Annotated in this window: 54 protein-coding genes; 25 read left to right on the top strand and 29 right to left on the bottom strand. The window is 62.1% G+C overall.

Features of this window, described 5'->3' with window-relative positions:
- Positions 1-273: 273 nt before the first annotated feature.
- Positions 274-1,640 (top strand): IS3 family transposase gene (locus tag QN397_RS19370; protein WP_323501653.1). Its coding sequence is split into 2 segments (ribosomal slippage): positions 274-754 and positions 754-1,640, totalling 1,368 coding nucleotides; the frame shifts between segments, so codons are not numbered across the junction.
- Between the two features lie 136 nt (positions 1,641-1,776).
- Positions 1,777-2,016, top strand: a complete 240-nt coding sequence (locus QN397_RS19365) for a M48 family metallopeptidase (protein WP_323501652.1) — start codon at positions 1,777-1,779, stop codon at positions 2,014-2,016.
- A 94-nt stretch (positions 2,017-2,110) separates the two neighbouring features.
- On the opposite strand, the gene QN397_RS19360 is transcribed toward QN397_RS19365, so the two are convergent.
- Positions 2,111-2,617, bottom strand: a complete 507-nt coding sequence (locus tag QN397_RS19360) for a hypothetical protein (protein ID WP_323501651.1) — start codon at positions 2,615-2,617, stop codon at positions 2,111-2,113.
- A 510-nt stretch (positions 2,618-3,127) separates the two neighbouring features.
- Here QN397_RS19360 and QN397_RS19355 point away from each other — a divergent pair.
- The 12 genes from QN397_RS19355 (at position 3,128) to ntrC (ending at position 16,652) form a co-directional block, all read left to right on the top strand.
- Positions 3,128-4,723: a class I SAM-dependent methyltransferase gene (locus QN397_RS19355; protein WP_323497370.1), complete on the top strand. Its 1,596-nt coding sequence runs from the start codon at positions 3,128-3,130 to the stop codon at positions 4,721-4,723.
- Complete coding sequence (ggt, locus tag QN397_RS19350; protein ID WP_416352344.1) at positions 4,720-6,495, top strand: gamma-glutamyltransferase; 1,776 nt, start codon at positions 4,720-4,722, stop codon at positions 6,493-6,495. The genes QN397_RS19355 and ggt overlap by 4 nt, the downstream gene beginning before the upstream one ends.
- 3 nt (positions 6,496-6,498) lie before the next feature.
- Positions 6,499-7,227 (top strand): 16S rRNA pseudouridine(516) synthase, encoded by a 729-nt coding sequence (locus tag QN397_RS19345; protein ID WP_323501649.1) that lies wholly within the window; start codon positions 6,499-6,501, stop codon positions 7,225-7,227.
- Positions 7,228-7,332: 105 nt separating this feature from the next.
- Positions 7,333-8,295 (top strand): YncE family protein, encoded by a 963-nt coding sequence (locus QN397_RS19340; protein WP_323501654.1) that lies wholly within the window; start codon positions 7,333-7,335, stop codon positions 8,293-8,295.
- Positions 8,279-9,100 carry a polysaccharide deacetylase family protein gene (locus QN397_RS19335; RefSeq protein WP_323497367.1) on the top strand — a complete coding sequence of 274 codons (822 nt, stop codon included), beginning with the start codon at positions 8,279-8,281 and terminating at the stop codon, positions 9,098-9,100. Before QN397_RS19340 ends, QN397_RS19335 begins: the two co-directional genes overlap by 17 nt.
- Before the next feature lie 12 nt (positions 9,101-9,112).
- Complete coding sequence (locus tag QN397_RS19330) at positions 9,113-10,087, top strand: sterol desaturase family protein (RefSeq protein ID WP_323497366.1); 975 nt, start codon at positions 9,113-9,115, stop codon at positions 10,085-10,087.
- A 37-nt stretch (positions 10,088-10,124) separates the two neighbouring features.
- Positions 10,125-11,000: an EI24 domain-containing protein gene (locus tag QN397_RS19325; RefSeq protein ID WP_323497364.1), complete on the top strand. Its 876-nt coding sequence runs from the start codon at positions 10,125-10,127 to the stop codon at positions 10,998-11,000.
- The gene (locus QN397_RS19320) at positions 10,997-11,821 is read left to right on the top strand and encodes a competence/damage-inducible protein A (protein WP_323497363.1); all 825 of its coding nucleotides are present in this window, start codon (positions 10,997-10,999) and stop codon (positions 11,819-11,821) included. The genes QN397_RS19325 and QN397_RS19320 overlap by 4 nt, the downstream gene beginning before the upstream one ends.
- Positions 11,822-11,963: 142 nt before the next feature.
- Positions 11,964-13,379 carry a type I glutamate--ammonia ligase gene (gene glnA, locus QN397_RS19315; protein WP_323497362.1) on the top strand — a complete coding sequence of 472 codons (1,416 nt, stop codon included), beginning with the start codon at positions 11,964-11,966 and terminating at the stop codon, positions 13,377-13,379.
- Positions 13,380-13,511: 132 nt separating this feature from the next.
- Positions 13,512-14,027 carry a hypothetical protein gene (locus QN397_RS19310; RefSeq protein WP_323497361.1) on the top strand — a complete coding sequence of 172 codons (516 nt, stop codon included), beginning with the start codon at positions 13,512-13,514 and terminating at the stop codon, positions 14,025-14,027.
- A 2-nt stretch (positions 14,028-14,029) separates the two neighbouring features.
- Complete coding sequence (gene glnL / locus QN397_RS19305) at positions 14,030-15,106, top strand: nitrogen regulation protein NR(II) (RefSeq protein WP_323497360.1); 1,077 nt, start codon at positions 14,030-14,032, stop codon at positions 15,104-15,106.
- 25 nt (positions 15,107-15,131) lie between these two features.
- Complete coding sequence (gene ntrC, locus QN397_RS19300) at positions 15,132-16,652, top strand: nitrogen regulation protein NR(I) (RefSeq protein WP_323497359.1); 1,521 nt, start codon at positions 15,132-15,134, stop codon at positions 16,650-16,652.
- Between the two features lie 39 nt (positions 16,653-16,691).
- Here ntrC and QN397_RS19295 read toward each other — a convergent pair whose 3' ends face one another.
- The 11 genes from QN397_RS19295 to QN397_RS19245 form a co-directional block, all read right to left on the bottom strand.
- Entirely contained in the window at positions 16,692-17,882 is a 1,191-nt protein-coding gene (locus QN397_RS19295) for an ABC transporter substrate-binding protein (RefSeq protein WP_323497358.1), read from the bottom strand.
- A gap of 117 nt (positions 17,883-17,999) precedes the next feature.
- Positions 18,000-18,707, bottom strand: a complete 708-nt coding sequence (locus QN397_RS19290; RefSeq protein WP_187051092.1) for an ABC transporter ATP-binding protein — start codon at positions 18,705-18,707, stop codon at positions 18,000-18,002.
- A complete protein-coding gene (locus tag QN397_RS19285; RefSeq protein ID WP_187051093.1) occupies positions 18,694-19,482 on the bottom strand; it encodes an ABC transporter ATP-binding protein in 789 nt (262 codons plus the stop codon). The genes QN397_RS19290 and QN397_RS19285 overlap by 14 nt, the downstream gene beginning before the upstream one ends.
- Positions 19,475-20,488 carry a branched-chain amino acid ABC transporter permease gene (locus tag QN397_RS19280; RefSeq protein ID WP_323497357.1) on the bottom strand — a complete coding sequence of 338 codons (1,014 nt, stop codon included), beginning with the start codon at positions 20,486-20,488 and terminating at the stop codon, positions 19,475-19,477. Before QN397_RS19280 ends, QN397_RS19285 begins: the two co-directional genes overlap by 8 nt.
- Positions 20,488-21,354 (bottom strand): branched-chain amino acid ABC transporter permease, encoded by an 867-nt coding sequence (locus tag QN397_RS19275; RefSeq protein ID WP_323497356.1) that lies wholly within the window; start codon positions 21,352-21,354, stop codon positions 20,488-20,490. The genes QN397_RS19280 and QN397_RS19275 overlap by 1 nt, the downstream gene beginning before the upstream one ends.
- A 180-nt stretch (positions 21,355-21,534) precedes the next feature.
- On the bottom strand, positions 21,535-22,068 hold the full coding sequence (locus QN397_RS19270; RefSeq protein ID WP_323497355.1) for a hypothetical protein: 534 nt from the start codon (positions 22,066-22,068) through the stop codon (positions 21,535-21,537).
- Positions 22,061-22,840, bottom strand: a complete 780-nt coding sequence (gene xth, locus QN397_RS19265) for an exodeoxyribonuclease III (protein WP_323497354.1) — start codon at positions 22,838-22,840, stop codon at positions 22,061-22,063. The genes QN397_RS19270 and xth overlap by 8 nt, the downstream gene beginning before the upstream one ends.
- On the bottom strand, positions 22,837-23,328 hold the full coding sequence (locus tag QN397_RS19260) for a dihydrofolate reductase (protein ID WP_323497443.1): 492 nt from the start codon (positions 23,326-23,328) through the stop codon (positions 22,837-22,839). The genes xth and QN397_RS19260 overlap by 4 nt, the downstream gene beginning before the upstream one ends.
- Positions 23,328-24,164 (bottom strand): thymidylate synthase, encoded by an 837-nt coding sequence (locus QN397_RS19255; protein ID WP_323497353.1) that lies wholly within the window; start codon positions 24,162-24,164, stop codon positions 23,328-23,330. The genes QN397_RS19260 and QN397_RS19255 overlap by 1 nt, the downstream gene beginning before the upstream one ends.
- Position 24,165: 1 nt before the next feature.
- On the bottom strand, positions 24,166-24,480 hold the full coding sequence (locus QN397_RS19250) for a CcdB family protein (protein WP_323497352.1): 315 nt from the start codon (positions 24,478-24,480) through the stop codon (positions 24,166-24,168).
- The gene (locus QN397_RS19245) at positions 24,480-24,749 is read right to left on the bottom strand and encodes a type II toxin-antitoxin system CcdA family antitoxin (RefSeq protein ID WP_323497351.1); all 270 of its coding nucleotides are present in this window, start codon (positions 24,747-24,749) and stop codon (positions 24,480-24,482) included. Before QN397_RS19245 ends, QN397_RS19250 begins: the two co-directional genes overlap by 1 nt.
- 110 nt (positions 24,750-24,859) lie before the next feature.
- Here QN397_RS19245 and nthA point away from each other — a divergent pair, with 110 nt between their 5' ends.
- Genes nthA through QN397_RS19230 form a run of 3 tightly spaced genes read left to right on the top strand, consistent with a single transcriptional unit; the run spans position 24,860 to position 26,567 of the window.
- Positions 24,860-25,504, top strand: coding sequence for a nitrile hydratase subunit alpha (nthA, locus tag QN397_RS19240; RefSeq protein ID WP_323497350.1), 645 nt, complete (start codon positions 24,860-24,862; stop codon positions 25,502-25,504).
- A complete protein-coding gene (gene nthB / locus QN397_RS19235; protein WP_323497349.1) occupies positions 25,501-26,208 on the top strand; it encodes a nitrile hydratase subunit beta in 708 nt (235 codons plus the stop codon). Before nthA ends, nthB begins: the two co-directional genes overlap by 4 nt.
- On the top strand, positions 26,205-26,567 hold the full coding sequence (locus QN397_RS19230) for a nitrile hydratase accessory protein (RefSeq protein ID WP_323497348.1): 363 nt from the start codon (positions 26,205-26,207) through the stop codon (positions 26,565-26,567). Before nthB ends, QN397_RS19230 begins: the two co-directional genes overlap by 4 nt.
- A 42-nt stretch (positions 26,568-26,609) precedes the next feature.
- On the opposite strand, the gene QN397_RS19225 is transcribed toward QN397_RS19230, so the two are convergent.
- Both QN397_RS19225 and QN397_RS19220 read right to left on the bottom strand, forming a co-directional pair.
- Positions 26,610-28,028, bottom strand: coding sequence for an FAD-binding oxidoreductase (locus tag QN397_RS19225; protein ID WP_323497347.1), 1,419 nt, complete (start codon positions 28,026-28,028; stop codon positions 26,610-26,612).
- Positions 28,025-28,486 (bottom strand): DUF2069 domain-containing protein, encoded by a 462-nt coding sequence (locus tag QN397_RS19220; protein ID WP_323497346.1) that lies wholly within the window; start codon positions 28,484-28,486, stop codon positions 28,025-28,027. The genes QN397_RS19225 and QN397_RS19220 overlap by 4 nt, the downstream gene beginning before the upstream one ends.
- 65 nt (positions 28,487-28,551) lie before the next feature.
- On the opposite strand from QN397_RS19220, the gene QN397_RS19215 reads away from it, so the two are divergent.
- Both QN397_RS19215 and QN397_RS19210 read left to right on the top strand, forming a co-directional pair.
- Positions 28,552-29,823: a YihY family inner membrane protein gene (locus QN397_RS19215; RefSeq protein WP_323497345.1), complete on the top strand. Its 1,272-nt coding sequence runs from the start codon at positions 28,552-28,554 to the stop codon at positions 29,821-29,823.
- A gap of 19 nt (positions 29,824-29,842) precedes the next feature.
- Positions 29,843-30,235 carry a thioredoxin family protein gene (locus tag QN397_RS19210; RefSeq protein ID WP_323497442.1) on the top strand — a complete coding sequence of 131 codons (393 nt, stop codon included), beginning with the start codon at positions 29,843-29,845 and terminating at the stop codon, positions 30,233-30,235.
- A gap of 28 nt (positions 30,236-30,263) precedes the next feature.
- Here QN397_RS19210 and QN397_RS19205 read toward each other — a convergent pair whose 3' ends face one another.
- Together QN397_RS19205 and QN397_RS19200 are read right to left on the bottom strand one after the other, a co-directional pair.
- Entirely contained in the window at positions 30,264-31,070 is an 807-nt protein-coding gene (locus QN397_RS19205; RefSeq protein WP_323497344.1) for an alpha/beta hydrolase, read from the bottom strand.
- Between the two features lies 1 nt (position 31,071).
- Positions 31,072-32,382, bottom strand: a complete 1,311-nt coding sequence (locus QN397_RS19200) for an O-acetylhomoserine aminocarboxypropyltransferase (RefSeq protein ID WP_323497343.1) — start codon at positions 32,380-32,382, stop codon at positions 31,072-31,074.
- Positions 32,383-32,480: 98 nt separating this feature from the next.
- On the opposite strand from QN397_RS19200, the gene QN397_RS19195 reads away from it, so the two are divergent.
- Positions 32,481-32,930 carry a CBS domain-containing protein gene (locus tag QN397_RS19195; protein WP_187051114.1) on the top strand — a complete coding sequence of 150 codons (450 nt, stop codon included), beginning with the start codon at positions 32,481-32,483 and terminating at the stop codon, positions 32,928-32,930.
- Between the two features lie 30 nt (positions 32,931-32,960).
- Here QN397_RS19195 and QN397_RS19190 read toward each other — a convergent pair whose 3' ends face one another.
- The gene (locus QN397_RS19190; RefSeq protein WP_323497441.1) at positions 32,961-34,178 is read right to left on the bottom strand and encodes a polyhydroxyalkanoate depolymerase; all 1,218 of its coding nucleotides are present in this window, start codon (positions 34,176-34,178) and stop codon (positions 32,961-32,963) included.
- Positions 34,179-34,265: 87 nt separating this feature from the next.
- Here QN397_RS19190 and QN397_RS19185 point away from each other — a divergent pair, with 87 nt between their 5' ends.
- Both QN397_RS19185 and QN397_RS19180 read left to right on the top strand, forming a co-directional pair.
- The gene (locus tag QN397_RS19185; RefSeq protein WP_323497342.1) at positions 34,266-34,922 is read left to right on the top strand and encodes a glutathione S-transferase family protein; all 657 of its coding nucleotides are present in this window, start codon (positions 34,266-34,268) and stop codon (positions 34,920-34,922) included.
- Between the two features lie 95 nt (positions 34,923-35,017).
- Entirely contained in the window at positions 35,018-36,106 is a 1,089-nt protein-coding gene (locus QN397_RS19180; protein WP_323497341.1) for a PA0069 family radical SAM protein, read from the top strand.
- A gap of 1 nt (position 36,107) precedes the next feature.
- Here QN397_RS19180 and QN397_RS19175 read toward each other — a convergent pair whose 3' ends face one another.
- The 8 genes from QN397_RS19175 to QN397_RS19140 all read right to left on the bottom strand — a co-directional run bounded on the left by QN397_RS19175 (position 36,108) and on the right by QN397_RS19140 (position 42,681).
- Complete coding sequence (locus tag QN397_RS19175) at positions 36,108-36,659, bottom strand: GNAT family N-acetyltransferase (protein WP_323497340.1); 552 nt, start codon at positions 36,657-36,659, stop codon at positions 36,108-36,110.
- A 43-nt stretch (positions 36,660-36,702) separates the two neighbouring features.
- Positions 36,703-38,121, bottom strand: coding sequence for an NADP-dependent phosphogluconate dehydrogenase (gene gndA / locus QN397_RS19170; RefSeq protein ID WP_416352190.1), 1,419 nt, complete (start codon positions 38,119-38,121; stop codon positions 36,703-36,705).
- A gap of 246 nt (positions 38,122-38,367) precedes the next feature.
- Positions 38,368-38,997, bottom strand: coding sequence for a 3'-5' exonuclease (locus QN397_RS19165; protein WP_323497338.1), 630 nt, complete (start codon positions 38,995-38,997; stop codon positions 38,368-38,370).
- A complete protein-coding gene (locus tag QN397_RS19160) occupies positions 38,994-39,170 on the bottom strand; it encodes a hypothetical protein (protein WP_323497337.1) in 177 nt (58 codons plus the stop codon). The genes QN397_RS19165 and QN397_RS19160 overlap by 4 nt, the downstream gene beginning before the upstream one ends.
- Before the next feature lie 7 nt (positions 39,171-39,177).
- A complete protein-coding gene (locus QN397_RS19155) occupies positions 39,178-39,675 on the bottom strand; it encodes a GNAT family N-acetyltransferase (RefSeq protein ID WP_323497336.1) in 498 nt (165 codons plus the stop codon).
- 23 nt (positions 39,676-39,698) lie between these two features.
- Positions 39,699-40,586, bottom strand: coding sequence for an S-formylglutathione hydrolase (fghA, locus tag QN397_RS19150; RefSeq protein WP_323497335.1), 888 nt, complete (start codon positions 40,584-40,586; stop codon positions 39,699-39,701).
- On the bottom strand, positions 40,583-41,485 hold the full coding sequence (locus QN397_RS19145; protein ID WP_323497440.1) for an alpha/beta hydrolase: 903 nt from the start codon (positions 41,483-41,485) through the stop codon (positions 40,583-40,585). The genes fghA and QN397_RS19145 overlap by 4 nt, the downstream gene beginning before the upstream one ends.
- Before the next feature lie 77 nt (positions 41,486-41,562).
- Positions 41,563-42,681 (bottom strand): S-(hydroxymethyl)glutathione dehydrogenase/class III alcohol dehydrogenase, encoded by a 1,119-nt coding sequence (locus QN397_RS19140; RefSeq protein ID WP_323497334.1) that lies wholly within the window; start codon positions 42,679-42,681, stop codon positions 41,563-41,565.
- A 99-nt stretch (positions 42,682-42,780) separates the two neighbouring features.
- Here QN397_RS19140 and aroQ point away from each other — a divergent pair, with 99 nt between their 5' ends.
- The 3 genes from aroQ (at position 42,781) to QN397_RS19125 (ending at position 44,634) form a co-directional block, all read left to right on the top strand.
- Complete coding sequence (gene aroQ, locus QN397_RS19135; RefSeq protein WP_323497333.1) at positions 42,781-43,230, top strand: type II 3-dehydroquinate dehydratase; 450 nt, start codon at positions 42,781-42,783, stop codon at positions 43,228-43,230.
- 120 nt (positions 43,231-43,350) lie between these two features.
- Positions 43,351-43,719 carry a hypothetical protein gene (locus QN397_RS19130; RefSeq protein WP_323497332.1) on the top strand — a complete coding sequence of 123 codons (369 nt, stop codon included), beginning with the start codon at positions 43,351-43,353 and terminating at the stop codon, positions 43,717-43,719.
- Positions 43,720-43,833: 114 nt separating this feature from the next.
- Positions 43,834-44,634, top strand: coding sequence for a hypothetical protein (locus QN397_RS19125; RefSeq protein WP_323497331.1), 801 nt, complete (start codon positions 43,834-43,836; stop codon positions 44,632-44,634).
- A gap of 23 nt (positions 44,635-44,657) precedes the next feature.
- Here QN397_RS19125 and QN397_RS19120 read toward each other — a convergent pair whose 3' ends face one another.
- The 4 genes from QN397_RS19120 to dnaJ all read right to left on the bottom strand — a co-directional run bounded on the left by QN397_RS19120 (position 44,658) and on the right by dnaJ (position 50,893).
- A complete protein-coding gene (locus QN397_RS19120) occupies positions 44,658-46,199 on the bottom strand; it encodes a SpoVR family protein (RefSeq protein WP_323497330.1) in 1,542 nt (513 codons plus the stop codon).
- Entirely contained in the window at positions 46,196-47,488 is a 1,293-nt protein-coding gene (locus QN397_RS19115) for a YeaH/YhbH family protein (RefSeq protein WP_323497329.1), read from the bottom strand. The genes QN397_RS19120 and QN397_RS19115 overlap by 4 nt, the downstream gene beginning before the upstream one ends.
- Before the next feature lie 36 nt (positions 47,489-47,524).
- Positions 47,525-49,447 (bottom strand): PrkA family serine protein kinase, encoded by a 1,923-nt coding sequence (locus QN397_RS19110; RefSeq protein ID WP_323497328.1) that lies wholly within the window; start codon positions 49,445-49,447, stop codon positions 47,525-47,527.
- A 309-nt stretch (positions 49,448-49,756) separates the two neighbouring features.
- Positions 49,757-50,893, bottom strand: a complete 1,137-nt coding sequence (dnaJ, locus tag QN397_RS19105) for a molecular chaperone DnaJ (RefSeq protein WP_323497327.1) — start codon at positions 50,891-50,893, stop codon at positions 49,757-49,759.
- Between the last annotated feature and the right edge of the window lie 206 nt (positions 50,894-51,099).

Below are 51,099 nucleotides of genomic sequence, written 5' to 3'. Positions count from 1 at the left end.
TAACCGCTGTCGGCGCTAATATCTGTACATCCATCCAGTATTGTGCAGTTGCTGGAGCTAAAAGGATACCCCTTATATTAATACAGTGGATTTGAGTTGAAGCCTTTGGTGCACGAACGGATTGCTGCGCCAGTACTTCCCAATGGGTGAGAATATGAGTCGGTACAACGAAAGAGCACTCGACGCAGTAGCTGCGACTCTGAATGGCAGCGCTGTGAATCGCCCCGGTTTTGAACTGACCCCCAGAAGTTGGACATAACTGAGGGGTTCTACTTGAAGAAATACTCGGAGCAAGTCAAGCTTGCGGCCGTCGAGGCGTACCGTTCCGGTGAGCTTGGTTGGAAGGCCACCGCGAAGATCCACGACGTGGAACCTTCGTCGCTACGCAAATGGGTAGCTGCGTACGCGATACACGGGGTCGACGGTGTTCGAGAGAAGCGTCGAGAGCTCTACAGTCGAGAATTTAGACTGAAGGTTCTGCAGCGGATGCGCGACGAGGACCTGTCTTATCGACAAGCAGCTGCGCTGTTCGACATCCGCAGCTTCAACATCATCGGTGCATGGGGGCGCGCGTATGAACGTGATGGAGTGCCTGGCCTGGCTCCCCAGTGGGCTGGGCAGCACAAGCGAATGAAGAGAACAGAAGCCCCTAAATCGGAGGCCCTGCCTGGCGAGGATGAGATGCATACCCGCGAGAAACTGCTTCAGGAACTGAACGCTTTACGCCTGGAGAATGCTTACCTAAAAAAATTGGATGCCTTAGTTCAACAAGCGAAGTCAGCGCCCAACAGAGGACGCAAATCGTGATTGAGCTAAGGCAGCAATACTCCCTTGCGGGCCTGCTGAAGGTGGCCGGGTTGGCACGCAGCACCTTCTACTATCAGCAAGGTGCGCAGAAGCTGGCAGATAAATATGCTGATCTCAAACGTGAGATTCGATCGATCTATGAACGGCAAAACGGCCGCTACGGCTATCGACGCATCACCTCAGCGTTGCGACAACAAGGCCGACCGGTCAATCATAAGACCGTGCAACGACTCATGGATCAGCTGCAGCTGAAGTCGCTCGTGCGCCTGAAAAAGTACCGGTCGTTCAGAGGTGAGCTGGGTCGCGTCGCTCCCAACATCCTGGCCCGGAAGTTCGGAGCGGTCCGTCCAAATGAGAAGTGGGTGACGGACGTGACGGAGTTCAAAGTCGGTAGCGAGAAGCTGTATCTCTCACCGATCATGGACCTGTTCAACGGGGAGATCGTTGCATATGAAACCGCCAACTACCCCCTATTCGGAATGGTGGGAAAGATGTTGGCGAGTGCCTTCAAACGCCTCGGCCCGAACGAGAAGCCGATCTTGCATTCCGATCAGAGCTGGCAATATCGAATGGAAAAATATCGCCGTTACCTCGATGATCGAACGATCACGCAGAGCATGTCCCGAAGAGGTAACTGCCTTGACAATGCATCGATGGAGAGCTTCTTCGGGACGCTGAAATCTGAATTCTTCCATCTCAACAAGTTCGCTAACATTGACGAGCTGCGGGCGGGCCTACGCAGCTACATCCACTACTACAACCATCAACGTCTGAAGCTCAAACTGAATGGCCTGAGCCCGGTCCAGTACCGCATTCAGGCGTTGAGTTGCTAGCTTCTGACTGTCCAACTTCTGGGGGTCAGTTCAAAGCCAGGGCGATTCATATCGCTGGGGGTCGTGTGGCAAAGGAGGCTGGCTTTACGTCCACTGACAGACGTTCCTGCTGCCGGCGCGCATTGCAGAATAGGTAGTGGTGCACGAGACGGCGCATTTGCGTGAGCCGCAGCACACGCCGGAATACTGGCGGTGCGTCGAACGAGCTATGCCGCACTATGAGGAGCAAGGCATGGCTGGCACAACGCGGCATTCGGGTGGAGGCAATATAGGTCCCTACGATTCGCACTGTCTTGGATCCGGATGGGGTCACGCTAGCACCCTTGGGGGGCAAGCTCGAGCGCCTCCAACAATTGCAAACAGGCAGGTTCGATGAAAGATTGAACTTTTCGGCGGGTGGCGAGCTGCAGATTCACCCGTCCCGACCGTGCAGCAGCTCGCCCTGGTTGACCCGCAGTTCGCCACGCTGGTCAATCTTCGCGCGCACGTCGGCTAGCGTAAGCATTCAGGGCGTCCTTGGCCCCGACCGGATTGTCTCGAAACAGCCGAAGAGCCGTGGCAACAAAATTGCGTTCGGCGTCGTTGCAAGTTCGACATCCGGGGTTGTTGTTGCTTTCCATGTCCTGCCAATGGACGTTATCCATGTAGCCGTTTTGTAGCCCGAGCCCAAGTTCAATTTGGCGAGCTACGGCATCGCCAATATTTTTCCGACCGTTGTTGATGTGGCTCAGGTATCGCGCCGAGGTCCCAGTCGCCTCGGCGAAGCGAGCTAGCTTGCCGTGCGTGGGCAAGCGTTTTTGATCTGCGCTGGCAGCGAACGCAGCGAGCTGCGTACTGTAATTGCGCAGGCGGATACCGGTGACGTCCATATTGGCCTTTGTGAATGCAGCCTTGATCGTCTCTTTACGCCCTGCTGTTCGCAACTGTTCGACGCCATTTCCGACTGTTTCGTGAACAGTTGCTCTGCGCTGGCCCATACGTTACGAGTGCTCGCCGCCCATGTCGACCAAGAGGGCCGCGCCATAACGGCGTACCTCCTTATTGAGATGACCGATGTGACGCCGCACTTTTGCCGGCCAACGTGGGTGAGGCGGCTAACATGGCCAAACTCTCCGTTGTCAAATAGTGATGGGGGCAGGACGGCAGACGCTCTTCAGGAACTAACATGCCGTCAGTCACCAAGAGGCTCGGCGCGCTCTGCAACGGGTGATGCAGCGGCGCGGACAACGGGGCATCTTTGGGGGCATAAGTTTTTTCCTAGGGTTGAAGATCCAGCATTCATGCTGGTTATCTGTTGTTTTTCGGTAGACCCCAGCTCCACCACTTTCCTTGATGGGCCAACTCTTACCGGTTGGCCCTTTCTCGTGGCGCGGCTGGGGATCCGTTGATACCGCGTCCTCCATAGCTCGATGAGCCGCGGTTTAGCGCGGCTATAGTCGGTCGGGTTTCGGCGGGGTTCCTCGCCAACCTCGATGACCAGGATCGCCATGTCGGAAACACTGACCTCCGCACTCACCCGGTACTACGACTCGGTGCCGTACGACTCCCACCCGTTTCCCCAAACGGCGGTGGAACACCTCGAAGCGCTGGCGTACATGTTCGGACTCGATGCACCGCGGCCGGAGCACGCGCGCGTGCTCGAACTCGGTTGTGCCTCGGGCGGCAACCTCATCCCTTTCGCTTCCAGGCATTCGGAAGCCACTGCGCTGGGCATCGACCTGTCGACGGTGCAGATCTCGCAGGGTGTCGACGCGATCCGGCTGTCGGGCCTTGCCAATGTCACGCTGCGTGCCTTCGACATCGCTGCAATTGATGCTTCGTTCGGGCAGTTCGATTACATCGTCTGCCACGGCGTCTACAGCTGGGTACCGCCCGAAGTGCAGGACGCCATTCTTCGCGTCTGCTCAGAGAATCTCGCGCCGAATGGCGTCGCATACATCAGCTACAACGTTTATCCGGGCTGGAAGGCGCGTGAGATCGTGCGCGACGCGATGATTCTGCGCGGCGCGCCGCGTGACGAGCCCGACGAGAAGCTCTCTTATGCGCGCGGCATGCTGGAGTTTCTGGAGCAATCGGCTCGGCCCGACAGCGTGCTCAAGAAGACGCTCGAAGAGACGATGCCGATCGTTCGCAGCGCGAACAGCTCGTATCTGCTGCACGAGTTTCTCGAGCCCTGCAATGCGCCGTGCTATTTCAAGCAGTTCGTCGAGCGTGCCGGTGCCCACGGTCTGGCTTACCTGGCCGATGCCGAACCCTCGTCGATGTTCGTCCAGAACTACGGCGAGAAGGTTCGCGATCCGCTGCTGCGCGAGTGCGGCGGCAGCCAGGTTCTGATGGAGCAGTACCTCGACTTTCTGGTCAACCGGACGTTCAGGCAGACACTGCTGGTCAAGCAGGAACGGGCCGGCGATATTCGCTACCGCCTCGATCCCGAACGCAACGACAAGCTCGAATATGCGGGGACCTTCAGCGCGCAAGACGGCACGCCGCTGACCCTCGACAACCGCGAGCAACCCTGCAATGCGATGCGCAACCTGAAGGTGACGTTGCGCCTGCCAGTGCACAAGGCGGTCGCGCAAGTGCTCGATGAAAGCTATCCCGCCACGGTGTCGACCGACGCGCTCATCGCTGCGGTAGCCGAGCGCACAGGTGATCTGCGAACCTCTGTTGAGCCCCTTGTCGCGGCCATGCTCGAAGAGTTGCTGATCCTCGGTGCGGTGCGGATACGGCGAGGCTCCAAGACGGCGGCCATGGCCGTTTCGGATCATCCTGTCGCGTTGGCGGCAATTCGTCGTGCACCCGGCTTGGCGCTGACCGCCGGACCTGCTGCCAGCGTCTGCAACCAATGGCATGAACCCGTGGCGCTGTCGTTGCTAGAGCGCTGCCTGTTGCCGCTGCTCGATGGCTCGCATTCTCATGAAGCATTGGCCGAGCATCTCGCCAGCGAAGCGCGGGCCGAAAGGCTTCGCTTCATCAAGGATGACAAGCCGATCACCGATGCCAATGCTCTCAAGGAGTTCACGCTGAAGCAGGTCGAGCTGGCGCTGGCGGATTTGCGACGCAAGGCGTTGCTCGTTGCATGAGCGTTAGCGGTACCGTGTCTCGAACGGGGACGACAGGCGACTTGAGGCGATCGAGATGGCGATGTGCAGTTGCCGCCGTCCTTGTCTTTTGGAGCGCAACAGCGCAGCAAGCCGATGCGGCGTCGCAAGCGCCGGTAGCCGCCCAAAACGGCATGATCGTTTCGGCGCAGCACCTGGCGACGAAGGTCGGCGTCGATGTGCTGAAGCGCGGCGGCAATGCTGTCGATGCTTCGGTCGCGGTCGGCTATGCACTGGCGGTGGTCTATCCGGCGGCCGGCAACCTGGGGGGTGGCGGCTTCATGACATTGGAGCTGGCGGACGGTCGCAAGACCTTTCTGGACTTTCGCGAAAAAGCACCCTTGGCCGCAACCGCAGACATGTACCTGGACCGCGCTGGTAACGTTGTCGACGGGCTGAGCACGCGCGGCCATTTGGCGGTCGCCATTCCCGGTACCGTGTCGGGGCTCGAGTTCGCGCGCTCGAAGTACGGCACCATGCCGCGCGGCGCCCTGATCGCGCCGGCGATCGCGCTGGCGGAGCGTGGTTTCGCACTGGGGCAGGGCGACATCGACATGCTTCGGACGGCTACCGATGCCTTCAGAAAAGACGCCGCGTCGGCCGCCATATTTCTCAACCACGGCGAGCCCTTTGCGGTCGGCCAGAAGATCGTGCAAAAAGATCTGGCGACGACGCTCAAAGCCATCAGTCGCAACGGCACTAACGGGTTTTACAAGGGTCCTGTCGCGGCCGCCATCGTTGCGTCGAGCCTGGCAGGCAAGGGGCTCATCACACAGGCCGATCTCGACCAATACCAGACGCGCGAGCTGGCGCCCATCGAGTGCGACTACCGCGGCTACCACGTGCTATCGGCGCCGCCACCGAGTTCCGGCGGCGTCATCATCTGCGAGATGCTGAACGTGCTCGAAGGCTATCCGCTGAAAGAGTTGGGCTACCGCTCTGCGCAGGCCGTGCACTACCAGATCGAGGCGATGCGGCATGCCTACGTCGACCGCAATAGTTACCTCGGCGACCCGGACTTCGTGAAGAACCCGCTCGACCGGTTGCTCGACAAGGCTTATGCCGTGAAGATCCGCGCTGCGATCGACCCGAAGAAGGCCGGCATTTCGCAAGACATCAAGCACGGCGTGGCGCCGCACGAAGGCAGCAACACCACCCACTACTCCATCATGGACCGGTGGGGCAACGCGGTGTCGGTAACCTACACGCTGAACGACTGGTTCGGTGCCAAGGTCACGGCCGCGAAGACCGGCGTCTTGCTGAACAACGAAATGGACGACTTCACCTCGAAAGTTGGCGTGCCCAACATGTACGGGCTGGTACAGGGCGAAGCCAATGCGATCGCGCCTGGCAAGCGTCCGCTGAGTTCGATGAGCCCGACCATCGTCAGCAAAGACGGCAAGCCGGTGTTGGTGCTCGGCACGCCGGGCGGCAGCCGCATCATCACGGCGGTATTGCTGACGATCGTGAACATCATCGACTACGGCATGAACGTGCAGGAAGCCGTCGACGCCCCGCGCTTTCATCAGCAGTGGATGCCCGGCGAGACCAGCGCCGAACCTTACGTCTTCAGTCCGGACACCCTGAAATTGCTGACCGAGATGGGTCACCGTTTCACCACCCCGCAACCTGCCAATCACATGGCTGCCATCCTCGTCGGGGCACCGTCGCTTGGCGGCAAACCGGTTGGCAACAACCGCTTTTATGGCGCCAACGACCCGCGACGAAACACGGGTCTGGCCCTCGGATACTGACAAGTGCAACTGCAAGAAATTCTCTACACCCAGGGCTTCGGCACGCGGCGCGTTTGCGCAGGGCTGGTCCAGCAGGGCTACGTCATCATCGGCGGCGCCGTGATCGCCGATCCTTCAGCCGACATCGACGTCGCCGGCCTTCAATTCACGGTGCAGGGCAAGGCGTGGGAGTACCACGACAAGGCTTACCTCATGCTTCACAAGCCGAGCGGCACCGAGTGTTCGCAAAAGCCTTCGACATACCCGAGCATCTACACATTGCTGCCTTCGCCCTTGAGGCTTCGGCCCAATAAAGGCGCAGTGCAGGGCGTACAGGCTGTCGGGCGGCTCGACCAGGATACGACCGGGCTGCTGCTGATGACCGACGACGGCCATTTCATCCATCGCATGGGTTCACCCAAGCACCATGTGCCCAAGGTTTACGAGGTGACGATCAAGCATCCCGTCGATGCCGCCCAGGTCGACAAGTTGCTGGCTGGCGTTGTACTCGACGACGATCCCAAGCCCGTGCGCGCGGCCGCGTGTGAAGCCACCGGCGAGCTGCAATTGCGCCTGACATTGACCGAAGGCAAGTACCACCAGGTCAAGCGAATGGTCGCTGCCGTGGGCAACCGCGTCGAGGCATTGCACCGTTCGCGAATCGGCTCGCTCGTGTTGACCGACGCCTTGCCGGCGGGCCAGTGGCGCTGGCTCGCCGCCGACGAGGTCGAGGCACTTCGAAGCTCACGCTGACGTCAGCCAATGGGCAGGGTCGACCGTTAAAATGAAAAACTTTCTTTCGGACTCATTCTTTTGCGCTCTCTTGTCCTGCCGACCGGCCGCTTCGCGGGCTTTTTGTTGCTGTGTGCCATTGTCGTGGCACCCCTCTTTCGGCCGGCCGTCGCCGCCGAGCTTCCTCCGATCTTTGTTCTGAATTCGCTCGACGCCAGCGTCAGCGTCATCAGTCCCGACGACTGGACCGAGAAGCAGCGCATCACGACCGGCAAGGAGCCGCATCACATCTACATGACGCCAGACGAGAAGTCGGTCATCGTGGCGAATTCGGCGGGTGATTCCCTGACGTTTTTGAACCCGCGCACGGCCGAAGTGCAACGTGTGGTCTACGGCATCATCGATCCGTACCAGCTGCAGTTCTCGCGCGACATGAAGTGGTTCGTCACAGCCGGTAACCGCCTCAATCACGTCGATATCTACCGCTGGGACGGCAAGGACCTGAAGCTTGCCAAGCGCATCCCGACCGGCAAGACGCCGAGCCACATCTGGATCGACGGCACCAGCACGATCGCCTATGTGACGATGCAGGACAGCGACGAGTTGATCTCGATCGACCTCGCCACGCAGGCCATCCGCTGGCGTACACCCACGGGCGCGATGCCGGCCGATATTTTCGGCATCCATGGCGGTAAGACGCTGCTGGTGGGGCTTACCGGAGGCGATAGCGTTCAGGTGTTCGACGTGGCGGGTGCGGAACCCAAGCTGGTTGGCAAGATCCCGACCGGCAAGGGCGCGCATGCCTTCCGCGCGGCTGGCGACGGACGAAGTGTTTTCATCAGCAACCGCGTGGCCAACACGATCAGCCGTATCGACATTCAAACGCTCAAGGTGACCGACGAATATCCCGTGCCTGGCGGCCCGGATTGCATGGACGTGTCCGCCGACGGCAAGACTTTGTATGTGACTTCGCGCTGGGCCAAGAAACTCAGCATCGTCGATCTGGCGAGCCACAAGGTGATTCGGCAAATCAACGTGGGGCGTTCGCCTCACGGTGTCTGGACGCTGGACCATGCCAAGCTCTACTAAGTTCGCGCGTGTTTTCGTCGCACTCATCGTTGCCTGCGCGGTGCCGGTGAGTGCAGTAGCGCAGGGCACTCCAGGCACCCAGAACCCCTGCGAAAAACCCGTCTACCTGACCCTCGACACCGGTCACATGGGCATCGCCCCACTGGTAGCCGACGTGCTTAAGCGCCAAAACGTGCGGGTCACGTTCTTCGCCGCGGCCGAACGCACGCAGACCGATGGCGACAGCCTCGACAACCATTGGGCCGCATGGTGGAAGGCGAGGGCGGCCGAAGGCAACGAGTTCGGCTCGCACACCTATGACCATGTCTATTGGCGCAGCGACGAGAAAAGCGTCGAGCCGCGTTTTCGCGTGCGGCCCTCGGCCGGCGCATTCGCCGGGCGTGAGTTCACATGGAGCGCGGCGGAGTACTGCGAGAACATCGCGAAGTCGTCGGAGCGATTGGCGTTGATCACGGGAAAGAAGCCGCTGCCGTTGTTTCGCGCACCGGGTGGCAAGACCTCTCCGAAGTTGCTCGCCGCCGCCCGCGCTTGCGGCTTCGCTCATGTCGGCTGGGCGCCAGAAGGCTTCCTCGGTGACGAACTGCCGAGCGAAACGTTCAGCAACGAGAAACTGCTCGCGCAGTCGCTCGCCACGATCAAGCCGGGCGATATCCTGCTCGCGCACCTGGGCATCTGGTCGCGCAAGGACCCGTGGGCGCCGGCCGATCTGGAGCCGCTCATCGCCGGTCTCAAGGCCAAGGGCTTCTGCTTCGAAACGCTGCGCCAGCATCCGGATTACCGCGCCTGGATCGCGGCCCATCCTTGACCAGGTGACATCATGGTCGAGTGGCTGACAGATCACTTTTCGGCGCTGCAGGGCTGGTTCTTCGAGTCGGCCGTGCAGCCACTCGTTTATGCCGTCGGTCTCGGTGGCTGGACCGAAGACGCTTTCGACGCAACGGGTTGGCTGCTGGTCGGGCTGATCCAGATTCTGGTGCTGCTGGCAGTCATCGGGCCACTGCAACGCTGGCGGCCGGCCGAGCTGGTGGTCGACAAGCGCGCCATTCGCACCGACATCCTGTACACGTTGATCCACCGCCTCGGGTTTTTCAGGCTCGCGATCTTCTTCTTGCTGCAGCCGGTGTTCGACGATGCACTCGGCAGCCTGCGTGGGTCCGGCTGGGGCACGCTGCATCTCGATGAACTGTGGCCGGGCGTTACCGACGTGCCGTGGATCGCTTTTGCGATGTACCTCGTGGTGCTGGACTTCGTCGAATACCTGATCCATCGCGGTCAACATGGCTTCACTTGGTGGTGGGGCCTGCATTCGCTGCACCACTCGCAGCGGCAGATGACGATGTGGAGCGACAACCGCAACCACCTGCTCGACGACGTGATCCACGACATCATCATCGTGGTCGTGGCGCAGCTGATCGGTGTGGCGCCGGGCCAGTTCATTGCCGTGGTCGCTTTCACACAGCTGAGCGAGAGCCTGCAACATGCCAACTTGAGATTGAGCTTCGGCGCCATCGGCGAGCGGCTGTGGATCAGCCCACGCTTTCACCGGCTCCATCACAGCATCGGTCTCGGGCACGAGTCTGGCGGAGCAAAGACTTTGGGCGGGCACAACTTCGGCGTGCTGCTCCCGTGGTGGGACATGCTATTTCGCACCGTCAACTTCGAGCCGCGCTACGACGCGACAGGCATTCGCGATCAGATCGAGCCTGACGCATCCGGGCGGCTGCGCGACTACGGCCGCGGCTTCTGGGCGCAGCAATTGTTCGCGCTGAAGCGCATGGTGGGCCGCGGCTGACGCTGGCGGTCGTTGGCCAGCGTTATCCTCTCGGCCGATGCGTTTACTCCTCGATTCCTTTTGGCGCGCTGTAGCTTACTGCCTGCGGCCTCGCGTGATGCTGCTGTCCTTTCTGCCGCTTGTCGTGATGGCGGTGCTGGCGGGCGGCATCGGCTATTTCTACTGGGCGCCTGCCGTTGCGTGGACGCGTGAAGCGCTCGACGCCTGGCCACTGTTGTCCAGCGTATGGGGCTGGATCGGCGGGCTCTTTTCGGCAGACCCGCGTACGTTCCTCGCGCCGCTTGCCGTGGTGCTCGCCAGCACGCCGTTGCTGGTCCTCGTGTCGCTCATCGTCGTGGCCGCCTTCATGGCGCCGGCTTTGACACGCCTCGTGGCGGAGCGTCGCTTCCCGGCGCTGGAGCAGAAGAAGGGCGCCTCGATGCTCGGCAGCATCGCGCGCTCCATCGGCGTCACTTTATTGGCGCTGGTCGCGCTTATCGTGTCGATGCCGCTTTGGCTGATTCCGCCGCTCGTATTGATCCTGCCTCCGTTGATCTGGGGCTGGCTCACCTACCGCGTCATGAGCTTCGACGCGCTGGCCGAACACGCCAGTGCCGAAGAACGGGCCACCTTGCTGCGTACCCATCGGCTTCCGTTGCTCGGCATCGGCGTGCTATGCGGTTACCTCGGCGCGGCGCCGAGCATCGTGTGGGCGTCCAGCATTCTTTTCGCGGCCGCTTTTTTCGTGCTGGTGCCGATCGCGATCTGGATCTATACCCTCGTGTTTGCGTTTTCTGCTCTCTGGTTCGCACATTACTGTCTCGATGCGCTCAACCAGCTGCGGGCACAGCGAGGGGCGCTGGCTGCCAACACTGCGGCTGTTCCGCTTCCTTCGATTCCCGATGCATCGGCTTCCCAATGGAGTTCCCCATGACCCGTCAATCCAGTCCCGGGGCCAAGCGCGCCTTCGGCCTCATCATCGTCGGCGACGAGATCCTGTCGGGCAAACGTGTCGACAAGCACATGCCCAAAGTCATAGAACTGCTTGCCGCGCGCGGCCTGCCGCTGGCTTGGGCGGAATACGTCGGCGACGAGCCACTGCGCATCACGGCGGCGCTGGCCCGGGCTTTCGCTTCCGGCGATATCGTCTTTTCTACCGGGGGCATCGGCGCCACGCCCGACGACCATACGCGCCAGTGCGCTGCTGCGGCGCTCGGCGTGCCGCTCGCGCTGCACCCGGAGGCCGAGGTGCTGATCCGCGAGCGGATGCAAGACACGGCCCGTGAGTCGGGCGTACCTTACGAGCCCGATCGCCCCGACAACGTGCACCGTTTGAACATGGGTGTGTTCCCGCTCGGCTCGAACATCATCGTCAACCCGTACAACAAGATTCCGGGCTTCAGCGTGGCCGACGTGCACTTCGTTCCTGGCTTCCCGGTGATGGCTTGGCCGATGATCGAATCGGTGCTCGACAGTCGCTACGCTGGGCTTTTTGCGCACGGCTCGGCGGCTGAAAAATCAGTCATCGTCTTCGGTGCGATGGAAGCCACCCTCACCCCGCTGATGGAAGAGATCGAGCGCACACACGCGGGCATCAAGGTGTTCAGCCTGCCCAGCGTCGACCATCCGACCTACGGGCGGCACATCGAATTGGGCGTCAAGGGCGATCCCGGCGAGATCGAGGCTGCGTATTCACAGCTTCTGGAAGGGTTGCGCACCTTTGATGCGCGTCTTGGCCCTGAATTGGTGCGTTAATTGCGATTGCACCAAGAAGGCGAGCGACCGCCTTCTTTTGGACTCATGGGCCGCAGAACCCAGCCAGGCTCAGGGGACAATGGCACAAAACCTGCATTCATTTCTTCCGCGTTTCCAACCACTATCCCAACAGGAGAACCTGATGTCAAAGACCGTCGCCGATGTACTCAAACTCGTCAAGGAAAGCGAGGTCAAGTTCATCGACTTCCGATTCACCGACACGCGAGGCAAGGAGCAGCACGTGACCGTGCCGGTATCCGCTTTCGATGAAGACAAGTTCACTTCGGGCCACGCGTTCGACGGCTCGTCGATCGCCGGCTGGAAGGGCATCGAAGCGTCGGACATGCAGCTCATGCCCGACCCGAACACCGCCAACATCGATCCGTTTTTTGAAGAAACGACGCTGATCCTCACCTGCGACGTCATCGACCCGGTCGACGGCAAGCCTTACGAGCGCGATCCGCGTTCGCTGGCCAAGCGTGCCGAGGCTTACATGAAGGCCTCCGGCCTGGGCGATACGGCCTACTTCGGACCGGAACCAGAATTCTTCGTGTTCGACAGCGTTCGCTGGAAGAACGACATGTCGGGCTGCTTCGTGAAGATCGATTCCGAAGAGGCTTCGTGGAACACCGACAAGGAATACGAACACGGCAACACCGGCCATCGCCCCGCAACCAAGGGCGGCTACTTTCCGGTTCCGCCAGTCGACAGTTTCCAGGACATGCGCTCCGAAATGTGCCTGGTGCTCGAAGCATTGGGCATTCCGGTCGAAGTGCATCATCACGAAGTCGCGAATGCGGGCCAGATGGAACTCGGCACCAAGTTCAGCACGCTGACACAGCGCGCCGACTGGGTCCAGTTGCAGAAGTACGTGATCCAGAACGTGGCCCACGCCTACGGCAAGACCGCTACCTTCATGCCCAAGCCGATCGTTGGCGACAACGGTTCCGGCATGCACGTGCACCAGTCGGTCTGGAAAGACGGCAAGAACCTGTTTGCGGGCGACGGCTATGCAGGCCTGTCGGAATTCGCGCTGTTCTACATCGGCGGCATCATCAAGCACGCCCGCGCGTTGAACGCCATCACCAATCCTGGAACCAACAGCTACAAGCGCCTGGTCCCCGGATTCGAGGCTCCGGTGAAGCTGGCGTACTCGGCCAAAAATCGCTCGGCTTCGATCCGTATTCCGTTCGTCGCAAACCCCAAGGGCCGCCGCGTCGAAGCGCGCTTCCCTGATCCACTGATGAACCCGTACCTGGGTTTTGCCGCATTGCTGATGGCCGGCCTCGACGGCGTTGAAAACAAAATCCATCCGGGCGAAGCCGCCACCAAGGATCTGTACCATCTGCCGCCGGAAGAAGACGCGCTGATCCCGACCGTGTGCCACAGCCTCGACCAGGCGCTGGAGCATCTCGACAAAGACCGCGCCTTCCTCACCAAGGGCGGCGTGTTCACCGATTCGTACATCGATGCGTACATCGATTTGAAGATGACCGAAGTCACGCGCTTCCGCATGGCGACGCACCCGGTCGAATTCGACATGTACTACTCGCTGTAAACCGGCTTACCCGGTTCACGCGTTAAAAAAGGACGGCCTAGGCCGTCCTTTTCTTTTTGTGGGGAACAAGCCGAAGGTCGTATTGTCGAATTGCACGAAAATGTCAGCTTGATGCGCACTACCTCCACCCCCATGAAGACTGCTTCTTTTCTATTGATGGCCGCCTCGTTCGTCGCATCTCTGGCCGGCGTATCTGCCTTCGCGCAGGAGAAAGTTTTTCGCTGTGGCAACGAATACACCAACAACGCAGCCGACGCGGCCAAGCGCGGCTGCAAGGTGATGGAAGGCGGCAACCTGACGATTGTGCAAGGCACGACGCCGCGTGGCGCTTCGGTTGGCAGTAGCGCCGGTGGCTCTTCGGCCGCAAAGGCACCGGCCGGCAGCCCGCGCGTCGAGGGCTCCGACCAGCGCGCACGCGATGGTGAGGCCCGCTCGGTGCTCGAGTCCGAACTCAAAAAGGCCGAGTCCCGGCAAGCCGAATTGTTGAAGGACTTCAACAATGGCGAGCCCGAGAAGCAGGGCGCGGAGAGTCGCAATTACCAGAAATATCTCGATCGGGTCGCCGAAATGAAGGCCGAGATTGCCCGCAACGAAAGCGACATCGCCGGCATCCGGCGCGAAATAGGCCGCTTGCCGGCTAGAAACTGAGGATGGTTTTCGGCAAGCCCGCCGGCACCGGCAAGCGTTTTCAAACCTTCGATCTTCTCTCTACATTGATCGCCGTCGTCCGCATGGACGGCGCGGTTTCGTTCGCCAACGCCGCGCTTGAAGACGCGCTAGGTACGTCGCGTCGAACGCTTGAAGGTTCACCGTTCGGCAACTGTTTCAATGAGCCGAACGTCTTCCGCACTGCTATCGATGGTGCGCGCAGCAACGACTTTGCGACGCTGCGCTACGAAGCGCTGCTGCGCCGCGGCAGCCACGAAATGATGCCGGTGCAGGTGACCCTGGCGCAAGGCGACAAGCCGGGCGAACTCATCATCGAGCTGATTCCCATCGAGCAGCAAGTGCGGCAAGACCGCGAAGAGCGTTTGCTCGACCAGGCGCAGGCCAACAAGGAACTGATTCGCAATCTGGCGCACGAAATCAAGAACCCGCTCGGCGGCATCCGTGGCGCTGCGCAGCTGCTTCAGATGGAGGTGGAGTCGCGTGATCTTGTCGAGTACACGCAGGTCATCATTCATGAGGCCGACCGGCTGCAGACGCTGGTAGATCGGCTGCTGGCGCCCCATCGGCGGCCGCATGTGGTGGGTGACGTCAACATCCATGAAGTGTGCGAGCGGGTACGCTCGGTGATCTTGGCGGAGTTCCCGCGCGACCTCGACATCGAGCGCGATTTCGACCCGTCACTGCCGGAGTTTCGCGGCGATCGTGAGCAGCTGATTCAGGCCACGCTCAACATCGTTCACAACGCGGCGCAGGCGTTGGCCGAGCGACGCGCGGCCGGCGACGCGCGCATCACGCTCAAGACGCGCGTTGCCCGACAAGTGATCTTCAATAAGCAGTGGTATCGATTGGCACTGGAATTGCATGTCATCGACAACGGACCGGGTGTGCCGGATGCGATCAAGGACCGCATCTTTTACCCACTCGTCTCCGGAAGGGAAGGTGGAACCGGGCTGGGGCTGACGCTAGCGCAGACATTTGTGCAGCAGCACCACGGCCTGATCGAGTGCGACAGCGTACCGGGCCGAACCGATTTCAAAATACTGATACCGCTGCCATAGCGCAGCGATGGCAACAAGGAGCTGCATGAAGCCGATTTGGATAGTGGACGACGACCAGTCGATCCGCTTCGTGCTGGAAAAAGCGCTGCTGCGCGAAGACCTGCCGACACGCAGCTTCACCAACACCCGCGAAGTGCTCGCCGCACTTGAGCTGGCAGCCGACGATGAAACGCAGGGCCCTCAAGTCCTGGTGAGCGACATCCGCATGCCCGGCGGCTCCGGGCTCGACTTGCTCGACAAGATCAAGGCCAAGCACCCCGGCCTGCCCGTCATCATCATGACGGCGTTCTCCGACCTCGATAGCGCCGTTTCCGCGTTCCAGGGAGGCGCTTTCGAATACCTGCCCAAGCCTTTCGATTTGCCGCGCGCAGTCGAGTTGATCCGTCGGGCCGTCGACGAAAGCCAGCGCGAAGAAGTGGCCGAAGAGCGCATGGCCGCCGCCCCCGAAATGCTCGGCCAGGCACCTGCCATGCAGGACGTGTTCCGTGCCATCGGCCGGCTGTCGCAGAGCAACGTGACGGTGCTGATCACCGGTGAATCGGGTTCCGGCAAAGAGCTGGTGGCGCGCGCGTTGCACAAGCATTCGCCGCGCACCAATGGCCCGTTTGTCGCTATCAACACCGCCGCCATTCCCAAGGATTTGCTCGAGAGCGAATTGTTCGGTCACGAGCGCGGCGCCTTCACCGGAGCGCAGACCATGCGACGCGGCCGCTTCGAACAGGCCGAAGGCGGGACGCTGTTTCTCGATGAAATCGGCGACATGCCGTTCGACCTGCAGACGCGTTTATTGCGCGTGCTGAGCGACGGTCACTTCTATCGGGTCGGTGGCCACAACTCTGTCAAGGCGAACGTGCGCGTCATCGCCGCAACCCATCAAGACCTGGAACAGCGCGTCAAGATCGGTGGCTTTCGCGAAGACTTGTTTCACCGGCTCAACGTGATTCGTCTGCGCCTGCCGGCTTTGCGCGAGCGCGGTGAAGATGTGCCCGCGCTCACTCGGCACTTCCTGCAGCAGAGCGCCAAGCAACTCGGCGTCGAGCCCAAGCGCATCTCGGATGCCGCGCTGACGCAGCTTGCGACCTTCGCGTTTCCGGGCAACGTGCGTCAGCTCGAGAATATTTGCCACTGGCTGACCGTCATGGCGCCCGCGCAGCTGGTCGAAACCAAAGACTTGCCGCCCGAGGTGCTGGCGGTGGTGCCGGTCGAAGCGCCGATGCTTTCGCATGCCCAGCCGCAGGTTGCGGCGGTTGCGCCTTCCCATTCGGTCGAGCACATCGCTGTGCCGGCGCCAGTGTTGACCGCCATGACAGAAGCTTCTACCTCCGCGGGTTCTGCAGGCTGGGAATCCGGGCTCGAAGGCGAGGCGCAGGCTCTGCTCGAAGCTGGGCGGAACGATGTCTGGGATGTCTTGTCGAAACGCTTCGAGTCTCGTTTGATTCTCACGGCGCTGGCGAACACGCGCGGCCGGCGCATCGAGGCTGCACAAAAGCTCGGCATCGGACGCAATACGATCACGCGCAAGATCCAGGAGCTCGGCATCGAGTGATGCCGGCCTGCTGCATGCCGGTGTGTGCGGCGGGGTGCCTTACTTCAGCAGTTCGCTCAAGCTCACCGGCTTGATCTTGCCGCCTTCGACAGTCACGACCACCGGATCGACGATGGTGCCGCCCACCGCATCGACGCCCTTGAATTCGCCGGCGTTCTGCTCTTTCGGCATCTTCATCAGCGCGTCGTTCATCTGTGCGCGAATGGCGGCCGCATCGGTGGTCGTACCCGCTGCTTTCATGGCCGCGGCCAGCGCGTGCGTCATGGCGTAGTTGTACGAAGATTCGGTGGTCGGGTCTTTGTCGGCGCCGTACGCCTTGCGGTATGCCGCGGCAAAGGCCTTGGGCCCCGTGCGTTCGTCGTATGAAACCGGCATCACACCAATGGAGCCTTCGAGCATGGCCAGCCCACCGGTGACCTTGGACATCTCATCGAGCTTGGCCTGGTCCATGATTAAAAAACCGCCCTTGAACCCGAGCTCGCGCGCCTGTTTGGCGACCAGCGCGGTTGGCTCCGAAGGGCCGCCTATGAAGAGCACGTCGGGCTTCTCGGCCAGCACCCGGCTCACGCCGCTGTAGAAGTCGGCCGAGCGGTTGTACGACATGGGGTTGTTGGAAACCACCGTGCCGCCGGCCTTGATCCACGCTGGCTCGAACAATGCGCTCCAGTTCTTGGCGTAGTCGTGGTCACCCGGCAGCATGCCGACCTTCTTGCCGTACTTCTTCATCTCGTATTTGGTGAACGGCTCGATGTACGAATTGAACGTCGGAGGAATGCGGATGGTCAGCTTGTTGCCGGTTTCTGTGATCTTGGGCGTGCTCGAGTACGCCATCACGATGAACTTCTCTTGCTCGTTGAAGGCCTGCATGGCGTAGATGCCGCCGGAATGCGGCACGAACACTGCCGCCGTCTGGTATTGCTGCACCAGCCGACGCGCGTTGATGGCTGCTTCAGCCGGGGAGTACTTGTCGTCCAGCGACACGAGTTCGAGCTTGACCTTCTTGCCGGCCACCTCGAGCCCGGCGGCGTTGATCTCCTTGATCGCCATCTCTATGCCGTTGACCACGTTCTTGCCATACAGCGCGGCACCGCCGCTCAACGGGCCGGTGTAGCCGATCTTGACGAGGTCTTGCGCCAAGGCAGAGCCGGCACCCATGGCGCCTATCGCCCCGAGCAGGGTCGTAGCGATGGGCAACAGGGCCAGGCGGCGGCGGAGGGTCGTGGTCTTCATGGTCAGAGTCTCCTGAGGGTTGAAACGAATGGAAGGAAAGTAGCAGCGAGGCGGTGAGGCTCGTTGTCGCGTGCGGTCATGCGCAGGTGATTGTTGGGCCGTACGTTGGTCATGCGATCAGGCGCCGATGTAGGCAGCGCGCACCGCCTCGTTGTTGAGCAATGAATCACGATCGCCTTCGAGCGTGATGCGGCCACGTTCGATGACGTAGGCGCGATGCGCGATCGCCAGCGCCGAGTACGCGTTCTGTTCTGCCAGCAGCACCGTGGTGCCCGCACGGTTGATCCGCTGGATGACCTCGAACACCTGCTTCACGACCAGCGGCGCCAAGCCGAGCGACGGCTCGTCGAGCAGCAACACCTTGGGTCGTCCGAGGATTGCGCGGCCGATCGCCACCATTTGCTGCTGCCCGCCGGACAGCGAGCCGGCCGGGTCGTTCTGCTTTTTTTCGAGAATTGGAAACAGGCCGAACACCTCGTCGAGCGAACGCTTGATGCCGGCTTTGTCGCTGCGGTGGACATAGGCGCCGAGCACCAGATTCTTTTTGACCGACATCATCGGAAAGAGCTTCCGTCCTTCGGGGCAGTGAACAACACCGGCTCCGACGATCTGCGCCGGTCGCTTGCCGACCAACTCGCTGTCGGCGAATCGAATGCTGCCGGCACTCGCTTTTTGAATGCCGCTGGCCGCCATGAAGATCGATGTCTTGCCCGCACCGTTGGCGCCTAGCAGAACCACGAGTTCGCCGGCAGACGCATGCATCGTGACGCCGCTCAGCGCGCGAAAGCTGCCGTAGTGAAGGTCGACGTTTTCAAACCGCAGCATGGTCGGCTCCGGCATGGGTTCCCGCATCGGTCCCGAGGTAGGCTTCGATGACTTGCGGATCGCGGCGGATTTCGGCCGGCGTTCCTTCGGCGATCTTGGCGCCGTTGTTGAGCACGACGATCTTGTCGGCCAGCCGCATGATCATGTCCATCTTGTGTTCGATCAGACACACGGTCTTGCCATGGTCGACCAGCTTTCGAATCAGTGCCGCAAGTCCCACGGTTTCTTCTGGATTGACGCCACCGGCGGGTTCGTCGAGCAATAGCAACTCGGGGTCGGTTGCCAGTGCCAGCGCAAAGGCGACGCGCTTGCGCTCCTCTTGCGTGATGTCGGCGGCGATGCGGTTCGCGATATGGGAGAGGCCGACGAAGTCGAGCGACTCCCGTGCCTTCTCGCGGCACAGGCGCTCTTCGCCTTGGAGCCTCTTGCTGTTGACCACGACATCCCACAGACCCGACTGCGTGCGCAACCGATAGCCGACGATCAGGTTGTCGAGCACCGTTGCGTTGTCGAACAGGTGAGTCGACTGAAAAGTACGTGCAATGCCGAGACCTGCCACCTGATCGGGCCGCAAGCCCGTGACGTCTTGTCCCTTGAATTCGATGCGTCCGGACGTCGGCTTGTGCGTGCCCGCCACCAGGTTGAAGAAGGTGGTCTTGCCGGCGCCGTTGGGGCCGATGATGGCGCTGACCTGGCCGCGCTCGAAGCGCGTGGTGACGTGGTCGACGGCGGTGAGGCCGAAGAAGTGCTTGGTCAGGTCGGTGATCTCAAGCATGGTGCTTTGCCTTCGCCGTCGTTTCGATGAACTGCGTGGTTTCGGCCGCAGCAGACTCCGCTGCATCGGCGCGCCGCGCACGCCGCTTCAGGTAGGTGCCGACGATGCCGTTGGGCAAGAAGATGATGAGCGCGATCAGCACTGGACCGAAGACGACCATGCGGTAGTCCTGCAGGAACTGCAAGCTCTGTGTGAGCCAGGTGACCAGGAAGGTGCCGACCAGTGGTCCGAGCAGCGTGCCGATGCCGCCGACCAGTATGAACATCACGAGGTCGAAGGTCACGGTTTCGCTTGCGAGATCGGGACCGAGAAAGCGCACCTGCCCGGCGTAGAGCGCGCCGGCAAAACCGGCGTACGTCACCGACAGCACGAACGACAGCGTCTTGGTGCGCATCAGGTTGATGCCCAGCGCCTCGGCCAGTTCGTCGCTGTTGCGCACCGCCATGAAGCTGCGCCCGAGCAGCGAGCGCACGATGCGCGCCATGATCCAGATGGCCAGTGCCAGGAAGGCAAGCACCAGGTAGTACTGCGACAGCGGCGTGCCGAACTGCAGCGGGCCGATGCCGCTCGGCGCCGGAATGCCCATGATGCCGACCGGCCCGTGTGTCAGGCTCTCCCACTTTTCGATCAGCAAAAACATGATGTAGCTGATGCACAGCGTGAAGATCGAAAAATAATGGCCCTTGAGCCGCAGCGACAGCAGCCCGACGAAGAAGCCGATGCTGGCCGTCACCAAGCCGGCGAGCACAAATGCGACCCAGAATGGCACCTGGTGATCGACCGTCAGGATGCCTACCGTGTACGCGCCGACCGCCATGAAAGCGCCGTGCGCCAGGTTGAACTGGCCGGTGTAGCCGGTGATGAGGTTGAGCCCCAGTGCCGCGATCGCCATGATGAAGGCTTGCGTTGCGACAGAGAGCAGGTAGTTGTTCTGCGCGAAGAGCGGAAAGATCAGCGCAACGACCGCCAGCAGGGCCCAGCCGGCTTTGCCTTCGAGCAGCTTCATCAGCGCGCTCCCTTGGGGGTGAAGAGGCCCTGCGGTCTGAACGACAGGATCACCACCAACAGAACGAAGGCGATGATGTCCTTGTAGTCGGTCGAGAAATAGAAGCCGCCAAAGCTCTCCGCCATGCCGATGATCAGGCCGCCCACGATGGCACCCGGAAAGCTGCCCATGCCGCCGAGGATGATGATGACGAAGGCCTTGGTGATCACCAGGTTTCCCATCGCCGGATACACCAGGTTGATGGGCGCATAGAGCACCGCAGCGATAGCGGCGAGCGCCCCTGAAATTGCGAATACCAGCAGCGTTACGCGCGTGGCGTCGATGCCGACCAGCGCGGCGCCATCGCGGTTTTGCGCCATCGCAATGATGGTCGAGCCGATCACGGTGTAGTTCAGGAACAGGTGCAGCAAGATCATCAGGCTGAACGCGCCCGCGATGATCAGCAGACGCTGCAGCGGCGCGGTCAATCCAAAGATTTCAACGACCTGTCCATAAGGCGTTGGCATGCGATGAAACTCGGCGCCGAACACGGCCTGCGCGCCGGCTTCGAGGAACAGCAGGATGCCGATGGCCGCGATCATGTCGTGCAGTTCTGGCGCGTTGCGCAGCGGGTGAAACACGAGTCGGTCGGCCAGCATTGCCAGCACCGCCACGGCCGCGGCGGCACCGAGCATGGCGATCCAGTAATTGAGCCCGAGCGCCGTCATCAGGTAGTAGCCGACGAACGCACCGGCCATGTAGAACGTGCCGTGCGCGAAGTTAGGGACGTGAAGAATGCCGTACACCAGCGTGAGGCCGAGCGCCACCAGGCTGTACACGCCGCCCACGGTCAGGCCGTTGAGCAATTGCTGAAAAAAAAGTTCCAAATCGATCCCCTGCACAACTCCTGCGCGACGCTCGAAAGCACGTCTACAACGCAGGCCCGCGATTGTGGAAGCTGGGGTCGCTCTCGTCGACTGAGGTTTGCCCGAAGACTCGCTGTCGCCTCAGTGACTGATCGGTGCAACGTTGGTCGCGAGGTCCAGGGAAACGAGGTCCATGGAAAGCTAGCGCGAGCGCTGGCCGAGCGTCAACGAATCAAGCTGGAAGTTGCCGCCCTTGTCCCAAAGCCAGGTCTCGACATAGGTGTGGGCGCCGAGCTTGCCGGGACTCGGTAACGGCGACGCCTCCTTGATGAGTTCGGCGATCTTCGGGGGCACCTCAGGTGCGTGACTCGGCACGCGGCTGTAGAAAACGTTGATCACCTTGCCGTTCGCATCGACATCAGTCTCGACTACGACGACTGCGTAAACCAGCGGCGGAATCTTGCCCTTGAAGATGCGCTTTGGGTAGATCTTGTAGATGTGCGCTGCGGCAATCTTGCGATAGCTTTTGACAGCTGGTGTCTGCGCACTAATGAGTCGCACCGTCGGTACATCCGAATTGGCTTCAGCCGCCTTTTCCGATGCGGTTGCTGCAGATTCTTTGGCCGCTTCTTTCTCGTCCGACTTGAAGAGACCACATCCCGCGAGCAGGGACGACAGCGCGAGCGACAGGACGAGGCCTGAAAGAAGGCAATAGCGACGCATCGGTTCAGCCACCGAGCGCGAGTGTCACCGGCGCATGGTCGCTCGGCTTCTCCCATTTGCGGGGGACGCGATCGACCGTGCAGCTCTTTGCGAGTGGTACCAATGGCCCACTGACAAGGATGTGGTCGATGCGCAGGCCACGGTTTTTCTGGTACCCCAGCATCCGGTAGTCCCACCACGAGTAGCTCTTTTCTGGCTGCTCGAAAAGCCGGAAGCTGTCGGTCAAGCCGAGCGCCAGCAAGGCCTTGAAGTGGTCGCGCTCTTCAGTCGTGTGATGAATGGTCTCGGCCAGCCCGATAGGGTCGAAGCTGTCGCGGTCTTCCAGCACGATGTTGAAATCGCCGAGCAGCACCAGCTTCGGGTGTGCGGCCATTTCCGCGCGAAGCCACTCGCGCAAGCCATCGAGCCAGCGCATCTTGTAGGCGAACTTGTCGCTGCCCGGCGCCTGCCCGTTGACGAAGTAGCCGTTGACGACGCGCACATCGCCAATCGGCGTTTCGAGCGTGGCGCTGATTACGCGCGAATGTTCGTCGACGAATCCACCGATGTTTTTCGCGACGTCGCGCATCGGCAGGCGGCTCAGGATCGCGACGCCGTTGTACGTCTTCTGGCCGAACACCGCAGCGTCGTAGCCGGCCGCCTTGAGTACATCGAGCGGAAACTTTTCGTCGCTCATCTTGAGCTCTTGCAGGCACAGCACATCGATGGGATTGGCGGCAAGCCAGTCGAGCACGTGCTGCAGGCGAGCGGTCAGGGAATTTACGTTCCAGGTGGCGATCTTCATGGTCGTTCCATCGTGACGAAGCTGAACCGCAGTCCGTTCGTCGAGGTGTGGGGAGTGCGGGAGGTCTCGTGCCAGCCAGCCGCCATTGCAGGCGCAAACGCATCGCCCTCGTAATCGCGATGAATCTCGGTGATGACTGCGCGCTGCGCCAGCGGTTCGGCCTCCGCATAGATCTCCGCGCCGCCGATCACCCAAACTTCGGGTGCTTGCGTCTGTTTGGCGTGGGCCAGCGCATCGAGAAGGCTCGATGCGGTTTGCGCGCCTTCTTCGTGCCAGGCTTGCTGACGCGTCACGACTATGTTGGTGCGGCCCGGCAGCGGCCGGAATCTGGGTGGCAGTGAGTCCCAGGTCTTGCGACCCATGATCACCGGCGCCTTGGCAGTCTGCGCCTTGAAGTGCGCCATGTCTTCCGGCAAGTGCCAAGGCAAGGTGCCGTTCGCGCCAATGACGCCATTGGCCGCACGCGCGAAGATGAGGTTGATGCGCATCACACAGCGACCGGTGCCTTGATGGCCGGATGCGGGTCGTAGCCTTCGAACGCGAAGTCTTCGTACTGGTAGTCGAAGATCGACTCGGGCTTGCGCTTGATCACCAGCGTCGGATACGGGTGCGGCGTGCGGCTTAGTTGGAGCGCGACTTGCTCCGCGTGGTTGCTGTAGATGTGGCAGTCGCCGCCGGTCCAGACGAAGTCGCCGACATCGAGATCGCACTGCTGCGCGACCATGTGCGTGAGCAGTGCGTAGCTCGCGATGTTGAAAGGAACGCCCAGGAAGATGTCGGCGCTGCGCTGATAGAGCTGGCAGCTCAGCTTGCCGCGCTCACCTTCGTTTTGCGGCGGTGCCACGTAGAACTGGAAGAAGGCGTGACATGGCATCAACGCCATCTTCGACAGCTCGGCCACGTTCCATGCACTCACGATGATGCGGCGCGAATCCGGATTGGTCTTGAGCGTCTTGATGACGTCGGAGATCTGGTCGATGTGGCCGCCGTCCGGCGTCGGCCAGCTCCTCCACTGCACGCCATACACCGGGCCGAGGTCGCCGTCCTCGCGTGCCCACTCGTTCCAGATCGTGACGCCGCGCTCGGTCAGCCAGTTGTTGTCGCTGGAGCCGGTGAGAAACCACAGCAGTTCCTGAATGATCGACTTGACGTGCACCTTCTTCGTCGTGATCAGCGGAAAGCCCTCGTTCAAGTCGAGGCGCATCTGGTAGCCGAACACGCTCTTCGTGCCGGTGCCGGTGCGGTCACTCTTGTGCACGCCGTGCGTGTCGACGTGGCGCATGAAGTCTTCGTATTGGGAACGAACGGGATAAGGACTTGTCATTTCAATAGCCTCCGAACAATGCGTCGAGGGCATCCTGGATTTGAAGTTGGTGGGTAGCAATGTTGACGACGGGTCGACGCAACTCTCCTATGGGAATAGCACCGATCGAGGCCGTGTCCATGACGACGGATTTCCCCGCAACTTCAAACTGAGGGTTCAACCCGCGCACCGGGGTACTGTATCGACCGGCAGCGAAAAGTGGCACGACCACGCGCGTTTCAAAGCCAGCAAGGTAGTCGCTCTGCACGTCAAGTATGAAAGGAATCGCGGTGCGGCCGGCCGCTTCAGGGTTCGCGTAGACATCGAAGCGTGCCATCAGGCTTTCTTCCCATCGCCGAGGCTGCGCGCAAAGGTTCTGTATTTGGCCAAAGGCAGACCTTCTTTGGCGATTCGTGCGTTGTGCGCCGCGACGCCTTGTTGGCTCTCTTCAGCCCACTTTTCCCAGTAACGGCGCTTCACCTCTTCCGCCAGCAAGCCATCGACGGTTTGCGAAACATTCATGCCGAGCTCGCGCGCCATTTCCAGCACCTTGCTGTTCAGCGAAAGGTTGGTTGCCTTCTTGGGTGCGTTATCGAAGTGGAGCATGTGCTTCTTTTCGTGGATGATTTATGCGCATAGTTTACGCGCACTTGCCGCGTGAGAGCGGTAGCGAGGCAGGCGTTTTAAATTTCTGGTGCCCGGCGTAGCATCGCCCCATGACTCAAAACCACGACGATCATGGTCATGCGCACAGCGAGCTGAGCGACATGGATTTGCGGGTGCGTGCTCTCGAGACCGTGCTCACGCAAAAGGGCTACATCGACCCGGCAGCGCTAGACGTATTGATCGATACCTATCAGACCCGCATCGGTCCGCGCAATGGCGCGCTCGTCGTGGCGCGGTCGTGGGTCGACCCCGCGTATCGCGACTGGCTCCGGGCCGATGCGAGTGCGGCCATCGCGTCGCTCGGCTACAGCGGTCGGCAGGGTGAGCACATGGTCGCGGTCGAGAACACACCAGCGCTGCACAACATGGTGGTGTGCACGCTGTGCAGTTGCTATCCGTGGCCGGTGCTGGGCCTGCCGCCCACCTGGTACAAAAGCGCCGCCTACCGCGCGCGGGCCGTCAAGGATCCGCGCGGCGTGTTGGCTGATTTTGGCGTGACGTTGCCCGAGGCCGCGCGCATTCGCATTTGGGATTCGACGGCCGAGGTGCGTTACCTTGTGATCCCCGAGCGGCCCGCGGGCACCGAGGCGTTGGACGAAGCGCAACTCGCCGCGCTGGTGTCGCGCGACTCGATGATCGGCACCGCCCTCGTGCATGCGCACACGCAGGCCCCCGCGCCGGGAACGTCGGCATGAGCGGCGCAACAATGGGCACGATGCCGCAAACGACGCCGTACGTCAGCCATGCCGATCTCGGCGGACAGGCCGGTCACGGCGCAGTGCTGCCCGAGCCCGAAGGCGAACTCTTTCATGCCGATTGGGAGCCACGCGTGTTGGCCATGACGCTGGCGATGGGCGCAACCGGCAGCTGGAACATCGACACCAGCCGGGCAGTACGCGAAACCCTGTCCGACTACTCGCAGCTCGACTACTACCGCATCTGGTGCGCCGCGCTTGAAAAGCTCATGCTTCAGCGCGGCCAGTTGTTTGCCGACGAAATGGCTGCAGGCCGCATGCTGCACGACCCCGCACCGGTGTTGCGCACATTGCAGGCTTTCAGCGTCACCGCCGCGTTGGCCAAAGGCACGCCGACCGAACGCCCTGCCACAACGTCTGCGCGCTTCGCGGTCGGGCAGTGGGTTCGCACCCGCGCGGAGGCCGTCGATCACCACACCCGCTTGCCGTGCTACGTGCGCGGCAAGCGCGGCCGCATCGACCGCGTGCTCGGCACGCATGTCTTCGCTGACAGCCATGCGCAGGGCCTGGGCGAAGCGCCGCAATGGCTTTACACGGTGGTCTTCGACGCGGCGGAGCTTTGGTCCGATCAGACGCTGGAGCACGGTGGAGGCTCCGACGTATCGGTCGACGCCTGGGAGTGCTACTTGCACGAGGCCGCATGAGCGATCTGTTCGCGTCGTCTCCGGGACTGCCGCGCGACGCCGAGGGACCCGTCTTCCGCGAGCCGTGGGAGGCGCAAGCATTCGCAATGGCATTGGCGCTGCACGAGCGCGGACTATTTACATGGGTGGAGTGGGCCGACGCGTTGTCGCGGCAGATCGCAGCTGCGCAAGCTGCAGGCGATCCGGACACCGGCGATACCTACTACCGTCACTGGCTGGCGGCACTCGAAAGCCTGGTCGCCGAAAAAGGCGCGAGTTCGACCGATGAGTTGGCGACCTACCGCCACGCCTGGGACCACGCGGCCGACCGGACACCGCACGGGCAATCGATCGAATTGCGCGCAACCGATTTCGGCTGAAACCTCGGAGGGTCGGCGCAGCTCCGCTCGTCGCCCAGCGCTTCAGACGCGGATCACACGTCCAGGATTCAAGATGTTCTGCGGGTCGAGCCCGCGCTTGATCGCGCGCATCATGCCGAGCGCGACCGGCGACTTGTGCTTTTCGAGCTTGTCGACCTTGAGCCCGCCGATACCATGCTCGGCCGAGAACGAGCCGCCGAATTCAGCGACCGCGTCGTACACCAGCGTATTGACCCGCCCTTCTTGCTCGTTGAGAAAAGCCTTCGGATCGCCGTCGATCGGCGCCTGCACGTTGTAGTGAAGGTTGCCATCGCCGAGGTGGCCAAAATTGACCAGTCGCACACCCGGAATCTCACGCTGGAGCAGCGCATCGGTCGCCGCCACGAAGGCCGGAATGCGCGACACCGCGATCGAGATGTCATGCTTGATGTTCAAGCCTTCTTCGGCCTGCGCCAGCGGAATGTTCTCGCGGATGTGCCAGAGCTGGTGCACCTGCGTCAGGTTCTCGGCAACGACCGCATCGGTCACGCAGCCGTCTTCGAAGGCCGTTTCGAGCAGCGCTTCGAAGCGCGCACGCGCATGCTCCTCGGACTCGCTGTCCGAGTTTTCCAGCAGTACACACCACGGCACGGCGGCATCGTCGACGAAGGGCACGCGCAGTTGCGGCATGTGCTTGGCTACCAGGCTGAGTGCGAACTTGCCCATCACTTCGAAGCCGGTCAAGCCGGAACCGAGGTGCTTGTGCGCGAGGCCCAGCAAGGTCACCGCGTGTTCGAGCGAGGGCACGGCTGCCCAAGCTGTGAGGCGTGCGGCGGGCAGTGGGTACAGCTTCATCGTGGCGGCCGTGATGATGCAGAGGGTGCCTTCGCTGCCGATCATCAGATCGCGCAGGTCGTAGCCGGTGTTGTCTTTGCGGAGGCCACTGGTGCCCTCCCAGATCTCGCCTTGCGGCGTGACGACTTCAAGCCCGAGGCAGAGGTCCCGCGTGTTGCCGTAGCGCACGACCTGCGTGCCGCCAGCGTTGGTCGCCAGGTTGCCGCCGATGGTGCAGCTGCCTTCGGCGGCGAGGCTCAGCGGGAACAGAAACCCGGCCTTCTCGGCCGCCTCTTGCAGCGTTTGCAGGATGCAACCGGCTTCCACTGTCATCGTCAGATTGGCCGCGTCGGTGGCGCGAATCGCATTCATGCGCTGCAGGCTCAGCAGCACCTGCGTGCCGCTGGCATCGGGCGTCGACCCGACCGCGAGGCCGGTGTTGCCGCCCTGCGGCACGATCGACGTGCCGACTGCGGCGCAGGCCTTGACGACTGCGGCAACCTGCTGCGTGTTGGCCGGGCGGACAACGGCCAGCGCCTTGCCGCGTTCGCGCTTGCGCCAGTCTTGCTCCCATACGGTGAGGTCGCCTTCTGTAAGGACGTTGCCAGCGCCGACGATGGCGCGCAGTTGTTCGATGAGTGCGGTCAAGGCGCTGAACCCTCCAGATTGCCAACGTTTCGAAGAGCGGCGGCCTGGCTCAAGCGCGTGCGCACGTGCCAGGCACAGGCCACGAAAAGAGAGAGGCACAGGCCGACTTCGATCAGCGCGAGTATCTGACCCACGCCATTGCGGTCGCTCCAGGCGCGCACCACGCCCTCGATGAAATAAAGCCAGATCATCAGGCTGACCCAGCGGTAGGTGTACATGCGGTTTTTGAGCAGCCCGGCGAGCGGCACGACCAACGGCAGCACCTTGAGCGCGAGCAGCGATCCGCCAGGCCGGATCGGCGCAAGCCACAGCTCCCACACAAGGCCGAGCAAGATGAGTCCCACGAGGCTGCCGACAGCGAGCCGGCGCGTTGCGACCACGCTGGAACTGACCGGTGCTGCGGGGACAGCGGCGGTGGAAGCGGCGGCTGAAGAGGGCTGCGGGGAGGTGGTTTTCATGTTCGAGATCTCCCCTCGTGCATGGCGCCAGCGGCGTTCCTCGGGCCGCGCAAGGGTTCACTCCTATGATACCGACCATGGATCGACAGCAGCTCTGGAAAGGCTTTGCCCGCTTTCCGTGGCGCAACACCGCCGCGGTGCTGGGTGAGCGCTTTCGCGAAGACCGGCTGGGGCTCACCGCGAGCAGCCTGACCTTTACCACGACCATCGCGATGGTCCCGTTCTTTACCGTTGCGCTGGCGCTCTTCACCGTGTTTCCGATGTTCTCGACGCTGGAGGGACGCCTCCAGCGCTGGTTCATCCAAAGCCTGATCCCGGACAACATCGCGCGACAGGTGCTGGGCTATCTCAATCAGTTCTCCAGCAAGGCCAGCGGGCTCGGCATCGCCGGGCTGCTCGTGCTGCTGGTCACGGCCATCGCTCTCTTCCTGACAATCGACAAGACGCTCAACAACATCTGGCGCGTGCGGTCTCCGCGACCGTTCGCTCAGCGCGTGCTGATCTATTGGGCGGCCATCACGTTGGGGCCGTTGATCCTCGCCATCAGCCTGTCGACGACGTCGTATGTCTTCGCGGCGTCGCGGGGAGTCGTCGGGGACAGTGGCGGCATCCTCAAGCTGCTGTTCGACACCTTCGAATTCGTCTTGCTGGCCGCCGGCATCGCGTCGCTCTATCACTACGTGCCCAACACCAACGTGCGCTGGTCGCACGCTTGGGTCGGCGGCTTCTTCGTGGCGGCCGCCATCGAAATCGCCAAGCGCGTGCTCGGCTACTACCTGCGACTGGTGCCGAGCTACTCGATGGTGTACGGCGCCTTCGCGACCCTTCCGATCCTGCTCGTGTGGATCTACGTCGCGTGGGTCATCGTGCTGCTCGGCGCGGTGATCGCGGCCTACCTGCCGAGCCTGATCGCCGGTGTCTCGCGGCGCGGCAACACGGCCGGCTGGCCGCTGCAGCTCGCGGTCGAATCGCTGCAGCATCTGTCGCGGGCGCAAGGGACGGCGCGGCGGGGCCTGAGCGCCGAAGCTCTGGTCGCGACGATGAAGGTCGACCCGCTGCAGTTGGCGCCGGTGCTCGAAACGCTGGTCGCGCTCGACTGGATCGCGCCGATTGCCGAAGAACTCGGCACTGGCGACGCGCGCTACGTCTTGTTGGCCGACCCAGCCACGCCGCTCGAGCCCTTGCTCGAGGAGCTTTTGATGCCGAGTGCTGCGCCGCTAGAGAATCTGTGGCAAAAAGGGCCGCTGCGTTCGCTGCGCTTGCGAGATGTTCTGGCGAATGCATTGCCTGTCAAACCCGAAATTGCCAAGCTCCCCCCGCGTGACCGCTTCGCCTGACGCACTCGATGCCCCTGCCGTGCTCGCCATCCCTGGCGCGCCTGCGCAGGCACCGGCCATTGCCAGCGTGCCGTGGGTCGTCTGCTTGTGCGCCGAATGGTGCGGCGCGTGTCGCGAATACCGGCCGCTGTTCGAGCAGGTCGCGCGTGCGCATCCTTCGCTCCGATTCGCGTGGGTCGACATCGAAGACCACGCCGACATCGCCGACGATTTCGATGTCGAGACTTTTCCGACGCTGCTGGTCGCTGGTGCAGACGGCACGCGTTTCGCCGGCCCGTTGTTGCCGCACGCCGAAACGTTGAGCCGGTTGTTGTCTGCGTTGCAATCGCCCCAGCCTGCGGCGCCAGAGGTGACCGCGCTGCTGAAGGCACTCGAAGCCTCGCCGGCAACTTTTTCGGTGGGTACACCGTGAAGGTGCCGATGCCCCGAGCTTGAACCGGTCAACCGCGCAAAAAATCCCGCAACGCGAACAGCACATCGTCCGGCGCCTCGCTCATCAGCGCGTGGCCGGCGTGCACCATCACCACCTTGGCATTCGGCGTCTTGCTCGTCAGCGTCTTTGTGGCGCGCGGCTGCGTCATCTGATCGGCATCGCCAAGCAGGAACAGGACAGGACATCGCACCGCCGAAATCGCCGACTCACCGCCCGCGTAGTCGTTGCACGCCTTGAAGCCGACGTGGAAGACGTTGACGTCGCGGTTGCTCGACAGAACCCGGCGCATCAGCGCGCGCGAGCTGCCGTAGAGCCAGGTACCGGGGCCGAGTGAGGAGGGCGGCGGTGCCAACATCGAATGCGAGAAGTTGTTGACCATGTCGATCGCGCGCAGCGGCTGGTTGAGCGAGCTTTCGAGCAGTGCCGGTGACACGACCATCGGGTAGGCCGTACCCACCATCGCAAGGTGCGTTACGCGGGTTGGTGCGCGGGCAGCCGCTTCAAGCGCGATCAGCGAACCAAAACTGTGGCCGACCAGCGCGGCTTTCTCGATGCCGGCTGCGTCGAGTAGAGCAACGATGAATTGCGCGGCCTCTTCGACGCTCGCTGGCGGCGCGCCTGCGCTGCGGCAGTGGCCGGGCAGGTCGACAGCCAGCACGTTCCAGCCATGGTTGGCAAAGTAACGGCTCTGAAGAATCCAGACGCTGTGGTCGTTGAGCACGCCGTGGATGAAGACGACCGTCGGCTTGGCCGCATCGAGGGGCTTGCCGCCGGTGTAGGCGTACGTGGTGTGGCCGTTGACTGTGTAGTTCACATCAGGCCCCCGTCTTTTCAGCTGCCTTCAAAGCCCGCTTCAAATCGTCGATCAGGTCAGCCGGGTCTTCCAGCCCGATCGACAGCCGGATCGTCCCTTGAGAAATCCCCGCACCCGCCAGCGCCTCGTCGGTCATCCGGAAGTGCGTGGTGCTCGCCGGATGAATCACCAGACTGCGACAGTCACCCACGTTGGCCAAATGACTGAAGAGCTTCAGCGCTTCGATGAAAGTCTTGCCCTGCTCGCGACTGCCCTTGATGTCGAAGCTGAAGACTGCACCGGCACCCTTGGCGCCGTGACGCAACAGCTTTTTCGCCAGCGCATGACTCGGATGCGATTCGATCAGCGGATGGCCGACACGTGACACGAACGGATGCGCCGCCAGAAATTCGACCACCTTCTGCGTGTTGTCGATGTGCCGCTCCATCCGCAGAGGCAATGTCTCGATGCCCTGCAGGATGAGCCAGGCGGTGTGCGGGCTCATCGATGCACCGAAGTCGCGCAGGCCCTCGCGGCGGGCCCGCAGCAAAAAGGCGCCGACGGTGCTTTCCTCGCTGAAGACCATGTTGTGAAAGCCGTCGTAGGCCTCGGTCAGCTCTGCGAACTTGCCCGATCGTTCCCAGTCGAAACTGCCACCATCGACCACCACGCCGCCGATCACGGTGCCGTGCCCCGAAAGGAATTTCGTGGCCGAGTGGTAGACCAGATCGGCGCCCCAATCAAAGGGTTTGATGAGGTACGGAGACGTCAGCGTGGAGTCGACCAGCAGCGGCACGCCGGCCGCGTGCGCGATGTCGCTCACGGCCGGAATGTCGAGCACATCGAGGCCGGGGTTGCCCACGGTTTCACCGAAGAGCAGCTTGGTCTCGGGCCGGATCGCGGCCCGCCAGCCGTCGAAATCTCCCGGCTTCACGAAGGTCGTCTCGATGCCGAAGCGTCGCATCGTGTAGTGCAAAAGGTTCTGCGAGCCGCCATAGAGGGCCGTGCTCGCGACGATGTGCGAGCCCGCGCCCATCAGCGTCGCGATGCTCAGGTGCAGCGCGGCCTGTCCGCTGGCCGTGGCAATGGCGCCGATGCCGCCTTCGAGTGCCGCGACGCGCTGTTCGAGCACCGCGTTGGTCGGGTTGCTGATGCGCGAGTAGACATGGCCCGCGCGCTCCAGGTTGAAGAGCGCGGCCGCATGGTCGCTCGACTCGAAGACGAACGAAGTGGTGAGATGGATCGGCGTCGCGCGGGCACCGGTGGCGGGGTCGGGCGACGCGCCGGCGTGCAGCGCGAGCGTGTCGAAACCAGGGTCTGAATAGCCGGGCATGGGTCTCCTTGGGCAAAAACGCGAGGCCGATCTTGTTGATCGCCGGTCATTGTGGGCTATATTCAATTTGGCATTCCGCCGAGCCGAGGAGCATCAAGATGAAGGTCAGCGACATCCTGCGCGTCAAGGGCAGCACCCTCTTTACCGTTACGCCCGATGAGCCCCTGTCGACCGCGGTTTCGGTCATGGCGGAGAAAGACATCGGCTCGCTCGTCGTCATGGAACACGGCGACCTCGTCGGAATGCTCACGTTTCGCGAAGTCATCCTGGCGATCGTCAGCAATGGCGGCCAGGTTGGCGGCCAGGTTCGCCGGGCGATGGACGATGCACCCGTCACTTGCACCGTCGAGACCGACCTCGATGAAATCCGCCGCATCATGCTGGAGCGCCACGCGCGCTACATGCCCGTCATGGACAAACGCGTGTTGATGGGCGTGATCAGCTTCTACGACGTCGCCAAGGCGGTGGTCGACAGCCAGAATTTCGAGAACAAGATGCTCAAGGCGTATATCCGAGACTGGCCCACGGAAGAAGAGCCGGGCAACTGAGCCGATCGATTCGGCTCAGTGGGAGTCGGTTCAGTGCAGGTCGGCCGCCGCGTGAATCGCCTCGCGCACGCGTGGATAAATCTGCGCATTCCACTTGCTGCCACTGAACACGCCGTAGTGCCCGACGCCGGCCTGCAAATGGTGGGTCCGTAGATAAGGTCGAACGCCGGTGCACAGGTCCTGCGCAGCCACTGTCTGGCCGACCGCGCAGATGTCGTCCCTCTCGCCTTCGACCGTGATCAACGCCGTCTTGCGGATGGCGGCCGGGTTCACCTTGCGATCGCCCACGGTGAGCTCGCCACGCGGCAGGTCGTAAGTCTGGAACACCCGCTCGACCGTCTCCAGATAAAACTCCGCCGCCAAGTCGTTGACCGCCAGATACTCGTCGTAGAAATTGCGAATGGCGTCGGCCTTTTCGGTCTCGCCTTCGACCAGATGGGTGTACAGATCTTCAAACTGCTTCTTGTGCCGCTCCGGATTCATGCTCATGAAGGCCGACAGCTGAAGAAAGCCGGGGTACACCTTGCGCCCCATACCGGGGTGCGGAAACGGAACGCGGCTGATGAGGTTGTCCTTGAACCACTTGATCGGCTTGCTCACCGCCAGTGTGTTCACGCCCGTCGGGTTGATGCGGCAATCGACCGGGCCGGCCATCAGCGTCAAACTGCGCGGCGTGGCGGGGTTGTCGTCTTCAGACATCAGTGCCGTAGCGGCGAGCGCGGCTACGCAGGGCTGGCACACCGCCACCATGTGCGCGCCGGGGCCGATGGCTTCCATGAAGCTCATCAACTGCAGCGTGTATTCGTCGAGGCCGAAGCCGCCCTTGTACAGCGGCACATCGCGTGCGTTGTGCCAGTCGGTGATGTACACGTCGTGGTCGCGCAGCAGAGTGCGCACGGTTTCACGCAGCAGTGTCGCGAAATGGCCCGACAACGGTGCGGCCAGCAACACAGGCGGGTGCACCGCTTTAGTGTCTTTGCGAAAGTGCAGCAGCGTGCCGAAGTCTGCCACCAGCGTTTTCTCTTCGGTGACGGCCGTTTCGACGCCGTCGACCAGCACACTCTTGATGTTGTAGTCGGGCCGCGAATGCGTGAGGCGCATGCGCGAAAAGACTTCGAGCTTGGCGGCCATCTTGCGGGCCATGGTTCGCTCGGAGCCGTCTTGCCACAACGCGCTTCCAGTGAACTGGGCGAAGAGACGGGCGGGCGACATCATGTCGGCCTGGGTTTGATAGAGCCGGTAGAGCATGACGCTGCTGCAGGCAAGTTGCGGGCCATGCGGTGGTGGCATGGGCCTTGCAGAACGAAGTCCTACAGTCCCAAGGAGTGTCATCGCATGGCCAAACCCGTTCTCACGATCAGCAGCAAAAACTACGGCGCGTGGTCTCTGCGTGGCTGGCTCATGTGCAAGTTAGCCGGGCTCGATTTCAGCGAGACGATCATCCCGCCGGACGATCCGGCCATGAAGGCCGAGATGCTGCTGCTCTCGTCGTCGATGCTGGTGCCTTCGTTGCAACATGGCGGCATCAAGGTATGGGACACGCTGGCCATCGGCGAGTACTTGAACGAGATCAAGCCCAAGGCCGGCCTGCTGCCTGCCGACGCTGCGGCGCGCGCCCACTGCCGCGCCATCTGCGGCGAAATGCACTCTGGCTTCGCCTCGATGCGCGGCGCGTTGCCGATGAACATCAAGGCCCATTTCAAGGGCTTCAAGGTGTGGTCGCGAGCGCAGTCGGACATCGACCGCGTGGTCGCGATCTGGCGCGAGTGCTTCAAGTCTTATGGCGGTCCGTTTCTCTTCGGCAAGCAGCCGTGCATCGCCGACGCAATGTACGCGCCGGTCGTCACGCGCTTTTTGAGCTACGACGTGCCGCTCGACAGCGCCTGCATGTCGTATTGCAAGCGCGTGATGGAGCTGCCCGCGATGAAAGAGTGGGTGGCCGACGCCAAGCTCGAGCCCGAAGAAATCGACGAGCTGGACGCCGAGTTCTGACGTTTTCGCGCTGGTCGAATGAGCAGCCGAATGACAGGTTGCGCTGAACGCGTGTCGGTGGAATACTGGATGCAATCACAGTATCCGAGGCCACCGTGTCCGAAGCCTTCATTCCCCTCTCCGCCCTCAAAGGCCGCGGCGCCGCCAGCCGTCTCGCGCACCGCTTCGAGCGCGACACGCGCGAAGCGTGGGACGACGGGTGGGGTACGCTTGAGGAAGAGTACGGTGAGCCGCCGGCGCGCATCGAAACCGAAGTGCGCTTCGAAGACGTCAAGTCGGTCATCAACCAGAACGACTCGCCGGACATCCCGTTCGATCGCTCCATCAATCCGTATCGGGGCTGCGAGCACGGCTGCATCTATTGCTTCGCACGACCGACGCACAGCTACCTCAACCTGTCGCCGGGGCTCGACTTCGAAACCAAACTCATCGCCAAGCGCAACATCGCCGAGGTGCTGCGCACCGAGCTCGGCCGCAAGAGCTACAAGCCGAGCCACATCGCGATCGGCACCGCGACCGATTGCTACCAACCGATCGAACGCGAGCTGCGGCTGACGCGCTCGGCCATCGAAGTGTTCAAGGAAACGCGGCATCCGTTCGGCCTTGTGACCAAGTCGAGCGCGGTCGAGCAAGACCTGGATTTGATCGCGCCGATGGCGGCCGATCGGCTGGCCGCGGTGTACATCACAGTGACGACGCTCGATGGCGAACTGGCGCGCAAGCTCGAGCCGCGCGCCGCCGCGCCGCACCGGCGGTTACGCACCATCAAGACCTTGGTCGATGCCGGTGTGCCGGTGGGCGTGAGCGTAGCGCCGCAGATCCCGTTCATCAACGAAGACATGGAGCACGTGCTCGAAGCCGCTTGGGAGGCGGGCGCACGCAGCGCGTTCTACACAGTGATTCGGTTGCCGTGGGAAGTCGCGCCGCTCTTCAAGCAATGGCTCGAAGTGCATTACCCGGACCGTGCCGCGCGCGTCATGGCGCGCATCCGCGAGATGCGGGGCGGCAAGGACTACGACGCCGACTTCGCGACGCGCATGAAAGGCACTGGCTTGTGGGCCGACCTGATTCGCCAGCGCTTCGAGAAGGCGACGAACCGCATCGGCTTCAATCGGCAACGCGTCGAGCTCGATCTGTCGGCGTTCCGGCCGCCGGGTGTGGTGGGTCAGGGCGATCTGTTCTAAGTCATGCCGTCAGTGACAGCCGCAGCTTCGTCACGTTGGGGTTGCCCGCATCGCGCTGCAGCGTGAATCCCAGCTTGCGCGCCAGCATCAGCATGCCGCGGTTGTCGTAGAGCGTGATGTCGTCCAGCGTGCTGACACCCGCGCTGCGCGCCGCATCGATCAGGCGTTGCAACAGTTTCTCGGCCAGTCCACGGCGCTGCCACGCATCGCCGATAACGATCGCGAACTCGGCGATGCCACTGGTTTCAGGCGTATCGCCGCGCACGTAACGCACTACACCTATCTGATGCTCGTGACCGTTGACGGGCGTCGTGGCGATCAACGCCAATTCGCGCTCGTAGTCGATGTCGGTCATGTGCCGCAGCTCGGCCTCTTGCGGCATGCGTGGAGACAGCAGCCGCGCATAGCCGGTGTGCGGTAACAGGCCGTGCACGAAGTGCGTGTGCATGGCCAGATCGTCGGACCGAATCGGCCGGATGCGCACTGGTGTTCCATCTTTCAGCTGCCAGTCCTCGACCAGATGGGCGGGATAGCGGCTGAAAGGCTGGGTCATTGTCGTGACGCGTTGGTATCGCGGGAGTACGCGTGCGCTGGGCTCAGCCGATGACTTCAGGCCAGGCGGTGTGGAAGAACTGGCCTTCGGGCTTGTCGACGCGCTCGTAGGTGTGAGCCCCGAAAAAGTCGCGCTGCGCCTGCAGCAAATTTGCCGGCAAACGCTCGGCGCGGTAGCTGTCGTAGTACGCCAGCGACGCGCTGAAGGCCGGCACCGGAATGCCGTTGCTCACCGCCATTGCAACCACTTCGCGCCAGTTCTGCTGCGTGCTGTTGAGCAGGTCCTTGAAGAAGGGGTCGAGCATCAGATTGGTGAGCGCCTTGTCCGTGCGATAGGCGTCGGTGATGCGGTTCAAAAATCGCGCGCGAATGATGCAGCCGCCGCGCCAGATCGATGCGATGCCACCGAGGTCGAGCCCCCATTGCTTCTTCTCGCCCATCGTCTTGATGAGGTCGAAGCCCTGCGTGTAGCTCACGACTTTCGATGCATAGAGCGCGTCGTGCACCTTGTCGACCAGCGCTTTCTTCTCGATGCTGAAGGCCGGCTTGGGCCCCTGCAAAAGCTTACTCGCCACCACGCGCTGCTTTTTCTGCGACGACAGCACGCGCGCCTCGACGGCAGCGTTGATGGTGCTGATGACGATCGCCTGCTCGGCCGCGTTGATGAGCGTCCATTGCCCGGTGCCTTTTTGCCCGGCCTTGTCGAGGATCATGTCGACCAGCGCGTTGCCAGTCTCGGGGTCTTTCTGCTCGAGCGCCTTGCCGGTGATCTGGATCAGGTAGCTCTGCAGGTCGCCTTCGTTCCACTCGGTGAAGATCGCAGCCATCTCGTCGGTGGTGAAACCGGCCGCCTTGAACAGGCTGTAAGCCTCGCAGATCAGCTGCATGTCGCCATACTCAATGCCGTTGTGGATCATCTTCACGTAGTGGCCGGCGCCGCCGGGGCCGATGTGGATCACGCAAGGCTCGCCATCGACCTTGGCTGCGATGCTCTCGAAGATCGGCTTCATTACTTCCCAAGTCGACGCGGGGCCGCCGGGCATGATGGCCGGGCCCTTGCGCGCGCCTTCTTCACCACCCGACACGCCCGCGCCGACGAAGCGAAGGCCTTTGCCGGCCAGGTAGGCATCGCGCCGCTCGGTGTCGGTGTAGAGGCTATTGCCCCCGTCGATCACGATGTCGTCCTTGGCGAGCAAGGGAATGAGCTGCTCGATCACCTGGTCGACCGGCGCACCAGCCTTCACCATGATCTGAATCTTGCGCGGCAGCGCGAGGCTCTGCACGAAAGCTTCTAGCGTGTCGCAGCCGACCAGCTTCTTACCCGGGTTCTTCGCGACGAACTCGTCGGTCTTGTCGGTCGTGCGATTGAACACGCTGACCTGAAAACCGCGGCTCTCGACGTTCAGCACCAGGTTCTGGCCCATCACGGCCAAGCCGATCAAACCGAAATCGCTCTTTTTGATTTCCGCGGAGGTGCTGCTGCTCATGGTGTCTTTCATGCGGGGCACGGAGGGTGCTTGGCGGTTGGTGTTCTGTCGGCCATTTTGCCGCGCATGCAGAAAACGCGCACTGCCGCCGCAACGGCGCATGGCTGACGTAGGACGCCGATGCGCTGCGCAAGGCTTGCGGCCTTGTCAGTCGTCGCAATTCACAGGGGAACATTCACATGCAACGGTTCATCGATCGCACCGTCACCGTCACCGTCACCGTCACGGGGGCTGTCGCAAGCCCAGCGCGTCGTACACACGGATCGATGCATACGCGTCGTTCGCAGCGTAGCGAATCTGCGAGTCGGTCAGTTGCTTGTTCGCCCAGTTCGACGTCGTCGCCTTGCGCGACTTCATGAAGCGTCGGTCGAACACCAGCGCGACAGCCGTCTTCACGCCAACCGATTTCCTATACCCTCGCCGCCGAAATTCGTTGTCGATGTCGAACACTGCGCGCGGCTCGGTGCCGAGGCGATTGCGGATCAGTGTGAGATCGGTCGACAGGCCGAACCCGACCTTCAGCAATGCCGTTGAGTCGATGAGCATCTGTATGGTCGGGATGCAATCGGTGCGATGCAACTGGAACAGATAGGCGGTCGTCATCGTCGAGAACTGGACGAGGTGGGGGCCGGTGTTGACTTCGTTCTTGGCGAAGGTGGGCTTGGATTCTGTATCGAATCCGACGATGCGCGCGGCCAGCAAATCTGCTGCTGCGCGGGCCGCATCGTCGACCGTTCCGACCACCACGATGTCTTGCAGGTCGAGTCCGTCGAAGGGCGCCAGTAGCGCGATCTGCTCGCGCTCGGGCAACTCCGAGATCGGCAGGACGTGAGGGTGTTGGGCGTCGATCAACGGGCGGGTGCTTTCTTTTTCTTTGGCGGGGGCTGCGCTGATTTCATGCGGGATGGCTTGCCCGATCGTACGACCGCCTCCCATCCGAGCCTCCCCCAGCGCAACATACGGCGCGCCTGGATGCGGCCGGGCTTTTCGAACACTTCGGGCAGGCTTTCGGCGAGACCGCTCATGGTCTGTTCATGGCCGGTTCATCGAGCGCCCAGTGCGCGGTGCCCAGTGGTAGACCACGCGCTCGCGGCCGTTGGACGGATGCCGGTCGACCACGCCGCGCTCCAGTCCGTAGCGCTCGTAGAAACGTTGCGCCGCAATGTTGGCCGTGGCGACGTGCAGCCTCCAGCCTGTCGGCATGCGCACGCATGCTTCACCGAGCAGCGACTGGCCCAGCCCTTCGCGTTGCAGGTGCGGCTCGATGAACAGTTGCGCCACATAGTTGCGCTGCGTAAGCACCATCATGAAGCCGATGATCTGTTCGTCGCGCTCGGCGAGCAGCACATCGGCCGGCGGCACGAACTCGGCCTGTACGCGAGACAGCCAAAGCCCGATCGGCGCCACCGTCTTTTCGCCACGCTGTGCCGAGATCCACGCGCGCCGCCAGATGCCGGCGAGCACTGCGTTTTCACCCGGTGCGTAGTCGCGCGGTCGAAGACGGAGCGTGGGTGTCTCTGAGGTGGACATGGGTGACGTCAGAGCAAATCGGCTCAGGCCCGCAAGCTGCGTGCGTGGTGCGCGAGGTGGTCTTCGATGAAGCTTTGAATGAAGTAGTAGCCATGGTCGTAGCCTTCGTGGCGGCGCAGGTCGAGCGGCTGCCCGGCATCGGCGCATGCGGCTTCGAACAGGTGCGGATGCAATTGATCAGTCAGGAATTTGTCTGCCAGGCCCTGGTCGATCAGGATGCCGTCCGGGTACGGCGCTTTCTCTTTTGCGCCGGCCAACGCTTCCATCAGCTCGGTAGCGTCGTGCGAAGACCATGTCTCGCGGCTGCTGCCGAGATAGCCTGTGAAAGCCTTTTCGCCCCATGGGCAACGGCTCGGCGCGCAGATCGGTGCCAGCGCCGACAGCGACTTGAACACGCCCGGATGCCGCAATGCCAGCGTGAGTGCGCCATGGCCGCCCATCGAGTGGCCGAAGATGCCGATGCGCTCGCCGTCGATCGGCTGCGTCAGGGTGATGAGTGGAAGCAGCTCGTTGATGAGGTAGCTCTCCATGCGCCAGTGCGTCGACCAAGGTGCTTCGGTTGCATCGAGATAGAAGCCGGCGCCCACGCCGAAGTCCCAGCTTGCACTATCACCTTCGACGTTGGCGCCACGCGGGCTGGTGTCGGGCGCGATCAATGCGATGCCGAGTTCGGCTGCCATGCGCTGCGCGCCGGCCTTGACCATGAATGTTTCTTCATTGCAGGTGAGGCCGGCGAGGTACATCACCGCGGGCACCTTGCCGTGGTTCGAATGCGGCGGCAGGAAGATCGAGAAACGCATCGCCAAGCCGATTTCTGTCGATGCGTGTTCATAGAAGCGCTGTGTGCCGCCGAAGCAGCGGTGTTCGGACAGGTTGCGCAGCGCTGAAGCAGAGTGGGTCGAGTCGTTCATGAATGGAGGTTGGGCGTCAGTTCGAGTACCGCATCGGCGAATAAGCGCGGCACTTCTTGCGGCATGTTGTGGCCGACGCCCGGCACCAAGCGGTGTGAGCGCTGCCCGGTAAATTTGGCGGCGTGCGCCGAGGCATCGGCGGGCTCACGCACGCCATCGTCGATGCCGTCGAAGGTGATGGTCGGCACCGCGATCGGAGGCTGCGCTGCGAGTTGGCGTTCGATGTAGTCGTAAGCCGGATCGCCCGGCACCAGGCCGAAGCGATGCCGATACGAGTGGACCACGACGTCGATGAAATCAGGATGGTCGAACGCGGCCGCGCTGCGCTCGAAGGTCGCATCGTCGAAGGTCCAGGTCGGCGACCAGAGCTTCCACAACAGCCGCGTGATGCCGCGGCGGTCTTTTTCAAGCCCGGCACGACCGCGCTCGTTGTGAAAGTAGTACTGGTACCAATACCGATGTTCGTTCTCCGCTTTCTCAGGCTCCATGCCTTTGGCAATGTTCTGGATGTTGTAGCTGTTGAAGGAGACGAGGCCGGCGCAACGCTCAGGCCACAGCGCCGCGACGACGCACGCAGCGCGGCCGCCCCAGTCGTAGCCAGCGAGCACGGCGCGTGGAACGTGCAACGCGTTCATCAGCGCCAGCAGGTCGGCGCCTAACGCGGCTTGCTCACCCGATCGCGGTGTCGCCGCATCGAGAAAACGCGTGGCGCCGTAGCCGCGCAGGTACGGAACGATCACGCGGCAACCTGCGTCGGCCAGCAACGGTGCGACCTCGGCGTAAGTGTGAATGTCGTACGGAAAGCCGTGCATCAGGAACACCGGCGGTCCGTCGGCAGGGCCGGTTTCGAAGTAGGCGATGTCGAGTACTCCGGCCTCGATGTGCTTCAACGGATGCATGGGTCGGGCCACAGGGTTATTTCCGTTTTTGTCGCGGCGGGGTGCCAGTTGTCTTTCCAAGCGGACACATGGGTGAGCTAGTACAGAACCACACCCCGAATCGACTCCCCGCTCTTCATCAACTCGAAGCCCTTGTTGATGTCTTCGAGCGGCATGGTGTGAGTGATCAGGTCATCGATGTTGATCTTGTTCTCCATGTACCAGTCGACGATCTTCGGCACGTCTGTCCGTCCACGCGCGCCGCCGAAGGCAGAGCCTTCCCACTTGCGCCCGGTGACCAGCTGGAACGGCCGCGTGCTGATCTCGGCGCCCGCTTCGGCCACGCCGATGATGATGCTGCGACCCCAGCCTTTGTGCGTGCACTCGAGCGCCTGACGCATCACCTTGGTGTTGCCGATGCACTCGAAGCTGTAGTCCGCGCCGCCGTCGGTCAGCTGAACGATGGCGTCGACGATGTTGCCGCCGGCCGCTTCGACGTCTTTCGGGTTCAGAAAGTGAGTCATGCCGAACTTGCGAGCCATCGCCTCGCGCTCCGGGTTCAGGTCGACGCCGATGATCTTGTCGGCGCCCACCATCCTTGCGCCCTGAATCACGTTCAGGCCGATGCCGCCCAAGCCGAACACGACGACATTGGCGCCAGCTTCCACCTTGGCCGTGAAGATCACCGCGCCGATGCCGGTGGTCACGCCGCAGCCGATGTAGCAGACCTTGTCGAACGGCGCGTCTTCGCGGATCTTCGCCAACGAAATCTCAGGCACGACCGTGTAGTTGCTGAAGGTCGAGGTGCCCATGTAGTGAAAGATCGGCTTGCCGTCCATGCTGAAGCGGCTCGTCGCATCGGGCATCAGGCCCTTGCCCTGCGTGGTGCGGATCTGCTGGCACAGGTTGGTCTTGCGCGACAGGCAGAACTTGCAGTGGCGGCACTCGGGCGTGTAGAGCGGGATGACGTGATCACCCTTTTTGAGCGTGGTCACGCCGGGGCCGACGTCGACCACGATGCCCGCGCCTTCATGGCCGAGGATTGCCGGGAAGATGCCTTCCGGGTCGGCACCCGACAGCGTGTAGTAGTCGGTGTGGCAGATGCCGGTGGCCTTGATCTCGACCAGCACTTCGCCGAATTTCGGGCCGTCGAGGTCGACGGTTTCGATGGTGAGCGGGGCTCCGGATTTCCAGGCGACGGCGGCTTTGGTTTTCATGTCAGAAGAAGAGAAGTGATCGAGATTGAGGAAGGAATTCGTGCGGATGCGATGAGGCAGCCGGTCACTATAAGATGCCCGCGACCGGAGCTGCATCCCATGAAAAAAATCCTCGTTTTGAACGGCCCCAATCTCAACTTGCTGGGCACGCGAGAGCCCGCGCAATATGGCTATGAAACGCTCGCCGATGTCGAGCGCATGTGCAAGGAAACGGGCGACAAGCTCGGCGTGGCGGTCGAGTGCCGCCAGTCCAATCACGAGGGCCAGCTGATCGACTGGATTCACGAGGCCGGCCGCGAGATTTCTGCTGGCGACATGATCGGCGTGGTGATGAATCCGGGTGCTTACACGCACACATCGATCGCGCTGCACGATGCCATCAAGGGCGCGAACGTGACCTTGATCGAGCTGCATATTTCGAACGTGCATGCGCGCGAGGAATTTCGCCATCACTCCTATATTTCACCGGCCGCCCGCGGGATCATCGTGGGGCTGGGCGTGAAAGGGTATCCCTTGGCGATCGAGGCGTTGGTCCGGCTGAACAGTTGAGCGATCGAACCGTCGACACATTTAGAAACTTTTGTATCTGCTTGTGGCAAAGTGCACATGCGTTTTGAGAGAGGGCTGGCACCATCGAGTTTGAATTCGGAAACATTCCGGGACAAATTGATGACAACCCTATCCGACCGTGCATTGCTCGAACGCGCCCTGATCGCCATCGAAGAAGTATTGGCACGTGTAGACGGTGGGCCCGACGCGCTCCGCCCGGCATCCACTGCCGCCCAGCAAGCACTGACCATCTGCCTGACAGCCGCTGCAAATTTGGTCGACGCCGGCCAGACGCTGCTGCGCTCACCCGAAGACGATTCGTCCGATCAGCTCACCCAGGAGTGGCGGGTACTGATCTCGCACGTCAAGACCGCCAGCCGCTCGGCGCATCAGGCAGCGTTGGTGTTGTCTGCTGAGAAGAACCTGTCGTCCGCCCAAAGCGGCGGTGTTTTTATCGAAACTCCGCGCATCTGCCAGGTGGCGCACTGAATGGGCGTGACCTGTCCCGCATGCGGGACTGAAAACCGTTCGGTCGCGAAATTCTGCATCGAGTGCATCGAATCGCTGCCGACGGTTTTTGCGGCGACTGAAATATTGCCGCATATGCCGCACGCTGCGCATCGCGGCACGTTCCTTAGGGAGCCTGACATTCGCGCCGACACTGCGCTGCCTCGGGCTTCCGGGTTTGTTGCAGCGACCGGTGCGATATCAGCCACGCCGGCCGCCTCCGCCACCTCCGCCACCTCAGCCAACGCATCAGCGTCGCAGACACCTCCACTGTCGAGCGGTCCGCGACGCACCGTCGAAGGACGCAAGGGCCTGTGGGTCAGCGTGGCGGCCTTCGCGATCGCGCTCGTCATCGGCGCCGCCGGCTGGCTGGTCGCCGGTGCGGGTGGGTTGTACATCTACGCGTTCGGGCATTCGGGCGTGGGCGGAGAACCAGAGGTTGCGGTAGCGACTGCGCCGGTTGTGCCGCTGGCTCCGATGACTCCGTTGTCTCCGTTGTCTCCGTTCAACCCCTTGACTCAGACGGAGCCAACGACCGCAACTCCTTCCGCTCAGGTCGTACCTCCGACCTCCGCTGTCGGTGCCGCTTCGGGCAACCGCGCAACATCCAGATCAGCAGTGACCACGACGCCGCCAGCCACAGCGGTTGCGCCCGCGGCGACCCGCACACCAGCCAAGGCGTCCGTGTCATTGACAGCGCCGGGCAGTCGGGCAGCCACCGCAACCGCGGCAACCGACCCTAAGGCGCAGTGCACCGGCCTGGGTTTTTTTGCAGCATCGAGGTGCATGGCAGCGCAATGTGCGAAGGCCGAGCACAGCGCGCACCCGGCCTGTACAGCGGTGCTTCAGCAACAACGTCTGATGGAAGAGAAGCGCAACCCGACGATGGCGAACTGAGCGGTCCGCCTGCGGGCTTCTTTTCAGGTCTGGCGAGGCGCGACGGCTTTCCAGCTGCGGCTCACTTTGCCCTGGCCGTCGACGCTCTCCAACTGGACGTCGAAACCCCACAGCCGCGCGACGTGCTTGAGCACTTCTTCGGCTCCGTCGTTCAGCGGCAAGCCATTGCGCTGCGTGTGGCGCAGGGTCAGTGACCGGTCGCCGCGGGTGTTCACGTTCCAGACCTGGATGTCCGGCTCGCGGCAGCTGATGTCGTACTGCCGCGCCAACGACTCACGCAGCGCTTGGTAGCCGCTGTCGTCGTGGATCGCGGCGACCTCGAGCTCGCTGTCTTTCTCATGATCGCGAATCGCGAAGAGACGAAAGTCGCGCATCACCTTCGGGCTCAAGAACTGGCCGATGAAGCTCTCGTCCTTGAAGTTGCGCATCGCATAGTCGAGCGTCTTGACCCAGTCGCTGCCCGCGATGTCGGGGAACCAGCGACGGTCTTCTTCGGTCGGCTTCTCGCAGATGCGCCGCAGGTCTGTAAACATCGCGAAGCCGAGTGCATACGGGTTGATCCCGCTGTACGCACGGTGTCCGACCGGCGGTTGGTAGATCACGCCGGTGTGCGAACTCAGCCACTCGATCATGAACCCGTCGGCCAGCAAGCCGCGGTCGTACATGGTGTTGAGCAGGGTGTAGTGCCAGAAGGTGGCCCAGCCCTCGTTCATCACCTGGGTCTGACGCTGCGGATAGAAATACTGCGCAACCTTGCGAACGATGCGCACGACCTCGCGTTGCCATGGTTCCAGCAGCGCCGCGTTTTTCTCGATGAAGTACAGCAGATTTTCTTGCGGCTCGTCCGGGAAGCGCTTGGCGGCCGCCGCCTCCGCGGCCTGGCCTTCACGGCGCGGCAGCGTGCGCCACAGGTCGTTGATCTGCTGCTGCATGTGCTGCTCGCGCTCGGCGCGCTGCAGGCTCTCTTGCGCGAGCGAACGGCGCTGCGGGCGGCGATAACGATCCACACCGTAGTTCATCAGCGCATGGCAAGAGTCGAGCAGCTCTTCGACCGAGTCGACGCCATGACGCTGCTCGCATTCGGCGATGTAGTGCCGCGCGTAGACAAGGTAGTCGATGATGGACGACGCGTCGGTCCACATCCGGAAGAGGTAGTTGCCCTTGAAGAAGCTGTTGTGTCCATATGCCGCGTGCGCGATCACCAGGGCTTGCATCGCCATGGTGTTCTCTTCCATGAGATAGGCAATGCACGGGTCGGAGTTGATGACGATTTCGTACGCCAGCCCCATGTGGCCGCGGCGGTAGTTCTTCTCGGTGAGGATGAACTGCTTGCCGTACGACCAGTGCCGGTAGAGCATCGGCATGCCGACGCTGGAGTAGGCGTCCATCATCTGCTCTGAACTGATCACCTCGAGCTGGTTGGGGTACACGTCGAGCCCGTAGCCTCGCGCCGTGCGCGCGATCTCGGTGTGATAGAGCTCGATGAGCTCGAAGGTCCAGTCAGAAGGGCTCGGCAGCGGCTGGTCCGCGCGTTCGAGGTTGGGCTCGATCAGCAGGTCGGTCATCTGGCGATTCCTTCCTTCTTGAACAGTTCGCGAAAGACGGGATAGATGTCTTGCGCGTCAGCCACTTTGCGCATCGCGAAGTTGGGCCGCATGCCTTGCAGCTGCGTGTACTCCTGCCACAGGTTCTGCTCGGCCTGTGCCACTTGCACGTAGGCGTAGTAGCGCACCATCGGCAAGATCTTTTCGTCGAGCAATTGGCGGCAGCGCCCACTGTCCTGATGCCAGTTGTCGCCATCGCTTGCCTGCGCGCCATAGATATTCCACTCGCCGCTCGGGTAGCGCGCCCGAATGATTTCGTCCATCAGCACCAAAGCGCTCGATACGACCGTACCGCCCGTTTCGGTCGCATGAAAGAACTCGTCCTCGGACACTTCTTCGGCCTGCGTGTGATGCCGCAAAAAGACCAGATCAATCTTTTCGTAATGCCGGGTCAGGAACAAATAGAGCAGCATGAAGAAGCGCTTGGACATGTCCTTGCGCGATTCGTCCATCGAGCCCGAAACGTCCATCAAACAAAACATGACCGCTTTGGCACTCGGCACCGGCGTCTTTACGCGATTGCGGTAACGCAGGTCGATCGGGTCGATGTACGGCACATGACGCGCGGTACGGCGCAGCTCTTCGATTTGCGCTTCGGTTTCTTCGATCTCTTTTTGCACCAGGGACGGTACCGCGTGCGGATGCGCCCGCAACGCCAACAAGTGCGCTTCGAGCCGGCGCAACTCTTTGCGTGGCTCGCCACCGAGCGCGATGCGGCGGGCGAGGGCGCCGCGCATGGAGCGCACGACATGCAGGTTGGTCGGTGAGCCGTCGCTGGTAAAGCCGGCGCGATGGCTCTTCCACTCCGGCACTTCGGCAATTTGCGTTCGGATCAGGTGCGGCAACGCCAGGTCTTCGAAGAATGCGTGCATGAATTCTTCGCGGGTAAGGCGGAACACGAAGTCGTCTTCGCCTTCGCCGCCGTCGCCCGCTTCACCGCTCCCACTGCCGCCGCCCGATTGGCCCGGCGGCCGCTTGATGCGATCACCCTTCAGGTACTCCTGATTGCCGGGGTGTACGTATTCGCGGTTGCCGCCTGGCGCATGCCCGAAGGCCGGCTCGGACACGTCGCGACGCGGCAGGGTGACGTCTTCACCCTGCGCAAGATCGCGGATGTTTCGGCCACTGACCGCCTTGCGCACGGCCTCCTGGATTTGCCCGCGATAACGCCGAAGGAAGCGCTCGCGATTGCCGATCGACTTGTTCTTTCCCGACAAACGCCGATCGATGATCTGCTGCAGGATGGCCACTGTTTCGCAACTCCTTGTGCGGTGAAATCGGGGACTCTAGGAACTCTTGCGTACCCTTAAATACCATTCGCACAGCAGCCGGACCTGCTTCGCGGTGTATCCCTTGGCCACCATGCGATCGACGAAGTCCTCGTGCTTCTTCTGCTCGTCTGCACTGCTCTTGGTGTTGAAGCTGATAACGGGCAAGAGTTCTTCGGTGTTGGAGAACATCTTCTTCTCGATGACCGCGCGCAGCTTTTCATAGCTGGTCCATGCCGGATTGCGCCCTGCATTGCCGGCCCGTGCACGCAGCACGAAGTTGACGATCTCGTTGCGGAAATCTTTCGGGTTGCCGATGCCGGCCGGCCGCTCGATCTTCTCGAGCTCGCCGTTGAGCGACGCACGATCGAACACTTCGCCCGTGTCGACGTCGCGGTACTCCTGGTCCTGAATCCAGTAGTCGGCGTAAGTCACGTAGCGGTCGAAGATGTTTTGCCCGTACTCGCTGTAGCTCTCGAGGTACGCCGTCTGGATTTCCTTGCCGATGAACTCGGCATAGCGCGGTGCCAACAGCTCCTTGATATAGCTGATGTACTTTTGCTCGACCTCGGGTGCGAACTGTTCGCGCTCGATCTGTTGCTCCAGCACATACATCAAGTGCACCGGGTTGGCCGCGACTTCGGTGCTGTCGAAATTGAAGACCTTGGAGATGATCTTGAAGGCGAAACGTGTCGACACGCCACTCATGCCTTCGTCGACGCCGGCGTAGTCGCGGTACTCCTGCAACGACTTGGCCTTGGGATCGGTGTCCTTCAGGTTGTCGCCGTCGTAGATCTGCATCTTGCTGAAGATGCTGGAGTTCTCGGGCTCTTTCAAGCGCGTGAGCACCGACAGCTGCGCCATCATTCGAAGCGTGCCGGGCGCGCAGGGCGCCGCAGCCAGCGACGAGTTGCGCACGAGCTTTTCGTAGATCTTGATTTCTTCGGAGGCGCGCAGGCAGTAGGGCACCTTGACGATGTAGATCCGGTCGAGAAAAGCCTCGTTGTTCTTGTTGTTGCGGAAGGCCTTCCACTCGCTCTCGTTGCTGTGCGCCAGCACGATGCCGTCGAACGGAATAGCGCCGAAACCTTCAGTGCCCTTGAAGTTGCCTTCTTGCGTCGCGGTGAGCAGCGGATGCAGCACCTTGATGGGCGCCTTGAACATTTCCACGAACTCGAGCAGGCCCTGGTTGGCCAGGCACAGGCCGCCTGAATACGCGTACGCATCGGTGTCGTCCTGCGCGAATGTTTCGAGCTTGCGGATGTCTACCTTGCCCACCAATGACGAGATGTCCTGGTTGTTTTCGTCGCCTGGCTCGGTCTTGGCAACAGCCACTTGCCTCAGCACCGATGGGTACCGCTTGACCACCTTGAACTTACGGATGTCGCCACCGAATTCTTCGAGGCGCTTCACAGCCCATGGCGACAGGATGCGGTTCAGGTAGCGGCGCGGAATGCCGTATTCTTTTTCGAGGATCTCGCCGTCTTCGGCTGCATCGAAAAGGCCGAGCGGGGTCTCGTTGACTGGCGAGCCTTGAATGGCATAGAACGGCACGTGCTCCATGAGCTGCTTGAGCCGCTCTGCGATGGAACTCTTGCCGCCGCCAACGGGGCCGAGCAGGTACAGGATCTGCTTCTTTTCTTCGAGCCCTTGTGCGGCATGGCGGAAGTACGACACCACCTGCTCGATGGCCTCCTCCATGCCGTAGAACTCTTTGAAAGCCGGGTATATCTTCAGAACCTTGTTGGCAAAGATCCGCGACAGACGCGAGTCATTTCGCGTGTCGACCATCTCGGGCTCGCCGATCGCCTTGAGCATCCGCTCTGCGGCGGTGGCATACGCAACAGGCTCGCGTTTGCATATGTCGAGGTAGTCCGATAGCGAAAGGACTTCCTCGCGTGTGCGTTCGTAGCGGGCGGCATAACTGCTGATCACATCCATAGAACACCTCCATCGAGTGAGCGAAAACACTGCACGGACTTACCGTACTGCACATAACGCGTCAATCGGGCTACCGGTGGTCCGAAATGCGGGGCTGCGCAGAAAAAACTTCGTCGCCAAATCCGTTCAATTAGCTTAAAGCAAAGAGCGCGCCTGCAGTAGGCGGCCTTCGCAGACACCCTTTTTAAGAAGGTACTGTGTTGTGAAAAGTTCCTCGTTGGCGCAGGAGAGCGTCTCTGAAACGAGACAGCCTAGTTTGCTATGAGCACATAAAAAAAGCGGCCTCTGGGGCCGCTTGCTTCCGCTCGATTAACTAAAGAACTCCTTTGCCTTGTCGATCCAGCCCTTGTCTGTCGGGCTGTGCTTGTCGCCTCCGTTTTTGAGCGACTCGTCGAGCTCCTTGAGCAACTTGCGCTGGTGCTCGGTGAGCTTGACCGGCGTCTCGACACGCACATGGCAGTACAAGTCCCCCGGGTAACTGGAACGCACGCCCTTGATGCCCTTGCCGCGCAGCCGAAACTGCTTGCCGCTTTGCGTGCCGTCGGGGATGTCGATGGCGGCTGCACCCTTCAAGGTCGGCACCTTGATCTCGCCGCCGAGCGCTGCCGTGGTCACCGCAACGGGCACGACGCAATGCAGGTCATCGCCATCGCGTTCGAAGAGCTCGTGCTTCTTCAAGCGGATCTCGATGTACAGGTCACCTGGCGGACCGCCGTTGGTGCCGGGTTCGCCGTTGCCGGTACTGCGGATGCGCATGCCGTCATCGATCCCTGAAGGGATCTTGACCTCGAGCGTCTTGTTGTTCTTGATCTTGCCCTGGCCATGGCACACCGCACAGGGTTCCGGGATGAGCTTGCCCGTGCCGTGGCAGGTCGGGCAGGTTTGCTGCACGCTGAAAAAGCCTTGCCGCATCTGCACCGCGCCTGCTCCATGGCAGGTTGTGCACACGATCGGCTTGGTGCCGGCCTTGGCGCCGCTGCCATGGCAAGTGCCGCACTCGTCCCAGCTCGGGATGCGGATCTGGGCTTCCTTGCCTTCGGCTGCTTCTTCGAGAGTGACTTCCATGGCGTAGCTCAAGTCACCGCCGCGGAATACCTGGCGCCCGCCACTGGTGCGCCCACGCGCACCACCGAAGACGTCGCCAAAGATGTCGCCAAAGGCCTCTGCGAAGCCGCCGAAGCCTTCTGCGCCGGGACCGCCGCGCATGTTGGGGTCGACGCCGGCAAAACCATGCTGGTCGTAGGCCGCGCGCTTCTGGCTGTCCGACAGCATTTCGTAGGCTTCCTTGACCTCCTTGAACTTGTCCTCGGCGGCCTTGGTGGTGTCGCCGTGATTTCGGTCAGGGTGGTGCTTCATCGCAAGCTTGCGATAAGACTTCTTGATTTCTTCCTCGCTGGCATTCTTGGGAACGCCGAGGGTTTCGTAGTAGTCGCGTTTGGTGGCCATGGGCGGAGTTCGCAGGGTTCGCGGGTTCGGTCGGTGCAGGCGGCTTGAAGCGGAAAAGGCTGGACCACCCGCAAAGGTGATCCAGCCCGGTTTCCGCGCAGATCAGGGCAACAAGATCAGCCCTTCTTCACTTCCTTGACTTCGGCGTCGACGACGTTGTCGTCGGCCGGCGCGCTTGCCGCTTGCGGGCCAGCCGCTGCGCCGCC

The organism is Variovorax sp. RTB1, from assembly GCF_035018765.1.
Taxonomy (GTDB): Bacteria; Pseudomonadota; Gammaproteobacteria; order Burkholderiales; family Burkholderiaceae_C; genus Variovorax.
This window is presented reverse-complemented; position numbering and strand designations above follow the sequence as displayed.

What these genes read in the sequence shown, in the direction of transcription:
- QN397_RS19360 (WP_323501651.1), bottom strand. Translation starts at nt 2,617, where the DNA reads ATGGGCCAGCGCAGAGCAACTGTTCACGAAACAGTCGGAAATGGCGTC.
- QN397_RS19355 (WP_323497370.1), top strand. Translation starts at nt 3,128, where the DNA reads ATGTCGGAAACACTGACCTCCGCACTCACCCGGTACTACGACTCGGTG.
- ggt (WP_416352344.1), top strand. Translation starts at nt 4,720, where the DNA reads ATGAGCGTTAGCGGTACCGTGTCTCGAACGGGGACGACAGGCGACTTG.
- QN397_RS19335 (WP_323497367.1), top strand. Translation starts at nt 8,279, where the DNA reads ATGCCAAGCTCTACTAAGTTCGCGCGTGTTTTCGTCGCACTCATCGTT.
- QN397_RS19330 (WP_323497366.1), top strand. Translation starts at nt 9,113, where the DNA reads ATGGTCGAGTGGCTGACAGATCACTTTTCGGCGCTGCAGGGCTGGTTC.
- QN397_RS19325 (WP_323497364.1), top strand. Translation starts at nt 10,125, where the DNA reads ATGCGTTTACTCCTCGATTCCTTTTGGCGCGCTGTAGCTTACTGCCTG.
- QN397_RS19320 (WP_323497363.1), top strand. Translation starts at nt 10,997, where the DNA reads ATGACCCGTCAATCCAGTCCCGGGGCCAAGCGCGCCTTCGGCCTCATC.
- glnA (WP_323497362.1), top strand. Translation starts at nt 11,964, where the DNA reads ATGTCAAAGACCGTCGCCGATGTACTCAAACTCGTCAAGGAAAGCGAG.
- QN397_RS19310 (WP_323497361.1), top strand. Translation starts at nt 13,512, where the DNA reads ATGAAGACTGCTTCTTTTCTATTGATGGCCGCCTCGTTCGTCGCATCT.
- glnL (WP_323497360.1), top strand. Translation starts at nt 14,030, where the DNA reads ATGGTTTTCGGCAAGCCCGCCGGCACCGGCAAGCGTTTTCAAACCTTC.
- ntrC (WP_323497359.1), top strand. Translation starts at nt 15,132, where the DNA reads ATGAAGCCGATTTGGATAGTGGACGACGACCAGTCGATCCGCTTCGTG.
- QN397_RS19295 (WP_323497358.1), bottom strand. Translation starts at nt 17,882, where the DNA reads ATGAAGACCACGACCCTCCGCCGCCGCCTGGCCCTGTTGCCCATCGCT.
- QN397_RS19290 (WP_187051092.1), bottom strand. Translation starts at nt 18,707, where the DNA reads ATGCTGCGGTTTGAAAACGTCGACCTTCACTACGGCAGCTTTCGCGCG.
- QN397_RS19285 (WP_187051093.1), bottom strand. Translation starts at nt 19,482, where the DNA reads ATGCTTGAGATCACCGACCTGACCAAGCACTTCTTCGGCCTCACCGCC.
- QN397_RS19280 (WP_323497357.1), bottom strand. Translation starts at nt 20,488, where the DNA reads ATGAAGCTGCTCGAAGGCAAAGCCGGCTGGGCCCTGCTGGCGGTCGTT.
- xth (WP_323497354.1), bottom strand. Translation starts at nt 22,840, where the DNA reads ATGAAGATCGCCACCTGGAACGTAAATTCCCTGACCGCTCGCCTGCAG.
- QN397_RS19260 (WP_323497443.1), bottom strand. Translation starts at nt 23,328, where the DNA reads ATGCGCATCAACCTCATCTTCGCGCGTGCGGCCAATGGCGTCATTGGC.
- QN397_RS19255 (WP_323497353.1), bottom strand. Translation starts at nt 24,164, where the DNA reads ATGACAAGTCCTTATCCCGTTCGTTCCCAATACGAAGACTTCATGCGC.
- QN397_RS19250 (WP_323497352.1), bottom strand. Translation starts at nt 24,480, where the DNA reads ATGGCACGCTTCGATGTCTACGCGAACCCTGAAGCGGCCGGCCGCACC.
- QN397_RS19245 (WP_323497351.1), bottom strand. Translation starts at nt 24,749, where the DNA reads ATGCTCCACTTCGATAACGCACCCAAGAAGGCAACCAACCTTTCGCTG.
- nthA (WP_323497350.1), top strand. Translation starts at nt 24,860, where the DNA reads ATGACTCAAAACCACGACGATCATGGTCATGCGCACAGCGAGCTGAGC.
- nthB (WP_323497349.1), top strand. Translation starts at nt 25,501, where the DNA reads ATGAGCGGCGCAACAATGGGCACGATGCCGCAAACGACGCCGTACGTC.
- QN397_RS19230 (WP_323497348.1), top strand. Translation starts at nt 26,205, where the DNA reads ATGAGCGATCTGTTCGCGTCGTCTCCGGGACTGCCGCGCGACGCCGAG.
- QN397_RS19220 (WP_323497346.1), bottom strand. Translation starts at nt 28,486, where the DNA reads ATGAAAACCACCTCCCCGCAGCCCTCTTCAGCCGCCGCTTCCACCGCC.
- QN397_RS19215 (WP_323497345.1), top strand. Translation starts at nt 28,552, where the DNA reads ATGATACCGACCATGGATCGACAGCAGCTCTGGAAAGGCTTTGCCCGC.
- QN397_RS19200 (WP_323497343.1), bottom strand. Translation starts at nt 32,382, where the DNA reads ATGCCCGGCTATTCAGACCCTGGTTTCGACACGCTCGCGCTGCACGCC.
- QN397_RS19195 (WP_187051114.1), top strand. Translation starts at nt 32,481, where the DNA reads ATGAAGGTCAGCGACATCCTGCGCGTCAAGGGCAGCACCCTCTTTACC.
- QN397_RS19190 (WP_323497441.1), bottom strand. Translation starts at nt 34,178, where the DNA reads ATGCTCTACCGGCTCTATCAAACCCAGGCCGACATGATGTCGCCCGCC.
- QN397_RS19185 (WP_323497342.1), top strand. Translation starts at nt 34,266, where the DNA reads ATGGCCAAACCCGTTCTCACGATCAGCAGCAAAAACTACGGCGCGTGG.
- QN397_RS19175 (WP_323497340.1), bottom strand. Translation starts at nt 36,659, where the DNA reads ATGACCCAGCCTTTCAGCCGCTATCCCGCCCATCTGGTCGAGGACTGG.
- QN397_RS19160 (WP_323497337.1), bottom strand. Translation starts at nt 39,170, where the DNA reads ATGAGCGGTCTCGCCGAAAGCCTGCCCGAAGTGTTCGAAAAGCCCGGC.
- QN397_RS19155 (WP_323497336.1), bottom strand. Translation starts at nt 39,675, where the DNA reads ATGTCCACCTCAGAGACACCCACGCTCCGTCTTCGACCGCGCGACTAC.
- fghA (WP_323497335.1), bottom strand. Translation starts at nt 40,586, where the DNA reads ATGAACGACTCGACCCACTCTGCTTCAGCGCTGCGCAACCTGTCCGAA.
- QN397_RS19145 (WP_323497440.1), bottom strand. Translation starts at nt 41,485, where the DNA reads ATGCATCCGTTGAAGCACATCGAGGCCGGAGTACTCGACATCGCCTAC.
- QN397_RS19140 (WP_323497334.1), bottom strand. Translation starts at nt 42,681, where the DNA reads ATGAAAACCAAAGCCGCCGTCGCCTGGAAATCCGGAGCCCCGCTCACC.
- aroQ (WP_323497333.1), top strand. Translation starts at nt 42,781, where the DNA reads ATGAAAAAAATCCTCGTTTTGAACGGCCCCAATCTCAACTTGCTGGGC.
- QN397_RS19130 (WP_323497332.1), top strand. Translation starts at nt 43,351, where the DNA reads ATGACAACCCTATCCGACCGTGCATTGCTCGAACGCGCCCTGATCGCC.
- QN397_RS19125 (WP_323497331.1), top strand. Translation starts at nt 43,834, where the DNA reads ATGCCGCACGCTGCGCATCGCGGCACGTTCCTTAGGGAGCCTGACATT.
- QN397_RS19120 (WP_323497330.1), bottom strand. Translation starts at nt 46,199, where the DNA reads ATGACCGACCTGCTGATCGAGCCCAACCTCGAACGCGCGGACCAGCCG.
- QN397_RS19110 (WP_323497328.1), bottom strand. Translation starts at nt 49,447, where the DNA reads ATGGATGTGATCAGCAGTTATGCCGCCCGCTACGAACGCACACGCGAG.
- dnaJ (WP_323497327.1), bottom strand. Translation starts at nt 50,893, where the DNA reads ATGGCCACCAAACGCGACTACTACGAAACCCTCGGCGTTCCCAAGAAT.